39 protein-coding genes and 2 pseudogenes (1 of these 41 only partly in view) are annotated in these 43,025 nt (G+C 72.4%); 24 read left to right on the top strand and 17 right to left on the bottom strand.

Going from position 1 to position 43,025, the window contains the following annotated elements; genetic code table 11:
• From K7854_RS04800 to K7854_RS04790, 3 genes are all read left to right on the top strand, one after another.
• Nucleotides 1-921: nucleoside hydrolase (locus K7854_RS04800; protein ID WP_226025078.1), on the top strand; the 921-nt coding region annotated here is incomplete at its 5' end.
• Nucleotides 922-1,032: 111 nt separating this feature from the next.
• On the top strand, nucleotides 1,033-2,703 hold the full coding sequence (locus tag K7854_RS04795; protein ID WP_226025077.1) for a glycoside hydrolase family 13 protein: 1,671 nt from the start codon (nucleotides 1,033-1,035) through the stop codon (nucleotides 2,701-2,703).
• Between the two features lie 141 nt (nucleotides 2,704-2,844).
• Nucleotides 2,845-3,693 carry a hypothetical protein gene (locus K7854_RS04790; RefSeq protein ID WP_226025076.1) on the top strand — a complete coding sequence of 283 codons (849 nt, stop codon included), beginning with the start codon at nucleotides 2,845-2,847 and terminating at the stop codon, nucleotides 3,691-3,693.
• Nucleotides 3,694-3,721: 28 nt separating this feature from the next.
• Here the strand turns inward: K7854_RS04790 and K7854_RS04785 are convergent, their stop codons facing one another.
• Nucleotides 3,722-5,071: a helix-turn-helix domain-containing protein gene (locus K7854_RS04785; protein WP_226025075.1), complete on the bottom strand. Its 1,350-nt coding sequence runs from the start codon at nucleotides 5,069-5,071 to the stop codon at nucleotides 3,722-3,724.
• A 112-nt stretch (nucleotides 5,072-5,183) separates the two neighbouring features.
• On the opposite strand from K7854_RS04785, the gene K7854_RS04780 reads away from it, so the two are divergent.
• Complete coding sequence (locus tag K7854_RS04780) at nucleotides 5,184-5,366, top strand: hypothetical protein (RefSeq protein WP_226025074.1); 183 nt, start codon at nucleotides 5,184-5,186, stop codon at nucleotides 5,364-5,366.
• A 61-nt stretch (nucleotides 5,367-5,427) separates the two neighbouring features.
• Here the strand turns inward: K7854_RS04780 and K7854_RS04775 are convergent, their stop codons facing one another.
• Entirely contained in the window at nucleotides 5,428-6,507 is a 1,080-nt protein-coding gene (locus tag K7854_RS04775) for a hypothetical protein (protein WP_226025073.1), read from the bottom strand.
• A gap of 64 nt (nucleotides 6,508-6,571) precedes the next feature.
• Complete coding sequence (locus K7854_RS04770) at nucleotides 6,572-7,834, bottom strand: PP2C family protein-serine/threonine phosphatase (RefSeq protein ID WP_226025072.1); 1,263 nt, start codon at nucleotides 7,832-7,834, stop codon at nucleotides 6,572-6,574.
• Nucleotides 7,835-7,911: 77 nt separating this feature from the next.
• Here K7854_RS04770 and K7854_RS04765 point away from each other — a divergent pair, with 77 nt between their 5' ends.
• From K7854_RS04765 to K7854_RS04755, 3 genes and pseudogenes are all read left to right on the top strand, one after another.
• The gene (locus K7854_RS04765) at nucleotides 7,912-8,433 is read left to right on the top strand and encodes a hypothetical protein (protein ID WP_226025071.1); all 522 of its coding nucleotides are present in this window, start codon (nucleotides 7,912-7,914) and stop codon (nucleotides 8,431-8,433) included.
• A gap of 72 nt (nucleotides 8,434-8,505) precedes the next feature.
• Nucleotides 8,506-9,489: a hypothetical protein gene (locus K7854_RS04760; RefSeq protein WP_226025070.1), complete on the top strand. Its 984-nt coding sequence runs from the start codon at nucleotides 8,506-8,508 to the stop codon at nucleotides 9,487-9,489.
• A gap of 45 nt (nucleotides 9,490-9,534) precedes the next feature.
• A pseudogene (locus K7854_RS04755) lies at nucleotides 9,535-9,918 on the top strand (ADP-ribosylation/crystallin J1); the annotation flags it as partial.
• Between the two features lie 23 nt (nucleotides 9,919-9,941).
• Here K7854_RS04755 and K7854_RS04750 read toward each other — a convergent pair.
• The gene (locus tag K7854_RS04750) at nucleotides 9,942-12,020 is read right to left on the bottom strand and encodes a PhoX family protein (protein WP_226025069.1); all 2,079 of its coding nucleotides are present in this window, start codon (nucleotides 12,018-12,020) and stop codon (nucleotides 9,942-9,944) included.
• A 263-nt stretch (nucleotides 12,021-12,283) separates the two neighbouring features.
• Between K7854_RS04750 and K7854_RS04745 the strand changes: the two genes are divergently transcribed.
• The 3 genes from K7854_RS04745 to K7854_RS04735 all read left to right on the top strand — a co-directional run bounded on the left by K7854_RS04745 (nucleotide 12,284) and on the right by K7854_RS04735 (nucleotide 16,126).
• Complete coding sequence (locus K7854_RS04745) at nucleotides 12,284-13,924, top strand: VWA domain-containing protein (RefSeq protein ID WP_226025068.1); 1,641 nt, start codon at nucleotides 12,284-12,286, stop codon at nucleotides 13,922-13,924.
• A gap of 115 nt (nucleotides 13,925-14,039) precedes the next feature.
• Complete coding sequence (gene metG / locus K7854_RS04740) at nucleotides 14,040-15,656, top strand: methionine--tRNA ligase (protein ID WP_226025067.1); 1,617 nt, start codon at nucleotides 14,040-14,042, stop codon at nucleotides 15,654-15,656.
• Between the two features lie 104 nt (nucleotides 15,657-15,760).
• A complete protein-coding gene (locus K7854_RS04735; protein WP_226025066.1) occupies nucleotides 15,761-16,126 on the top strand; it encodes a PH domain-containing protein in 366 nt (121 codons plus the stop codon).
• A gap of 128 nt (nucleotides 16,127-16,254) precedes the next feature.
• Here K7854_RS04735 and K7854_RS04730 read toward each other — a convergent pair.
• Nucleotides 16,255-16,380 (bottom strand): annotated as a pseudogene (locus K7854_RS04730) (transcriptional regulator); the annotation flags it as partial.
• Between the two features lie 271 nt (nucleotides 16,381-16,651).
• Here K7854_RS04730 and K7854_RS04725 point away from each other — a divergent pair.
• Nucleotides 16,652-17,545 (top strand): helix-turn-helix domain-containing protein, encoded by an 894-nt coding sequence (locus K7854_RS04725; RefSeq protein WP_226025065.1) that lies wholly within the window; start codon nucleotides 16,652-16,654, stop codon nucleotides 17,543-17,545.
• Nucleotides 17,546-17,603: 58 nt separating this feature from the next.
• Entirely contained in the window at nucleotides 17,604-18,215 is a 612-nt protein-coding gene (locus K7854_RS04720) for a Uma2 family endonuclease (RefSeq protein WP_226025064.1), read from the top strand.
• A 66-nt stretch (nucleotides 18,216-18,281) separates the two neighbouring features.
• Here K7854_RS04720 and aspS read toward each other — a convergent pair whose 3' ends face one another.
• Nucleotides 18,282-20,045: an aspartate--tRNA ligase gene (gene aspS / locus K7854_RS04715; protein ID WP_226025063.1), complete on the bottom strand. Its 1,764-nt coding sequence runs from the start codon at nucleotides 20,043-20,045 to the stop codon at nucleotides 18,282-18,284.
• 206 nt (nucleotides 20,046-20,251) lie between these two features.
• Between aspS and K7854_RS04710 the strand changes: the two genes are divergently transcribed.
• The gene (locus tag K7854_RS04710) at nucleotides 20,252-22,432 is read left to right on the top strand and encodes a SpoIIE family protein phosphatase (RefSeq protein ID WP_226025062.1); all 2,181 of its coding nucleotides are present in this window, start codon (nucleotides 20,252-20,254) and stop codon (nucleotides 22,430-22,432) included.
• Here the strand turns inward: K7854_RS04710 and K7854_RS04705 are convergent.
• From K7854_RS04705 to K7854_RS04695, 3 genes are all read right to left on the bottom strand, one after another.
• A complete protein-coding gene (locus K7854_RS04705) occupies nucleotides 22,348-23,448 on the bottom strand; it encodes an AI-2E family transporter (RefSeq protein ID WP_226025061.1) in 1,101 nt (366 codons plus the stop codon). The two genes, K7854_RS04710 and K7854_RS04705, sit on opposite strands and share 85 nt — an antisense overlap.
• A 65-nt stretch (nucleotides 23,449-23,513) precedes the next feature.
• Nucleotides 23,514-24,491 (bottom strand): pirin family protein, encoded by a 978-nt coding sequence (locus K7854_RS04700; protein WP_226025060.1) that lies wholly within the window; start codon nucleotides 24,489-24,491, stop codon nucleotides 23,514-23,516.
• A 157-nt stretch (nucleotides 24,492-24,648) separates the two neighbouring features.
• Complete coding sequence (locus K7854_RS04695; RefSeq protein ID WP_030180614.1) at nucleotides 24,649-25,116, bottom strand: SseB family protein; 468 nt, start codon at nucleotides 25,114-25,116, stop codon at nucleotides 24,649-24,651.
• A gap of 149 nt (nucleotides 25,117-25,265) precedes the next feature.
• On the opposite strand from K7854_RS04695, the gene K7854_RS04690 reads away from it, so the two are divergent.
• From K7854_RS04690 to K7854_RS04675, 4 genes are all read left to right on the top strand, one after another.
• Entirely contained in the window at nucleotides 25,266-27,092 is a 1,827-nt protein-coding gene (locus K7854_RS04690) for an acyl-CoA dehydrogenase (protein WP_226025059.1), read from the top strand.
• A 94-nt stretch (nucleotides 27,093-27,186) separates the two neighbouring features.
• Nucleotides 27,187-28,485: a M18 family aminopeptidase gene (locus tag K7854_RS04685; RefSeq protein WP_226025058.1), complete on the top strand. Its 1,299-nt coding sequence runs from the start codon at nucleotides 27,187-27,189 to the stop codon at nucleotides 28,483-28,485.
• 115 nt (nucleotides 28,486-28,600) lie between these two features.
• Nucleotides 28,601-28,852: a DUF6458 family protein gene (locus K7854_RS04680; RefSeq protein WP_226025057.1), complete on the top strand. Its 252-nt coding sequence runs from the start codon at nucleotides 28,601-28,603 to the stop codon at nucleotides 28,850-28,852.
• Nucleotides 28,853-28,928: 76 nt separating this feature from the next.
• Nucleotides 28,929-29,423 carry an LURP-one-related/scramblase family protein gene (locus K7854_RS04675; RefSeq protein WP_226025056.1) on the top strand — a complete coding sequence of 165 codons (495 nt, stop codon included), beginning with the start codon at nucleotides 28,929-28,931 and terminating at the stop codon, nucleotides 29,421-29,423.
• A 24-nt stretch (nucleotides 29,424-29,447) separates the two neighbouring features.
• Here the strand turns inward: K7854_RS04675 and K7854_RS04670 are convergent, their stop codons facing one another.
• Together K7854_RS04670 and K7854_RS04665 are read right to left on the bottom strand one after the other, a co-directional pair.
• Nucleotides 29,448-29,912 carry a DUF2867 domain-containing protein gene (locus tag K7854_RS04670; protein WP_226025055.1) on the bottom strand — a complete coding sequence of 155 codons (465 nt, stop codon included), beginning with the start codon at nucleotides 29,910-29,912 and terminating at the stop codon, nucleotides 29,448-29,450.
• A gap of 66 nt (nucleotides 29,913-29,978) precedes the next feature.
• The gene (locus tag K7854_RS04665; protein WP_226025054.1) at nucleotides 29,979-30,776 is read right to left on the bottom strand and encodes a carbon-nitrogen family hydrolase; all 798 of its coding nucleotides are present in this window, start codon (nucleotides 30,774-30,776) and stop codon (nucleotides 29,979-29,981) included.
• 181 nt (nucleotides 30,777-30,957) lie between these two features.
• Between K7854_RS04665 and K7854_RS04660 the strand changes: the two genes are divergently transcribed.
• Nucleotides 30,958-31,782, top strand: coding sequence for a maleylpyruvate isomerase family mycothiol-dependent enzyme (locus tag K7854_RS04660; RefSeq protein ID WP_226025053.1), 825 nt, complete (start codon nucleotides 30,958-30,960; stop codon nucleotides 31,780-31,782).
• 99 nt (nucleotides 31,783-31,881) lie between these two features.
• Here the strand turns inward: K7854_RS04660 and K7854_RS04655 are convergent, their stop codons facing one another.
• Both K7854_RS04655 and K7854_RS04650 read right to left on the bottom strand, forming a co-directional pair.
• Nucleotides 31,882-33,195: an MFS transporter gene (locus K7854_RS04655; protein ID WP_226025052.1), complete on the bottom strand. Its 1,314-nt coding sequence runs from the start codon at nucleotides 33,193-33,195 to the stop codon at nucleotides 31,882-31,884.
• The gene (locus K7854_RS04650; protein ID WP_226025051.1) at nucleotides 33,192-33,842 is read right to left on the bottom strand and encodes a GntR family transcriptional regulator; all 651 of its coding nucleotides are present in this window, start codon (nucleotides 33,840-33,842) and stop codon (nucleotides 33,192-33,194) included. Before K7854_RS04650 ends, K7854_RS04655 begins: the two co-directional genes overlap by 4 nt.
• Before the next feature lie 234 nt (nucleotides 33,843-34,076).
• Between K7854_RS04650 and K7854_RS04645 the strand changes: the two genes are divergently transcribed.
• The 4 genes from K7854_RS04645 to K7854_RS04630 all read left to right on the top strand — a co-directional run bounded on the left by K7854_RS04645 (nucleotide 34,077) and on the right by K7854_RS04630 (nucleotide 37,612).
• Nucleotides 34,077-35,012 carry a D-alanyl-D-alanine carboxypeptidase family protein gene (locus K7854_RS04645; RefSeq protein WP_226025050.1) on the top strand — a complete coding sequence of 312 codons (936 nt, stop codon included), beginning with the start codon at nucleotides 34,077-34,079 and terminating at the stop codon, nucleotides 35,010-35,012.
• Between the two features lie 146 nt (nucleotides 35,013-35,158).
• Nucleotides 35,159-35,506: a GntR family transcriptional regulator gene (locus K7854_RS04640; RefSeq protein WP_115743000.1), complete on the top strand. Its 348-nt coding sequence runs from the start codon at nucleotides 35,159-35,161 to the stop codon at nucleotides 35,504-35,506.
• Nucleotides 35,503-36,486, top strand: coding sequence for a DUF1648 domain-containing protein (locus K7854_RS04635; RefSeq protein ID WP_226025049.1), 984 nt, complete (start codon nucleotides 35,503-35,505; stop codon nucleotides 36,484-36,486). The genes K7854_RS04640 and K7854_RS04635 overlap by 4 nt, the downstream gene beginning before the upstream one ends.
• A gap of 148 nt (nucleotides 36,487-36,634) precedes the next feature.
• A complete protein-coding gene (locus K7854_RS04630; RefSeq protein WP_226025048.1) occupies nucleotides 36,635-37,612 on the top strand; it encodes a BRO-N domain-containing protein in 978 nt (325 codons plus the stop codon).
• Between the two features lie 77 nt (nucleotides 37,613-37,689).
• Here the strand turns inward: K7854_RS04630 and K7854_RS04625 are convergent, their stop codons facing one another.
• The 3 genes from K7854_RS04625 to pdhA are packed head-to-tail and all read right to left on the bottom strand — an operon-like array spanning nucleotide 37,690 to nucleotide 41,402.
• The gene (locus K7854_RS04625; protein ID WP_226025047.1) at nucleotides 37,690-39,132 is read right to left on the bottom strand and encodes a dihydrolipoamide acetyltransferase family protein; all 1,443 of its coding nucleotides are present in this window, start codon (nucleotides 39,130-39,132) and stop codon (nucleotides 37,690-37,692) included.
• 10 nt (nucleotides 39,133-39,142) lie between these two features.
• Complete coding sequence (locus tag K7854_RS04620) at nucleotides 39,143-40,123, bottom strand: alpha-ketoacid dehydrogenase subunit beta (protein WP_372480996.1); 981 nt, start codon at nucleotides 40,121-40,123, stop codon at nucleotides 39,143-39,145.
• Between the two features lies 1 nt (nucleotide 40,124).
• Nucleotides 40,125-41,402 (bottom strand): pyruvate dehydrogenase (acetyl-transferring) E1 component subunit alpha, encoded by a 1,278-nt coding sequence (gene pdhA, locus K7854_RS04615; RefSeq protein ID WP_226025046.1) that lies wholly within the window; start codon nucleotides 41,400-41,402, stop codon nucleotides 40,125-40,127.
• Between the two features lie 323 nt (nucleotides 41,403-41,725).
• Here pdhA and K7854_RS04610 point away from each other — a divergent pair, with 323 nt between their 5' ends.
• Together K7854_RS04610 and K7854_RS04605 are read left to right on the top strand one after the other, a co-directional pair.
• A complete protein-coding gene (locus tag K7854_RS04610; RefSeq protein WP_226025045.1) occupies nucleotides 41,726-42,382 on the top strand; it encodes a response regulator in 657 nt (218 codons plus the stop codon).
• 171 nt (nucleotides 42,383-42,553) lie between these two features.
• Nucleotides 42,554-42,961 carry a pyridoxamine 5'-phosphate oxidase family protein gene (locus K7854_RS04605; protein WP_226025044.1) on the top strand — a complete coding sequence of 136 codons (408 nt, stop codon included), beginning with the start codon at nucleotides 42,554-42,556 and terminating at the stop codon, nucleotides 42,959-42,961.
• Nucleotides 42,962-42,976: 15 nt separating this feature from the next.
• On the opposite strand, the gene K7854_RS04600 is transcribed toward K7854_RS04605, so the two are convergent.
• A protein-coding gene (locus K7854_RS04600; RefSeq protein WP_226025043.1) for a protein kinase domain-containing protein crosses the window boundary here: on the bottom strand, nucleotides 42,977-43,025 show its 3' end. It continues 1,586 nt past the right edge of the window; only the last 49 of its 1,635 coding nucleotides appear in the window; its start codon lies beyond the right edge, outside the window; the stop codon is at nucleotides 42,977-42,979.

Below are 43,025 nucleotides of genomic sequence, written 5' to 3'. Positions count from 1 at the left end.
ATCGACGACGCCCTGGCCCTGCTGCTGGCGGTCCGCCACCCCCGCCTGGACCTGCGCGCGGTGACCTGCGTGGCCGGGAACACCGACGTGGCCGGGGTCGTACGCAACACGCTGACGGTGCTGGAGCGGGCCGGGGCGCCGGACATCCCGGTCGCCCGGGGTGCCGAGCGGCCGCTGATCGAGGGTGTGCGCACCGCGCGGCACGTGCACGGGGCCGACGGCATGGGCGACCTCGGGCTGCCCGCACCCACCCGCACGCCCGCCGACGTGGACGCGGTGACGCTGCTGCGCCGGGAGATCCTGGCCGCCCCGCGCCCGGTCACCCTGATCCCCACCGCGCCGCTGACCAACATCGCGCTGCTGCTGCGCACCCACCCGGAGGTCACCGGCAACATCGAGCGGATCGTGTTCATGGGCGGCGCGGTGGCCACCGGGAACGCCACGCCGGTCGCCGAGTTCAACGTGTGGCACGACCCGGAGGCCGCCGCGATCCTGCTCACCGCCGGGGTGCCGATCACGATGTACGGCCTCGACGTGTTCGAGCGGGTGATCGTGCCCGGCCCGGACGTACGGCGGCTGCGCGCGAGCACCGAGCCCGGCACCCGGCTCGCCGGGGACCTGCTCGCCCACCGCGGTCCGGCCACCGACGCGACGGACCCCGGCGGCGGGCTCGGCGACGCGGGCGCGGTCTGCGCGGTGATCGACCCGGCGGGCCTGACCACGCACCGGCTGCCCGTCGAGGTGTCCCTGGCCCCCGGTCCGGCCCGCGGCCAGACCCTCGTCGACCGCCGGCTGCGGGTCGGCGAGTCCGAGCTGCACGAGGGCATGCGCGAACAGCCCCTGGTCGACGTGGCCCTGGACGTGGACGTGGCCCGGTACGTGGAGCTGTACCTCGGCACGGTCGAGCGCACGGAGGCGTAGCCCCCGGCGCGTCGCGGGCGCGCGGGTTCGCTTTTCGGGTGATCTGGACAGACGTACCAGATCAGTTCGTGTCGCCCGCACGTACCGACTCGGCATCTCGAAGGAGGCCGCGTGACCGTACGCAGCACCGCAAGCACCCCCGACCTGTCGTCCAAGGACCCCAACTGGTGGCGGCAGGCCGTCATCTACCAGGTCTACCCCCGCAGCTACGCCGACGCCGACGGCGACGGGCTCGGCGACCTGCGCGGCGTCACCCAGCGGCTGACCCACCTGGCCGCCCTCGGCGTGGACGCCCTGTGGCTGAGCCCCTTCTACCCGTCCGAGCTGGCCGACGGCGGCTACGACGTCGACGACTACCGCGACGTCGACCCGCGCCTGGGCACACTGGACGACTTCGACGCCATGGCCGCCGAGGCCCACCGGCTGGGCCTGAAGGTGATCGTCGACCTGGTGCCCAACCACACCTCGCACCGCCACGCCTGGTTCCGGGAGGCGCTGGCCACCGGCCCCGGTTCCGCCGCCCGCGACCGGTACGTCTTCCGCGACGGCCGCGGCGCGCACGGTGAACTCCCGCCCACCGACTGGCAGTCCGTCTTCGGCGGCAGCGCCTGGCAGCGGGTGCCCGACGGGCAGTGGTACCTGCACCTGTTCGCACCCCAGCAGCCCGACCTGAACTGGGAGAACGAACAGGTCCGCGCCGACTTCCGCACCACGCTGAAGTTCTGGTGCGACCGCGGCGTCGACGGCTTCCGCGTGGACGTCGCACACGCGCTGGTCAAGGACCTGACCGAGCCGCTGCGCGACCTCGGCGCCCCCGAGCTGAGCGGCGAGGCGGCCCTCGCCCAGTTCGCGCCGGGCACCCACCCGTTCTACGACCGCGACGAGGTCCACGAGGTCTACCGCGACTGGCGCAAGATCCTCGACGCCTACACCCCGCCCCGCACGGCCGTCGCCGAGGCCTGGGTCCCGGGCCCCCGGCGGGTGCTGTACGCCCGCCCGGACGAACTCGGCCAGGCCTTCAACTTCGAGTACCTGCAGACCGGCTGGGACGCGGCCGAGCTGCGCGAGGTCATCACCTCCTCGCTGGCCGACGCGCGGGCCGCCGGCGCCTCGGCGACCTGGGTGCTGTCCAACCACGACGTCGTCCGGCACGCCACCCGGCTGGTCCTGCCGCCGGACACGGACACCGACGCCTGGCTGCTGTCCGGCGGCCACGCCCCCGCCGTCGACCCGGCGGCCGGACTGCGCCGGGCCCGCGCGGCGACGCTGCTGATGCTGGCGCTGCCCGGCTCGGCCTACCTCTACCAGGGCGAGGAACTGGGCCTGCCCGAGGTGGCCGACCTGCCCACCGAGGTCCTCCAGGACCCGATCTGGGAGCAGACCGGCCACGTCCGCAAGGGCCGCGACGGCTGCCGGGTGCCGCTGCCGTGGACCACGGGGGGACCCTCGTACGGCTTCGGCGCGGGCGCGGCGTGGCTGCCGCAGCCGCCCGGCTTCGCGGCCTACGCCGTCCAGGCCCAGGACGGGGTGGCGGGCTCGACGCTGGAGCTGTACCGCACGGCCCTGCGCCTGCGCCGCAAGCTGCTCGACGGCGAGGAGCTGACCTGGTCGGACGACGTCCCGGCGGGGGTGCTGCGGTTCGACCGCTCGGACAGCTGGCGCTGTGTCACCAACCTCTCCGGCCGGACCGTGGACCTGCCGGCCGGTGAGGTGCTGCTGACCAGCGCGCCCCTGGAGGACGGCCGACTGGGTCCGGACACGACCGTGTGGCTGGGCCTGTAGCCGGTAACCGGATGTCCGCGGCCGCCCGGCGCCCTCACCCGGACGGCCGCGCACGCTGGTGGCGGGGCGGGGACGGTGGTGCCGTGGAGGGGTGACCGATCCGGAACGGCGCCGGTCGCACCGGCCCTCCAGGAGGCACCGATGCAGCACGCCCCCGCCGACCGTCCGTCGTCCGTCCCCGCCGCCCGTACGCTGCTCGGCGCCGCGCTCGCGGCGGTGCTGGCGCTGACGGCGACCGCCTGCGCCGGCGGCGGGCGGGGGACGGGCCGGCCGGCCGGCCCGGTACCGCCGACCGTGCGGTCCCCGGCCGCGCATCCGTCACCCGCCCTGCCGCCCGCGCTCACCCGGGGCCAGGCGCGGGCGGCCCTCATCACGGCGGCAGACCTCGGGGAGGCGTGGGAGCCGACGCGGGGCGCCGCGACCTGGCGCGACGAGCTGCTCAAGGCCACCGCCGGACGGCCCGACTGCCGACGGCTGCTGGACGTCCTCTACACCGAGGACCTCTTCGGCACGGACGCCGCCACCGCACCCCGGGCCACGGCCGCCCTGGACGACGCGGACGGCGGCGCCCAGCTGCACTACCGGGTCACCTCCTACCGCGCCGCCGACCTCGACCGGACGCTGGCCTGGCTCGGGACGCTGCCGGACGCGTGCGGGCACTTCACCGCCCGGGCCGGACACGGCGCCGTCCGGGACGTCCGGGTCACCGGCCTGCCCCTGCCGGAGGCGGGGGACGCCCGCGGGGGCCTGCGGGTGACGGTGGGCGAGGCACCGCCGGACGACGCGACGGACACCGGGCGGGACACCCGGGCGGACACCGGGGACCAGGTCCTCACCGTGGACCTGGTCGCCGTCCGTATCGGCGACGACGCCATCAGCCTCACCAACGGCACCCTCGGCGAACCGCCCGACGACGCCACCCGCACCGCCGTCGAGGCGGGAACCGAACGCCTGACCGAGGCGCGGCGACAGGGCCGGGTCCAGGTCTGAGGGACGCCTGGCTGGAGCGGCGGCCGGGCTAGAGCGGCGGCTGGGCGGGGGCCGGCCCCAGGGTGGTGGTGCCGGGCGCGGTGCGGTGCCCGAGGCCGGTGCGGTACGCGTCCAGGGCCGCCTCCACCCGGCCGGTGCGGCGCAGCAGGTCGCCGAGGAGCCGGCACAGGTCGGCCAGGTCACCGGCGGCGCCGGCCCGCTCCAGCAGGCTCAGCGCACGGACGTAGTGCTCCTCGGCGGCCTCGGTGTCCCGGGCGTCCTCGGCGATGATGCCGAGCAGCCGGTGCGCGCCCGCGGAGTGCACGGCGCCGCGCTCCGAGGAGAGGTCGTCGAGGACCCCGTGCAGCAGCTCGGCGGCCTCCTCGGACTTGCCGCGCCGGTGCAGCACGTCGGCCAGCTCGACGGCGACCTGGCTGCTGTAGAGGGCGGCACGGGTGGCCGAGAGCATGCCCAGCGCCTCGCGCATCTCCGCCTCGGCACGCGGGAGTTCGCCGTTCTGGGCGCAGACGTAGCCGCGCATCCAGTGGCAGTTGGCCAGCTCGGTGCGCAGTTGCAGGGTGCGGTACAGCTCGGCCGCCTTGGCCAGCGAGGCGTCGGCGTCGGCGAGGCGGCCCTCGGCGAGCAGGGTGCGGGCGACGGAGCGGTGCATGCGGGCCACCAGGGCGGGGTCCCCGGCGCTCGGCGCCAGGGAGAGGGCGAGTTCGGCGGCCTGGGCGGCGCGCGCGTGGGCGCCCATGTCCATGTAGGGGCCGATCGCGCTGGCGTAGAGCAGCAGCAGCGCGTCGGGGTCGTGCAGTCCGCCGCGGTTCAGCTCGTCGAGGGTGGACTCCAGCAGGTAGACGGCGTACCGCAGTTCACCGGCGAGGTAGTGGGCCAGCGCCCGTCCGCGCAGCGCGGGGACCCGGGCGGGCAGCGGGGCGCCGGCATCGGTGAGGCACTGCTCGGCCCGCTCGAAGTACTGCCGTCCGGCGGCCAGTTCGCCGGTCTCCACGGCGCACTCCCCGAGCCCGAGCAGCGCGGCGGCCCGCTCCTCGGGCAGCTCGTACGCCTCGGCCTCGGCGAGCAGCTCCGCGTACTGGCCGGCCGCCTGCTCGGCGCCCTCGGCGGCGAGCGTGCGCTGCGCCTCGGTGAGCCTGAGCCGCAGGTCGGTGGCGAGGCGGGCGGGGCGTCCGGTGGCCAGCTCCTCGTAGCCGACGCCGAGCCGGTCGGCGAGGTGCCGCAGCGCCTCGTCGGAGGGGCGGACGCGGCCGGCCTCCAGGGTGGAGATGTAGGCGGGGGTGTACGCCGGTTCCGCGAGCTGGCGCTGGGTCATCCCGCGCTCGGCCCGCAGCCGCTGCACCCGGCGTCCGATGGCGTTTCGGTCGTCACGGTCCCCCACTGCCAACTCCCCATGAGGCTCTTGCCGTTCGGCTCGGACGGCTCTAGGTTAAACCGCGTATTAAGCGCGCTTAACCGTGCTTGACACATCCGCTGATCCCGCAGAGGACACCGTGCCCGTACGCCCCCGCATCGCCGAACGTTACGCCAGAGCCGTCGCCGCCGCCCTCGCCGCCGTGGCCTGCCTGCTGCTGGCCGCGAACGCGGGCCCCACCGACTCGGCCCGGCCCTCGGTCCCGGCTCCGGTCCACGACGTCGCACCGCCCGCGGACGACCTGGCCTCGTCGGGCGGCTAGGACACGCTCGACCGCGCTCATGCGGGAGGGGCCCGGCCGCCGCCCCCGGGAGCGTGCGTGCTCAGGCCTGGGTCTGGAGGCGGCTCAGTTCGCGCTGGACGTGGTCCAGGGCGCCCTCGCGGCGGCCCGGTACGCGGCCGCGCAGCGCGGCGAGGGCCGCGCCCAGTTCGCGGGCCCGTCCGGCGTCGCCGATCCGCCCCCACTGGTGGTGGGCCCGGTCGACGGCCGCCTCCACGGCGGGCGCCTGCGGGTCCTGCCCGGCGCCGAGCCGGGCCTCGGCCACCGTCAGCCAGGTCCGGCAGCTGCGCACCGGGTCCCCCGCGAACATCGCCAGGTCGGCCCGGACCTCGGTCCAGTGCAGCGCGTCCTCGGAGGCGGGCCCGTGGGCGTGGGCCGCGGCCCGCTCGTGCCGGGCGGCGAGCGCGTCGGCGTCCCCGTGCCGCCCGGACCGCACGGCCGCGGCGATGACGGCGTGCGGATCGCCCGCCACCGGCCCCGGCGCCGTCAGCACCAGGTCCTGCCCGCCCGCCGCACCGCCGCCCGCGCCGTCGGCCGCCGCCCGGGCCAGCGCCTGCTGGTGCAGTTCGTCCGGCGGCGGCCGGTGCCCGCTGCGCAGGATCGTCGCGACGCCCCGCATGTACGCCGGGACGGCCACCGTCCGCCGTGCGGGCGGCGGCGCGATGCGACCGTAAACGGCGTTGTTGCGCCCGGAGTCGAGCGGCCGGGTCCGCAGCCACTGCCAGGTCTCCTGGTCGGCGTGCAGATCGAGCAGCAGGGTCGTCGCGCCGCTCGGCCGCAGCCGCAGCTCCTCGCGGATCCAGTGCCAGGGCAGCGCGGTGTAGCGGACGGTCGACGGCGTCGTGCGGGCCAGCGCCAGGTGCGGCAGCCGCTGGCGCCGGTCCAGCTGGAGCTGCCCGGCCACGTAGACGGTCAGCGGTCCGGGGGCCGCCGCCGCGGCCCGCAGCCGGGTGAGCACCGCCTGCGGCTCCAGCGGGTCGGCGAGTTCGACGACGTTCGCCGTGTCCGTGCCGGAGAGCACGGCGGGCGGCACGGCCGCGAGCACGGGGAGCACGGAGGCGGCGTCCACCAGGCACCCACGGCCCACGGGCGACGCCGCGAGCAGCAGCACGGTTCCGGGCATGTCCCCTCCCCCTGTCGATCACGTACGGCAGCACGGTAACCGCTGCGGCTGCAAAGCGGGGCACTCAGTCGTCGGCGGGCGGCTGCGGACCGCCCGGTGTCCGCCGTACCGCGAAGACCGTGGTGTCGTCGGCCAGCCGCCCCCGGCAGTGCCGCAGGGTGCCGTCCCGTACCAGGGCCACCAGCCGCGCGGGCCCGGCGCTGCGCGGATCGGCGGCGACCGCGCGGGCGATGTCGTCGGCGGGCCGGTAGAAGACCCCGCCGGGGTCGCGGGCCTCGGTCACCCCGTCGGTGAACAGCAGCAGCGTCTCGTCCGCGGCCAGGTGCAGCCGGTGCACCGGCGGCGTCGCCCCGGACCGTCCGGCGGGCGCCAGTTCGGCCATGCCCAGCGGCAGCCCGCCCACGACCGGCAGCACGCGCACCCCGCGGGGGCCGACCGCCAGCGGGGGCTCGTGACCGAAGACGACGGCGTCCACCGCGTCCGGCAGACCGGGGGAGAACCCGATCAGCGCGGCGGTGGCGAACCGGTCGCCGTCGGCCCGGCCGAGGGCGGCGGTGTGCCCGCGGTGGCGCAGCATGCGGACCTCCAGGCGCTCGGCGACCGTGGCGAGGTCCGCTTCGTGGTAGGCGGCCTCGCGGAAGGTGCCGAGCAGCGCCGCGGCGGTCTCCACCGCGCCCAGCCCCTTGCCCTGCACGTCGCCGACGAGGACCCGGGTGCCGTGCGGTCCGGGCTGGATGTCGTAGAAGTCGCCGCCGACGCGGGCCTCGCTGTCCGCGGCGAGGTAGACGGCGGCGTGGTCGAGGCCGCCGAAGCCCACCGGGAGCGGGCGCAGCACGGTGCGGCGGGTGGTGTCGGCGATGTCCCGCATGTGCAGCATGCGCCGCTCGCCGGCGACCCGGTACCCGGCGGCCACGACGGCGATGAGACCGCCGAGGACGACGAGGACCAGACCCGGCAGCCCGGTCTCGTCGCGGTGCTGCCAGACGGTGTCGGCACAGACGTAGACCACGACCGCGAGCACGGCGAGGACGGCCGTCCCCCACACCCCGCAGATCGCGGCGGCGACGCCCGGCACCAGCACGGTCCAGGAGATGATCTCGAAGGCGCCGGTGGTGATGTCGCCCGCCGCGATGCCGATGAGCAGCAGCAGCGGGAACACCCAGGCCACCGTGCGCCCGCGCACACTGAGCAGTTCGTGCCGGGACACGGCGTCCCCCCGGCCGGCGGCGTGCACGAGCCGGCCGAGCGGCCGCCACCGGGCGCGCACCGGCCTGCGGACACGACCCCTCACGGGCCTCAGCGAAACACGCGCCCGCCCCGCCCGCATCCTGACTTGCCAGCGGGCGGAGCCAGGTGTGCCCTGGTAGACGGGGGCAGACGGGGCGAGGCGAGAGGAGTGCTCCCATGGCACACGCGGCACCCACACGCGGAACGTCCACCGGCGCCCGCACCGGCGCGGGGCCGGGCACGGGCACGGGCACGGGCGCGTCCGGATACAAGACGCCCGACGTCTTCGGCGCGCGGACCCACCTGCTGGCGAAGTGGGCGATGCCCCTGGCGATCGGCCTGGTCTACGGCTACTGGGCCGCGTCCATCCGCCGCCACGGCGGCCCCGTCACCGGCTGGAACCTGCTGTTCGGCTTCATGACGGTGCTCGCCTTCGCGCTCCTGTGGTACGTGGTCCGCGCGGTCGCCGAGCGGCTGCCGCACGCGGGCCACGCGGTGCTGTGGGGGGCGTTCGCGGGCAGCGCGCTGGGGTTCCTGTACTCGGGCAGCGGCGTGGCCATGTTCACCTGCATCCTGGTGTCCCTGCTGCTCGCGGCGGCGGTGACGGCCGGGCTGTACTACCGCTACGCCACCCACCAGGACGCCGAGGAGGCACGGGCCGCCCGGGTCCGCAACCCCTCGCGTACGCGGACCACCTGACCGGCTCGTGACCGGGGGCCATCTGCAGTCACGCCGGTCGCCCGGCAGGAGCCCGGGGGTTTGCCTGGGAGGGTGTCCCCCCGCTCCCGGAGCGCCCTGTCGGCCGTCCTGATCGCCCTCGCCAGCCTGCTCGCACCGTGCGCCACGCTGGCGGGCTGGGCGATGCACGGACCGGCCGACACCAGCCGGTACGTCGCGGCCGTGGCCCCGCTCGCCGACGACCCGGACGTGCGGGACGCGGCCGCCGACCGGCTGGGCGCCGGATTCGCGGGACTCGTGGACGAGGCCACGGCCGGCCCCGTGAACGGCACCGTGCGGCTCTTCGTGCGGGACGCGGCCCGGTCGTTCACCCGTACCGAGGCCTTCCACGAGGGCTGGGACGCGGCCAACCGCACCGTCCACGCCGCCGTGCTGCGCGCCCTGCGCGACGACGCCGCCGCCGGACGCGCGGTCACCGTCGACCTGGCCCCCGTCACCGAACGCGTGCGGGACCGGCTCGCCGAGGACCACGTGCCCTTCGCCCGGCGCATCCCGGTCCGGCACACCGCGGTCACCGTGCTCCCGGCCGCCGAGGCGGACCGGCTCAGGAAGGGCTACCGCGTGCTCGACGTCGCCGCCTTCTGGCTGCCGCTGGCGGCCGTCGCCTTCGCGGTCACCGGCATCGCCGTCGCCGCCCGCCGCCGCCGTGCCGTCACGGCGGCCGGGCTCGGCACCGCCCTCGGCGGAGGCCTGCTCGCCCTCGCCGTGGTGGTCGGCCGCCGCCTCACCGTCGCCGAACTGCCCGGCCCGGTGGACGGCCCCGCCCCGGGCGCCGTCGGCGCCGTCTACGACGCCCTCACCGCGACCCTGCGCACCGCGTCCTGGCTCCTGGTCGCCCTCGGCCTCACCGTTGCCCTGACCTCCTGGCTCACCGGCCGGTACGGGCGCCCGAGGCGCCGCCGGTCCCCCGCGGACCCCACCACCGACCCCGGCGCAGCCACCGAGTCCGCCAAGCCCAGCGCCCCCACCGAACCCAGCGGCCCCACCGGGCCCCGCCCGACCCGCACCCGGCTCTGAAACCCTTTGGCGGACCCCGCCCTCCTGCGGCTAACGTCCCCGACCATGACCGGCACCGAGAAAGAGACCGGGACCGGGGCCACGACCGGGGCCAGGACCGGGCGCGGAACCACAACCCTCTGGCGGCCCACCGGCCCCGAGGAGCTGGCGCTCGTCGAGGCCTCCGGCTGGACCGCCTGGCCCGCACGCCTGCCCGAGCAGCCGATCTTCTACCCGGTCCTCAACGAGGACTACGCCGTCCGCATCGCCCGCGACTGGAACGTCCCCGCGTCCGGCTCGGGCTACGTGACCCGCTTCGAGGTCGACACCGCCTTCCTGGCGCGCTACCCGGTACGGCAGGCCGGCGGCGAGACCATCCTGGAGCTGTGGGTCCCGGCGGAGGAGCTGGCGGAGTTCAACCGGCACATCGTGGGGCGCATCGAGGTCGTAGACCCCGGGACTCCCAGATCGGCTCAGACGCCGATGTCGCGGCCGTCCGCGCGCCACACCGCCACGACCGCCGGGCGCACGATCTTGCCGGGCCCGTCGGGCCAGGTGCTGGCCGGCTGCTCCACGGAGGCGCCGTCGACCTCGCCCGGGTGCTGCACGGCGACCAGCACCCGCCGGTCCTGGACGAGCGGACCGCAGGTCTCCGCGCCGGTCGGCACGGTCAGGAACTGCTTCAGCTCACCGCGCCGGTCGCCCTTGGTCGCGACGCCGAAGAGCCCGTCGTGGCTGCCGAGCGCGTTGCCGTCGGTGGAGATCCACAGGTTGCCGTGGTCGTCGAAGGCGACGTTGTCGGGGCAGGAGATCGGGCTGACCCGGTCCTTGGGGAAGCCCGCGAAGTACGTCGCGGGGTCCTCCGGGTCACCGGCGACCAGGAACAGCGACCAGCCGAAGGTGGTGGCGTCGGCCCGGTTCCAGCGCTCGGTCAGCTCCAGGACGTGGCCGTGCTTGTTGGAGTTGCGCGGGTTGGCCTCGTCCGGGCCGGCGTAGCCGCTCTTGCCCCGGTTGGAGTTGTTGGTGAGGGCGACGTACACCTTGCCGGTGGTCGGCGACGGCTCGATGTCCTCGGGCCGGTCCATCTTGGTGGCGCCGACCTTGTCCCCGGCGAGCCGCGTGAAGACGCACACCTCCTCGGCGCTCATCCCCTCGACGTGCGAGACGGCACCGCGTTCCGTGGCCGTGACCAGCGGAATCCACCGGCCGCCCCCGTCGAACTCGCCGTCGCGCGGCAGCGTCCCCGACCCGTCGATCTCGATGGCCGGAGAGTCACCGTCGAGCTTGGCGACGTACAGCGTCCCCTCGTCGAGCAGCGAGAGGTTGTACTCGCGCGCCCAGCGGGAGTTGCCGTGCCGCATCCGCTTGCTGCCGACGAACTTGTAGAAGTAGTCGAACCGCTCGTCGTCGCCGGTGTAGACGACCGGCCGCCCGTCGTGCGTCAGCCGCACGGTCGCGGCCTCGTGCTTGAACCGCCCGAGCAGCGTGTGCTTGCGCGGGGTGGAGTCGGGGTCGTACGGGTCCAGCTCCACGACGTACCCGAACCGGTGCACCTCGTTCGGCTCCTGGGCGACGTCGAACCGCTTGTCGAACCGCTCCCACTTGCGCTCGGTGGCGCCGGTCCCGATCCCGTACCGCTTGTCGGTGTCGCTGGAGGCGTTGGCGAAGTACTGGTTGAAGTTCTCCTCGCCGTGCAGCGTGGTGCCCCACGGGGTGGTGCCGCCGGAGCAGTTGTTGAGCGTGCCGAGCACCTTGCGGCCGGTGCGGTCGGCGGAGGTCTTCACCAGGTCGGACCCGGCGGCCGGGCCGGTCAGCCGGAACTCGGTGGTGGCGGTGACCCGCCGGTTCAGCCGGTGCCGCGGCACGGCCGTGAGCCGCCCGCTCCTCTTCTCCTCCTCCACGGCGACGACGGACAGCCCGTGCGCGGCCCAGGCGATCTCGACCTGCTCACGGGTCGGGTTCTCCGGGTCGTAACCGCGGAACATGAGCACCTCGTCGGTGTACTCGTGGTTCGCGACGAGGAGCTGGCGGTCGTGCTCGCCCCGCAGCGGCAGCAGCGCGAGGAAGTCGTTGTTGTACCCGAACTGCCCGGCCTGTGCCTTGGCGCTCTGCTTCTCCGGGTCGAAGGCGGGCGCCCCGCGCAGGATGGGTTCACCCCAACGGATGACGACGTCCTGCCGGTAACCCTCCGGAACGGTCACGGCGTCGGCGGTGTTGGGCGCGACCGGCGTGAACCGCAGACCCCGCGCTCCCTGCGCCTTGGTCGGCTTCCCGTGCCCCTTTCCGGCCGCGGGCGCTGCCTGGGCCGAGGGCGCCCCCGCCACGCCCACCGCTCCGGCTCCCGCCGCGGCGACGGTCACGACGGCGGCGGCACGCATCATGGAACGACGGCTGAGCGCACCGGCGATGACGTCGCCGACGTACTCGTTGTCGCTGGTGTTCGGCACCTCGTGGAAGCAGGCGTCACCACACCGGAAACGGCAGGTCATCGCGGACCGGCCGCCCGGATGCGAAACGGACGGCGTTCCGATCAACGGCAGGAGCTTGCGCACTGTGTTCTCCCCTTGAGAATCCCTGTAGGCCCTGGTGTCAGCGCGACCGTAGGTGCACATACGTGCGGGGACCGGGCGTCGCGGTGAACGGCGGGTGAACCCGCGGAATCCGCGGGGGAATTGTCACGGCGTCCGGATCCGGCCTTGACGCGTCGCCGCCCGCATGTCAGACCCTGCACAAGATCACAAGCCGGGCCCGCTAACCTTACGTGTCCGTCCTGGCCAGGGATTGACGGCACCAACTCACTCGAAGGGTTGCGCACATGGGCATTCTCACTCTCCTGCGGAACGCGTTCGGCCGCTCACGCAAGGAACGGACCGCACAGGCGGAGGGTGCGACGCAGGAGACGGCACCCCCGGTCACCGCACCGGAGCCGGAGCTCCCGTCCCAGCCCACCGCACCCGAGGAGCCGGCCGAGCCGGAGGCCTCCCGCATCCCCGAGCCCCGCTCGGAACCCACCCCCGACGAGCACGACCTCGTCAAGGCCGCCTTCACCAACGTCACGGTCCCGAAGCCCACGGAACCGACCGACCCGACCCCGGAGCCCGCACCGTCCCCGGAGCCCACTCCGGCCCCGGAAGCGGAGACGTCCCCGCTGGCCGAGACGGCCCCGGAAGCGGAGACGGTCCCGGTGACCGAGACGGCCCCCGAGCCGAAGCAGAAGCCCGAAGCCGAGCCCAAGGCTGAGGCGGAGCCCAAGGCTGAGACCGAGCCCAAGGCTGAGACGGAGCCCGAGACCGAGACCGAGCCCAAGGCTGAGACGGAGCCCAAGGCTGAGACGGAGCCCGAGACCGAGACCGAGGCTGAGACCGAGCCCAAGGCTGAGACGGAGCCCGAGACCGAGCCCGAGGCCGAGCCCGAGGCTGAGGCCGAAGCCAAGGTGGAGCCCGAGCCGGAGCAGGAGCCGAAAGCCAACGCAGAACCCGAGGCCGAGGCGGGGCCCGAAGCCGAGGCGGAGCCGAAGGCCGAGCAGGAGCCCGAAGCCGAGGCGGGGCCCGAAGCCGAGGCGGAGCCGAAGGCTGAGCAGGGGCCCGAACCGGCCGTGGCCCCGGACGCCCCGGCCCGCCCGACCGCCGCCCCGGAACCCGCGGCCGCCGACGGCGAGGACACCCCACAGGGGCCACCCGCACCCGACAACGAATCCAGCACGGGTGGTGCGGGTGGGAACACGGACGCCGAAGGCGAAGCCGAGGCGTCACAGCCCCCCACCCCGCCGGAGGCAGACGCCGAGGCGCCCAAACCCGCCACACCCGCCCCCCGGCTCCGCTCCAAGGCCCCCGCCCTCACCACCGCCTACAAGGCAGCCGGCGCCACCCTCAAAAAGCACAACCTCACCGGCGCCCGCGCCAAGGTCCACCTCGTCCTCGACCGCTCCGCCTCCATGCGCCCGTACTACAAGGACGGCTCCGCCCAGGCCCTCGCCGAGCAGACCCTCGCCCTCGCGGCGCACCTCGACCCCGAGGCGACGGTGCACGTCACGTTCTTCTCCACGGAAGTGGACGGCACCGGCGACCTCACCCTCACCGACCACGAGAACAAGATCGACGAGCTGCACGCGGCGCTCGGCCGCATGGGCCGCACCAGCTACCACGCCGCCGTCGAGGCCGTCCTCGCCCACCACACCGAGCAAGCGGAACCCGGCACCCCCGCCCTGGTGATCTTCCAGACCGACGGCGCCCCCGACGCCAAGACCCCCGCCACCCAGGCCCTCACCAAGGCGGCCGCGGACCACCCGAACGTGCACTTCTCCTTCGTCGCCTTCGGTGACCCGGAGAACAAGGCCTTCGACTACCTCCGCAAGCTCAAGACGGGCAACGCCTCGCACTTCCTGGCCGGCGAGACCCCCAAGGAGCTGACCGACAAGGAGCTGTACGAGGGCGTGCTGTCCACCTGGCGCCCGTAACCGGGCCCCGCGGCCGCACGCACGACCCCCCGGGGGGTGGACGAGAAGGAACCCCTCCGTCCACCCCCCGAAACGCGTGTGAGTCGATCTCCACGGGCCCAGTAGGATTTCGACCATGGCGGCCACTGGAACCGAGAAGCAGGGAGCGAAGGCGTACTACGTCTCGACCCCCATCTACTACGTCAACGACGCTCCTCACCTGGGCCACGCCTATACGACCGTCGCAGGCGACGTGCTCACCCGCTGGCACCGCCAGCGCGGCGAGAAGGTGTGGTACCTCACCGGCACGGACGAGCACGGTCAGAAGATCATGCGCACGGCCGAGGCGAACGGGGTCACCCCGCAGGCCTGGGCCGACAAGCTCGTCACGGAGTCGTGGAAGCCCCTGTGGGAGCACCTCGACATCGCGAACGACGATTTCATCCGCACCACGCAGAAGCGGCACACCGACCGCGTCCAGGAGTTCGTGCAGGACCTGTACGACAAGGGCGAGATCTACAAGGGCGGCTACGAGGGCCCGTACTGCGTGGGCTGCGAGGAGTACAAGCTCCCCGGCGAGCTGCTCGACGGCGAGGGCGAGTACGCGGGCCAGAAGCTGTGCCCGATCCACAAGAAGCCGGTGGAGATCCTCAGCGAGGAGAACTACTTCTTCAAGCTCAGCGAGTACAGCGAGAAGCTGCTCGCCCACTACGAGGCCAACCCGGGCTTCATCCAGCCCGAGTCCGCGCGCAACGAGGTCGTGAACTTCGTCCGCCAGGGCCTGCAGGACCTCTCCATCTCCCGCTCGACCTTCGACTGGGGCGTGCCGGTCCCCTGGGACGACAAGCACGTCATCTACGTGTGGATCGACGCCCTGCTGAACTACGCGACGGCGGTCGGCTACAACGAGAACCCGGAGAAGTTCGAGTCGACGTTCCCCGCCGACGTCCACCTGGTCGGCAAGGACATCCTCCGCTTCCACGCGATCATCTGGCCGGCCATGCTGATGGCCCAGGGCCTGCCCCTGCCCGGCAAGGTCGCGGCGAACGGCTGGCTGATGGTCGGCGGCGAGAAGATGTCGAAGTCCAACCTGACCGGCATCAAGCCGCAGGACCTGACCTCGCACTTCGGTGTGGACGCGTACCGCTGGTACTTCCTGCGCGCGATCGCGTTCGGCCAGGACGGCAGCTTCTCCTGGGAGGACTTCTCCGCCCGCTACACCAGCGAGCTGGCCAACGACTACGGCAACCTCGCCTCCCGCGTGGCGGCCATGGTCAACAAGTACTTCGGCGGCGAGCTGCCGGCGTCGACGGCCGACGGCGAGGCGGAGCGGGCGATCCACGACGGCCTGGCGAAGGCGGTCACGGAGGCGGACCGCCGCATCGGCGAGGAGCTGGACTTCCAGGGCGGCATCCTGGCGGTCTTCGACTTCGTCAAGCAGGTCAACGGCTACATCACCGAGCAGGAGCCCTGGAAGGTCGCCAAGGACGACAGCCCGGAGGGCAAGGCCCGCCTGGCGACGATCCTCTACACGGCCGCGGAAGCGCTCCGCGCCGTAGCCGTCCTGCTCAACCCGATCATGCCGGACACCTCCCAGAAGCTCTGGGACTCCCTCGGCGCTCAGGCGGCCCTCGGCGGCCTCGCCGACCAGAGGGTCCAGGACGCGGCGGACTGGGGCCGCCTCCCCGCCGGCGCCACGGTCACCAAGGGCGCGGTCCTCTTCCCCCGTCTCGAGGAGAAGCCGACCGCGTAACGCGCTCGCTACAGCACGGGCCCGGGAGAGGCGGACGCTTCTCCCGGGCCTCCGCGTTTGCGAAGATCGTACGAAGATCCAGCTCACGTGGGGGGACACCAACCATGGCACTGTTCGGCAACGCGCACAGCATCGACCCGGGCCAGGCGCAGCAGGAGTATGCGCGTCTGCTCGGCCAGGGCGAGCAGGTCCACGCGGCCTACCTGCTGATCCGCGACACCATCCTGTTCACCGACCGCCGTCTGATCCTGATCGACAAGCAGGGCATCACCGGCAAGAAGACCGAGTACCACTCAATCCCGTACCGCAGCATCACGCACTTCGCGGTGGAGACGGCCGGCCACTTCGACCTCGACGCCGAACTGAAGATCTGGCTCTCCGGCTCCCAGGCGCCGATCCAGAAGACCTTCACCAAGGGCGTCGACATCTACGAGGTCCAGGCCATCCTGACCCAGTTCGTGGCCCGCTAGCCCCGCGCCCGGCGTCAGCTCCCGGCCGTGTACGCCACGAACCCCGCCCACGCCTCCGCCGGCAACGCGAGGCGTGGGCCCGCGTCCCGGTACTTGAAGTGGATTACGGGGCAGGGTCCCGATCGAAGACCGACTGCCTGGCCGAACTCACCGGCCCGCATCCCCACGGCCTCCCGGCGCAGCTTCAGCTGCCGCCCCACCGTGGCGACTACCGCCACGCCCCACTCGTCGTCCGGGTCCCACCTCTCAACCACCGCGACCCGACGGAGCGGGTTCCGGTCGCACCTGCGCCCCCTATGAACCACTCACCGGAGAGAAAACACCCCACCAAGCCCCACCCCCTCCCTCCCGGCGGGCAGGGTCACTCCCGCGAGTGAATATGCCCAAGTGAGCTGGATATGCGCCCGGTTGCGTGCCCTACGCTCAGCGCCAGCAGCACTCGACCACCCCAGACATGCGACGGCCCCCGCCGGGACTGGCATCCCAATGCGAGGGCCTGACCACCGAGGAAGACAGGCCTTCCCGATGGATACCGAAAACCCTAGCGCGCCGCTGCGCGTCCAGTCCCGTATCGCGCGCAAAAACCACCCCGACGGGCCCGGGGGAAGGCCGTTCGCCGGCGTCACCCACGACCACGTCCGCCACACCGAGAACTTCACGGTGATCGGCAACGACCTGGCCCAGCACCAGGAGTTGTCCCTGCTCGCGATCGGACTGGCCTGTTACATCCAGTCGGTCCGGCCGGGTACCGCCGTCGACATCAAGACGCTCGCCGCCCGCTTCCCGGAGGGCCCCACCCGCATCGCCGCCGCCCTGAACGAACTGGAAGCGCACGGCTACCTGATCCGCAGCCGCGAGCGGACCGCCACCGGCCGGATCGTCACCCGCACGGTCTCCTGCAACCGGCCCGGCCACCGCACCACCGACCGGGAGAAGGCCCCCCGCAGGCCCTCCCGGCGGCGCACCGCCCCCGACGAGCCCGCGACACGCAAGCGCCTCCCCGCCGTGCCCCAACCGTCGTGTCCCGCCCCCGCCCTCCTCCATGCGGCCGTCGACGTCCTCACCGGCCTGCGCCGCCGCGACCCCCGCCTCCTGCTCTCCGCCACGGACGCCGAACACCTGGCCCCGGGCGTCGCCGCCTGGCTGGAGCGCGAGGTCGGCCCCACCGCCGTACGCCACGCACTGACCACGAACCTGCCGGACGAACCCCTGATCCGCCCAGCCGCCCTCCTCGCCCACCGTCTGGCCGCCCAGCTGCCGCCTCCACCGCCGTTCCGGCCCGCGCCCTCACCCGCTCCCGAGTCCCGCCACCCCCTCCAGACCTGCGACGGCTGCGACCGAGCCTTCCGGAGTGCGCATCCCGGCCGCTGCCGCGACTGCCGAACCGGTCACCGGCACCCTCACCCGGAGGACGCCTAGCATGAACTCGACGATCCTTGCCCGAGCCCGTGGGCACACACGACGAGGAGCGAGCGCCATGACCATCGCACCCGACAACGCGCAGCAGGGCGCTTCCCACCTCTACCGGGCCATGCGCGACTTCGTGGAGTCCACGGACGACACGCTGCCCGGCAAGTTCGAGATCACCAAGGAAGGGATCGTCCACGACATGATGTCGCCCAGCGGTCGGCACGAGCTGACCACACTGCGGCTCCGGAAGCGCCTGGAAAAGGTGATGCCGGAAGAGATCGTGGCGCACACCGGCGAGCCGGACGTGGAGGACGAGCCCGAAGGCATCATGCGACGGCCCGATCTGATGGTGATCGCCGAGGAGGACATGGACATCGAGGGGTCCTTCGACCCCCGGTCGCTCATCGCCGCCGTCGAGGTGGTCTCCCGCTCCAACCCGGGGAACGACTGGGTGGGCAAGGTGCGCGACTACCCCCTGCTCGGCATCCCCGTCTACGCGGTCTTCGACCCGCGTACGGGCGAGGGCGCCGTTTTCACCGACATCCACGCCACCCCCGACGGCCCCCGCTACGCCACCCGCAAGGACTTCGTCTACGGCGAGGACGTCACCATCGCCGACTGGACCATCTCGACCCAGAACCTGCCGCTCTACCAGGAGGAGGGCCAGGGCCAGGGGTGACGACGGCGAAGGGCCCGGCGCCGGAGAGTGATCCGGTGCCGGGCCCCTGTGCGTGCCGTCGGCTGACTACTTCGGCTGCGGCTTGCGCACCGAAAGGTGCAGCTCCCTCAGCCGGGTCTCGTCCAGCTCGCTCGGGGCGCCCATCATCAGGTCCTGGGCGTTGCCGTTGAGCGGGAAGGCGATGGTCTCGCGGATGTTGGGCTCGTCGGCCAGCAGCATGACGATGCGGTCGACGCCGGGGGCGATGCCACCGTGCGGCGGGGCGCCGAAGCGCAGCGCGCGCAGCATGCCGGCGAACTCGCGCTCGACGGTCTCCGCGTCGTAGCCCGCGATCTCGAAGGCCTTGAGCATGATCTCCGGCTCGTGGTTCCGGATGGCGCCGGAGGACAGCTCGACGCCGTTGCAGACGATGTCGTACTGCCAGGCCAGGATGTCCAGCGGGTCCTGGTTCTCCAGGGCGTCCATGCCGCCCTGCGGCATCGAGAAGGGGTTGTGGGAGAAGTCGATCTTCCCCGTCTCCTCGTCCTTCTCGTACATCGGGAAGTCCACGATCCAGCAGAACCGGAAGACGTTCTCCTCGAAGTGCCCGGCGCGCCGGGCGGCCTCGACCCGGACCGCGCCCATGATCTTCGAGACCTCGTCGAACTCGCCCGCGCCGAAGAACACCGCGTGTCCGGGGGCCAGGGAGAGCCGCTTGGTCAGCTCCGCCACGTTCTCCTCGGTGAGGAACTTCGCGATCGGGCCGGACAGCTTGCCGTCCTCGCCGACGCGGACCCAGGCCAGGCCCTTGGCGCCCTGCGCGACGGCGTAGTCGCCGAGCTGGTCGAAGAACTTGCGGGGCTGCGCCGAGACGTCCGGGACGGGCAGCGCGCGCACGTGCTTGCCGGCGAAGGCCTTGAACTCCGAGCCCTCGAAGACGTCGGTGATGTCGACCAGCTCCAGCTGGGCGCGCAGGTCCGGCTTGTCGGAGCCGTACTTCAGCATCGCCTCGCGGAACGGGATGCGCGGGAAGGGCGAGGTGACCTCACGGCCGTTGCCGAACTCCGTGAACAGCTCCGTCATCAGCTGCTCGATCGGGCGGAAGACGTCCTCCTGCTCGACGAAGCTCATCTCGACGTCGAGCTGGTAGAACTCGCCCGGCGAGCGGTCGGCGCGGGCGTCCTCGTCGCGGAAGCAGGGCGCGATCTGGAAGTACCGGTCGAAGCCGGAGATCATCAGCAGCTGCTTGAACTGCTGCGGCGCCTGCGGCAGGGCGTAGAAGCGGCCCGCGTGCAGCCGGGAGGGGACCACGAAGTCCCGCGCGCCCTCGGGGGAGGTGGCGGTGAGGATGGGCGTGGCCATCTCGTTGAAGCCGAGAGCGACCATCTTGCTGCGGATCGAGGAGATGACCGAGGTGCGCAGCATGATGTTGCGGTGCATGCGCTCGCGGCGCAGGTCGAGGAAGCGGTACTCCAGGCGCCGCTCCTCGTTGACCCCGTCCTCGGTGTTGATGGTGAAGGGCAGCGGCTGGGCGGCGCCCAGCAGCTCCACCTCGCCCACCTCGACCTCGACCTCGCCGGTGGGCAGGTCGGGGTTGATGTTCTCGGCGCCGCGGGAGACGACCCGGCCGTCGACCCGAACGGTCGATTCCTTGGTCAGCTTGTCCAGCGCCTCGTAGGCCTCGGTGCCCGGACGGGCGACGAGCTGCGTGATGCCGTAGTGATCGCGCAGATCGATGAAGAGGATGCCGCCCAGGTCGCGCCGATTGTGCAGCCAGCCACTCAGTCGGACGTCGGTGCCGACGTCAGAGGAGCGGAGCTCGCCGCAGGTGTGGGACCTGTACCGATGCATCGTCGTTCATCCAGCCTTCGCGGATCGGGGAAGTTGTTTCGCGTTTCACGTGAAACAACCCCAGCGTACCGGGCAGCCACGGCTGCCTTCCTCCCCATTGACGCGCGACGAGCCCACCACAGGCCCGCTCCGGGGCCGCCCTCGGCCCGCCCCAGCGCCCCGGCGAGCGGTGGCAGCGTCCGATCACCTCTTCTTAAAGTGGGGCAATGCGCACTGGTGACCCCCTGCCGGACGTGGGGGGCGTCCTCGCCGACCTCGCGACCGGACTGTGGCACTGGGACACCGCCACGGGTGAGGTCGCGGTGGACGCGGAGGCCGCCCGCCTGCTCGGGCTGCCCGCGGAACGGGCGTGCCTCACCGAGGCGCAGGTGAGGGCCCGGCTGCACCCGGTGGACTGGAACGAGATCACCGGCGTGGTCCAGCTCGCCGTCGCCGAGGGCACCCTCGCCGAGGTCCGGATCCGGATCATGGACGAGTACGGCCATGTGGTCCGGGTGGTACGCAGCCGCTCCAAGCCCTCGTTCGACCCCGAACGCCGGGCGTACGACCTGATCGGCACCCTTCAGGAGGTCGCCGAACCACGGCCCGGCACGCCCGCCGGGCGCAGCGCGGTCACCGGCGAGTGGCGCCGCTCCCGGGAGGCCTTCCTGCTGGACGCGGGCCGGGCGCTGGCCGAGGCCCGGTCCACCGAGGAGGTGCTGCGGGTCGCGGCGGGGCTGTCGATGCCGGGCTTCTCCCCGGACGGCCTCGCGGTGTTCGGGCTCTCGGGCGACCGCCTCACCGTCATCGGCCACCACGGGCAGCCGGAGAACGAGGCCAACCCGTTCGTGGACATGGCCCTGGACACCGACTACCCGGCCGCCGAGGTGGTCCGCACCGGCCGCGCGGTCTACCTCTCCTCCCCGCAGCAGTACCGGTCCCGCTACCCCATGACCTGGTCGCTCGCCGAGCGCTTCGGCCGCCGCTCCTGGGCCTATCTGCCGCTGACCGTGGCGGGCCGCACGATGGGCGCCTGGATGGCCGCCTTCGCCTATCCGGTCGCGTTCACCCCGGACGAGCGCTCGGTGCTGACCACGGTGGCGCGGATGCTGGCCCAGGCCCTGTCCCGGGCCGGTGCCGCGGAGAACCAGCGGGAGCTGACCGAGGGGCTGCAGCGCTCGATGCTGCCCATGCTCGGCCCGCAGATCCCCGGCATGGACATCGCCGCCCGCTACGTCCCCACCGGCGGCGGCCTCCAGGTCGGCGGCGACTGGTACGACATGATCCCGCTGCCCGGGGACCGCTTCGCCGTGGTGATCGGCGACGTCCAGGGGCACGACGTGCGCGCCGCCGGGCTGATGGGCCAGCTGCGCATCGCCCTGCGCGCCTACGCCTCCGAGGGCCACCGGCCCGACGCGGTGCTCGCCCGCGCCTCGCACTTCTTCCACGGCCTCGCCACGTCCGAGGACGACCCGGGCGACCTGCGCTTCGCGACCTGCTACTACGCCGAGGTCGACCCCGCCACCGGCACCGTGGAGAGCGCCCGTGCGGGCCACCTGGACCCGGTGGTGCGCATGGCGGACGGCACGGCGCTGATCCTGGCCACGGACGGCGGGCTGCCCCTGGGCATCGACCCGGACTCCGACTACCCGACGACGCGGCTCGCCCTGGAACCCGGGGACACCCTGATGCTGTGCACGGACGGCCTGGTCGAGACGGGCGGGCACGATCTGCAGAGCGGCTGGCACCGGCTGCGGGTGATCCTGGAGGAGCACACCGGGGGCCTGGAGGAGCTGGCCGACGCGCTGGTCCAGGCCGTGCACGGTCCCTCCTCGCACCACACCGTCGGCCCGCTGTCCGACCGCCGGGAGGACGACATCGCGCTGTTGCTGCTGTGCCGGCAGGGCGAGGGCTGCGGCTGCGGTGAGTCCACCGCGACCCGGGCCCCGGTGCGGCGCACGATGCTGTCGGTCGCCCAGTCCGAGCCCGACCGGATCGCCACCGCCCGGCAGCACCTGCGCGACCTGCTGCACGACTGGCCGGTCGAGGAGCAGCGGGACGCGGCGGTGCTGCTGCTCTCCGAGATGCTGACCAACGTCCTGGTGCACACCGACACCGACGCGCTGCTGGTCGCCGAGGTCGCCGGGGAGCCGGGCGAGCGGCGGATCCGGGTGGAGGTCACCGACAACGGCGACGACCTCCCGCACAAGCGCAGGCCGGGGGAGATGGCGTCCTCCGGGCGCGGGCTGATGCTGGTCGAGCTGCTCGCGGACGCGTGGGGCGTCGCGCCGCGCGGCGAGGGCAAGAGCATCTGGTACGAGCTCTACGAGTCCGCCGCCCCGGAGGACGACCCGGGCCCCGCGGCCTTCCCGGACGCCCCCGACGCGCCGGAACCCGCGGCCCCGTAGCGGCCCTGCAGCTCGTGCACGATCCCGAACGCCGCCGCGGTCAGGGGCACGGCGAGGAGCATCCCCAGGATGCCCGCCACCGAGGCGCCCGCGGTGAGCGCCAGCAGCACGACCGCCGGGTGCATCTGCACCGTCCGGCTCTGGACCATCGGCTGGAGCACGTGTCCCTCCAGCACCTGCACGGCCAGCACCACGCCCAGCGCCCACAGCGCGATGACGAACCCCCGGTCGGCCAGCGCCACCAGCACGGCCACGGCACCGGAGATGAACGCGCCCAGATACGGGATGTAGGCGCCCACGAAGACCAGCGCCCCGAGCCCGACCGCGCCGGGGACGCGCAGCACGAGCAGCCCGACGGTGATGCACAGCGCGTCGATGAGCGCGATCAGGGTGGTCCCCCGCATGAAGCCCTCGACGGCCCCGAAGGCCCGCCGGGCCATGGCCTCCACCGTGTCGGCGGCGCCGGGCGGGGCGAGCGCGCGCACGGTGCCCACGGCCCGGTCGGAGTCGCGCAGGAAGAAGAAGACGAGCAGCAGCGCGAGCACGGCCATGGCGATCATCTCGCCGACGACGCTGATCCCGGTCACCACGCCGGAGGCGGCCGTGCCGCCGAACTTGCCCAGCAGCTCGCGGGCGTTGGAGGCCACGTCCTCCAGCGAGGTCCCGGCGGCGCCGAAGTGGTCGGCGATGCCCTGGGCCGCGTCCCGCAGCGAGGCGACGATCTGGTCGCCGGTCTCGACGAGCGCGGAGACCACGATGTACACGGCCCCGCCGACCACGGCCAGCACGGCCGCACAGGTCAGCCCGGCGGCCAGCGACCGCTGCACATGGGCCTTCACCAGCCGTGCGTGCAGCGGCCTCAGCAGGGCGGTGCCCAGCAGGGCGAGCAGCGCCGGGGTCACCGCGGTGCGGAACTCGACGCAGAGCCGGATCGCGACGTAGCCGACACCGCTGGCGAGCAGGATGACGGCGCACCAGGCGGCGAACCGGCGCACCGGACCGGGGAGCAGCTGCACGCCTCCACCCGATCACGCACCGGGCGGGCTGTCCTGCGCGGACGGCCCGCCCGGGTGACGCGGTGTCAGGCGCCGGGGCCCTCGTCCGACATGCCGTGCACCGCCGGGACGGTGCCGAGGCGGCCCTTCTGGAAGTCCTCGAAGGCCTGCATCAGCTCGTCCTTGGTGTTCATCACGAACGGGCCGTAGTGGGCCATCGGCTCCCGGATCGGCCGGCCGCCGAGCAGCACGACCTCCAGGTCCGGGGTGTGCGAGTCCTGCTTCTCGTCCGCGCGGACGGTCAGCGAGCCCCCGGCGCCGAAGACGGCGGTCTGCCCGAGGTGCACCGGACGCCGCTCGGCGCCCACCGACCCGCGTCCGGCCATGACGTACGCCAGGCCGTTGAAGTCCTCCCGCCAGGGCAGGGTGACCTCGGCGCCCGGCGCCAGCGTCGCGTGCACCATCGTGATCGGGGTGTGCGTGATGCCGGGGCCCTCGTGCCCGCCCAGCTCACCGGCGATGACGCGCAGCAGCGCGCCGCCGTCCGGGGAGGTGAGCAGCTGGACGCTGCCGCTGCGGATGTCCTGGTAGCGGGGGGCCATCATCTTGTCCTTGGCCGGCAGGTTCACCCACAGCTGGAGTCCGTGGAAGAGCCCGCCGGACATGACCAGCTGCTCCGGCGGCGCCTCGATGTGCAGCAGGCCGGAGCCCGCCGTCATCCACTGGGTGTCGCCGTTGGTGATGGTGCCGCCGCCACCGTTGGAGTCCTGGTGGTCGAAGATCCCGTCGACGATGTAGGTGACGGTCTCGAAGCCGCGGTGCGGGTGCCAGGGGGTGCCCTTGGGCTCGCCGGGCGCGTACTCCACCTCACCCATCTGGTCCATCATGATGAACGGGTCGAGGTGGCGGTAGTTGATCCCGGCAAATGCGCGGCGCACCGGGAAGCCCTCGCCCTCGAAACCGCTGGGCGCGGTCGTGACGGTGAGCACGGGACGCGCGACGGCGTCGGCGGGCGCGGATACGCGGGGCAGCGTCAACGGGTTCTCGACGGTCACGGCGGGCATGTCGACCTCCTCGGGCGGCGTACGCCCACTTTAGTTGAGCATTGAACTTCTTGCCACCTGGAACCACGAAAGCCCGGAGGTCATTCCCTCCGGGCTCACGAGCATCCGTTCGGCGGCACCCAGCCGCACATGCGGCATCCAGCCGTACGCGCACCGCCTAGCCGTACATGCGGCGCATGGCGAAATCGACCATCTGTTCGACGGCCTTCGCGTCGAACACCATCCGGTGCTCGCCCTCCATGTCCAGGACGAAGCCGTAGCCGGTCGGCAGCAGGTCGATCACCTCCGCCCCGGTGATCACGAAGTACTTCGACTCCTTGCCCGCGTACCTGCGCAGCTCCTTCAGACCGGTGAACATCGGGATCACCGGCTGCTGGGTGTTGTGCAGCGCGAGGAAGCCGGGGTTGTCGCCGCGCGGGCAGTAGACCTTCGAGGTCGCGAAGATCTGCTGGAAGTCCTCGGCGGACATCTGCCCGGTGGTGAAGGCGCGCACCGCGTCCGCGAGCGAGGGCGGGGACGGCTCGGGGTACAGCGGCGGCTGCTGCCCGTATCCGCCGCCCATCGGCTGCTGCGGCGGGGCGTACTGCTGCTGCTGTTGGCCCGCGGTCTGGTCGTAGCCGTACATGCAGCACAGAGTAACGAGTAACGAGTCACAGATGGGCGGCTCGGGGTTGCTTCTTATTACCGACGGGTAGCATCATCGGAGCTACTAGTTGGTATGTGTACGGATGCGAGGAGCGAGTGCCTCGCCGATCTCTCAACGGAGCCGTCGCCATGGGGCACTACAAGCCGAATCTCCGGGACATCGAGTTCAACCTCTTCGAGGTGCTCGGCCGCGACAAGGTCTACGGCAGCGGCCCGTTCGCGGAGATGGACACGGACACCGCCAAGAGCGTGCTGGAGGAGCTGACCCGCCTCTCCGAGAACGAGCTGGCCGAGTCCTTCGCCGACGCCGACCGCAACCCGCCGGTCTTCGACCCGGAGACCAACACCGCGCCGGTCCCGGCGTCCTTCAAGAAGAGCTACCAGGCCTTCATGGACTCCGAGTACTGGCGGCTCGGCCTGCCCGAGGAGATCGGCGGCACCACCTCGCCGCGCTCGCTCATCTGGGCGTACGCGGAGCTGATCCTCGGCGCCAACCCGGCCGTGTGGATGTACTCCTCCGGCCCGGCGTTCGCCGGCATCCTCTTCGAGGAGGGCAACGAGGTCCAGAAGCACATCGCCTCGATCGCCGTCGAGAAGCAGTGGGGCTCCACCATGGTCCTCACCGAGCCGGACGCCGGTTCGGACGTCGGCGCGGGCCGCACCAAGGCGGTCCAGCAGGAGGACGGCTCCTGGCACATCGAGGGCGTGAAGCGCTTCATCACCTCCGGCGAGCACGACATGTCGGAGAACATCCTCCACTACGTCCTCGCCCGCCCCGAGGGCGCCGGACCCGGCACCAAGGGCCTGTCCCTCTTCCTGGTCCCGAAGTACGAGTTCGACTTCGAGACCGGCGAGCTGGGCGAGCGCAACGGCGTCTACGCCACCAACGTCGAGCACAAGATGGGCCTGAAGGCCTCCAACACCTGCGAGATGACCTTCGGCGACCGCCACCCCGCCAAGGGCTGGCTGGTCGGCGACAAGCACGACGGCATCCGCCAGATGTTCCGGATCATCGAGTTCGCCCGCATGATGGTCGGCACGAAGGCGATCTCCACCCTCTCCACGGGCTACCTCAACGCCCTGGAGTACGCCAAGGAGCGCGTCCAGGGCCCCGACCTGGCCAACTTCATGGACAAGTCGGCCCCCAAGGTCACCATCACGCACCACCCGGACGTGCGCCGCTCGCTGATGACGCAGAAGGCGTACGCCGAGGGCATGCGCGCCCTGGTCATGTACACCGCCTCGGTGCAGGACGAGATCCAGATCAAGGAGGCGAACGGCGAGGACGCCGCCACCGAGCACGCCCTCAACGACCTGCTCCTGCCGATCGTCAAGGGCTACGGCTCGGAGAAGGCCTACGAGCAGCTCGCCCAGTCGCTGCAGACCTTCGGCGGCTCCGGGTTCCTCCAGGAGTACCCGATCGAGCAGTACATCCGCGACGCCAAGATCGACACCCTGTACGAGGGCACCACCGCGATCCAGGGCCAGGACTACTTCTTCCGGAAGATCGTCCGCAACCAGGGCGCCGCGCTGAACTCGCTCGCCGAGGACATCAAGAAGTTCCTGGCGCTGGCCACCGGCGGCGAGGAGCTGTCCGGCGCCCGCGAGCACCTGGCCAAGGCCGCCGTCGAGCTGGAGGCCATCGTCGGCCTGATGCTCACCGACCTCGCGGCCACCGAGCAGGACGTCAAGAACATCTACAAGGTGGGCCTCAACACCACCCGCCTGCTGCTCGCCTCCGGCGACGTGATCGTTGGCTACCTGCTGCTCAAGGGCGCTGCCGTCGCCGCCGAGAAGCTGCCGACCGCGTCCGCGAAGGACAAGGCCTTCTACACCGGCAAGATCGCCGCCGCGAAGTTCTTCGCCGCGAACGTCCTGCCCGGCGTGACCCTGGCCCGCAAGGTCGCCCAGGGCGTCGAGCTGGACCTGATGGAGCTGGACGAGGCCGCGTTCTAGGACCGGTCCCGCGCCCGAGCCCGTTCCGCACCCCCCGAGGGCCCGCTCCCGCCAGACGGGAAGCGGGCCCTCGTACGTCGTTAAGGTGAACCCCATGAGCGCACCCTCCCGCTTCGACCGCGGCCACACCGACGACCTGATGACCTTCCTGTCGGCGAGCCCGACCCCGTACCACGCCGTGGCCAGTGCCGCCGAGCGGCTGGAGAAGGCCGGCTTCCGCCAGGTCGCGGAGACCGACGCCTGGGAGGCGACGAGCGGCGGCAAGTACGTGCTGCGCGGCGGCGCGATCATCGCCTGGTACGTCCCGGAGGGCGCCGCGGCCCACACCCCCTTCCGCATCGTCGGCGCCCACACCGACTCCCCCAACCTGCGCGTCAAGCCCCGCCCGGACACCGGGGCGCACGGCTGGCGCCAGGTCGCCGTGGAGATCTACGGCGGCCCGCTGATGAACTCCTGGCTGGACCGCGACCTGGGCCTGGCCGGCCGGCTCTCGCTGCGCGACGGCTCGACCCGCCTGGTGAACGTCGACCGCCCGCTGCTGCGCGTGCCGCAGCTCGCCATCCACATGGACCGCGCCGTCTCCACGGACGGCCTCAAGCTCGACAAGCAGCGCCACCTCCAGCCCGTCTGGGGCCTCGGCGACACCGTGCGCGACGGCGACCTGATCGCCTTCCTGGAGGACGAGGCGGGCCTGGCCCGCGGCGAGGTCACCGGCTGGGACCTGATGACGCACTCGGTGGAGCCCCCGGCGTACCTGGGCCGCGACCGGGAGCTGGTGGCGGGCCCGCGGATGGACAACCTGCTGTCCGTGCACGCCGGGACGGCCGCGCTGGCCGCGGTCGCGACCTCCGGGGCCGACCTCCCGTACATCCCCGTGCTGGCCGCCTTCGACCACGAGGAGACCGGCTCCCAGTCGGACACCGGCGCCGACGGCCCGCTGCTCGGCGGCGTCCTGGAGCGCTCGGTGTTCGCGCGCGGCGGCACGTACGAGGACCGCGCCCGCGCCTTCGCCGGCACGGTCTGCCTGTCCTCCGACACGGGCCACGCCGTCCACCCCAACTACGCGGAACGGCACGACCCGACGCACCACCCGCGGGTCAACGGCGGCCCCATCCTCAAGGTCAACGTCAACAACCGCTACGCCACCGACGGTTCGGGCCGCGCGGTGTTCGCCGCCGCCTGCGAGAAGGCGGGCATCCCGTTCCAGACCTTCGTCTCCAACAACTCCATGCCGTGCGGCACCACCATCGGCCCCATCACCGCGGCCCGGCACGGGATCAGCACCGTCGACATCGGCGTGGCCATCCTGTCGATGCACAGCGCCCGGGAGTTGTGCGGCGCCGACGACCCGTACCTGCTGGCCAACGCGCTGGTGGCGTTCCTCCAGCCGTAGGGCCGGGGCGCGCAACAGGGCTCCACGGCATGAGGGTTGGCCCTGGGGGTACCCGCACGGAACCGGATCGGCCGGAAACCCGGAACCGACCGGATCTGACAGGGAGGCAACACTCATGGGCCTCGGCGGGTGCATCATCCTCATCGCCGTGGGAGCCATCCTCACGTTCGCGACCGACTGGGACATGCAGGGCGTCAACCTCGACCTGGTCGGTGTGATCTTCATGGTCGTCGGCCTGATCGGCGTCGCGACGTTCAGCAGCATCGCCCGGCGCCGCCGCGTCGTGATGCCGCCGTCGACCCCGGTCGTCGAGGAACGGCCCCACCACCACACGCAGGACGGCTACCAGAACGGCTACGGCTCCTGACCCGGCCGGGCCCGGCAGTCAGCCTGTCGGCCTACCGGCCGCGTTCCGCGGCGCCCGGCGGGGAAGCGGTCCAAGCATGAGATTCCTCGTGTACGACCGGCTCCTCGGCATCGGCGACGACTACTGGATCGAGGACGACCGCGGCAACAAGGTCTTCCTCGTCGACGGCAAGGCGATGCGGCTGCGGGACACCTGGGAGCTGAAGGACGCCCAGGGACGCGTGCTGATCGACATCCACCAGAAGATGTTCGCCCTGCGCGACACGATGGTGATCGAACGGGCCGGCGAACCCCTGGCGCGCATCAAGCGCAAACGCCTCTCCCTGCTGCGCAACCACTACCGGGTCACCCTGGCCGACGGCACCGAACTGGACGTCAGCGGCAAGATCCTCGACCGGGAGTTCGCCGTCGAGTACGACGGCGAACTGCTGGCCGTGGTCTCCCGGCGCTGGCTGACCCTCCGGGACACCTACGGCGTGGACGTCGTACGGGACGACGCGGACCCGGCGCTGCTGATCGCCCTGGCGGTGTGCGTGATCCACCTGGCGGAGAAGGAGCGGGCGGACGACTGAGCCGCGGCGGCCCCCGGCGGCGCCTCACGCCGTGCGGCGGACGGCGCGGCCGAGGAGCAGCGGCACGAGCAGGTGGTGCACGGGCGCCGCCAAGGCCCACAGCACCCGGCCGGCCCGGCGCTCGTAGCAGGCGTACGTCGCCCAGAGCAGCCGCGCGTCGTCGACGGTCACGACGTTGCGCACGGTCAGCGACGGCGCGCGGGCCTCCAGGGCGATCCTGGCCGGCCCGGTCTCCAGCACGCGCCAGCCCACCACGTGCCGTCGCGAGGTGCGCGGCCCCAGTCGCAGCCCCAGCACGCCCGCCCAGCCCGTCCGGATCAGCTCACGCACTATCACCGGGACGTCCTCGAAGCTGGCGCGCACCCATTCCTCGGGCGCCCGCGGGGGAAGTCCCGCGGTCGGAAGCTCGAAGGCCGTCGCGAAAGGGGCACCGAGGGGGTCCACCCACACCCGGCGAATGGCGGAGGTACCGGTACGCGTCCGTTTCATGCCGACATACTGGGCAGCGTGACGCCGCGTCAAACACGCGGTGTCACAGCTCCTCACGTTCCGCGCTCAGCCGCGCGGCGGCTCAAGCCCCAGCACCCGGTCCTTCAGGGCCGGGAACTGCTCCCGGGTGCGCGCCACCTTCGCCGGGTCGAACTCCACCGTGAGGATCTCCTCGTCCGGGCCGGCCTCCGCGAGCACCTCGCCCCAGGGGTCCACCACGATCGAGTGACCGGCCTGCGGAACCCCGGCGTGCGTCCCGGCCGTTCCGCAGGCGAGGACGAACGCCTGGTTCTCCACGGCCCGGGCCTGGGCCAGCAGCGTCCAGTGGGCCCGGCGGCGCTCCGGCCAGCCCGCCGGGACGACGAGGATCTCGGCACCGGCGTCGACGAGGGCGCGGAAGAGTTCCGGGAAGCGCAGGTCGTAGCAGGTCGCCACGCCGAGGGTGGCGGTGTCCGGCAGCCGGACCGTCACCGGCTCCCGCCCCGCGCCCATCAGCACGGCCTCGCCCTTGTCGAAGCCGAAGCGGTGGATCTTGCGGTAGGAGGCGGCCAGGTCGCCGGCGGGGGAGAAGACGAGAGAGGTGTTGTAGAGCCGTCCGTCCGGGTCGCGCTCGGGCACCGACCCCGCGTGCAGCCACACGCCCGCGTCGCTCGCCGCCTTCGCCATCGCCTCGTACGTCGGGCCGCGCAGCGGCTCGGCCGCCGCGTCGAACGCCTCGAAGGCGAACGCGCCCGTGGTCCACAGCTCCGGCAGCACGACGAGGTCGGCGCCCGCCTGCTCCCGCACCAGAGCCGCCACCCGGAGGCGACGCGCTTCGACCGTTTCGTCCTCGTTCACAGCGATTTGAAGCAAAGAGGCGCGCACACTACCACCGTCCTGGCATTCGAGCCGTCCACACGGGCCTACGATCGTCACACGAAAGCACTGCCGGGGTGCCGCACAGCAGCGTAACTTAGCCTCCCAAGACGCCCGCCGACTGCCGCCGCCGCCACTGGCACCGCTGCCGCCAACCGCCCGTGTACCGACCGCCGAGGGGTCCCGTTCCGTGAGTCTGCATCCCACCCTCCAGCCCTACGCCGACGCCTGGACTCACTCCATCGAGGCGATATCCGAGCTGGTCCAGCCGCTTGTGGAGGCAGAGTGGAACCGCCGGACCCCCTGCCCGGGGTGGTCGGTGCGCGACATCGTCTCGCACGTGATGGGCCTGGACTCCGAGATGCTCGGCGACCCCCGCCCCATCCACACCCTGCCGCGCGACCTCTACCACGTCACGGGCGACCACCAGCGGTACATGGAGATGCAGGTCGACGTCCGCCGCCACCACACGGCGCCGGAGATGACGTCCGAGCTGGAGTACATGATCATCCGGCGCAACCGCCAGCTGCGGAACGAGTCGCGGGACCCCGGCACGAAGGTGCGCGGCCCGCTCGGCACCGAGCTGACCCTGGAGGAGGCGATGCGCCGGCACGCCTTCGACGTGTGGGCGCACGAGCAGGACCTGCGCACGGCCCTCGGCCGCCCCGGCAACCTCGACTCCCCCGGCGCGCACGTCGCCCGTGACGTGCTGCTCGGCGAGCTGCCCGCCGTGGTCGCCGAGCGGTCGGACGCGCCGCGCAGCTCGGCCGTCGTCTTCGACGTGCACGGCCCGGTCGAGTTCCTGCGCACCATCCGCGTCGACATCCAGGGCCGCGGCACCCTCGAATCGTCCCCGGCCCTCGGCCCCGCCGCCACCCTCACCCTCGACTGGGAGACGTACGTCCGCCTGGCCTGCGGCCGGGTGACCCCGGAGGCGGTCAAGGACCGCATCAAGACGGAGGGCGACCAGGACCTGACGGCGGCGATCCTGCGCAACTTCACCGTCACGCCCTGAGTTTCCAGCCCGTCCGGCGTCTGAGGACGAGGCCGTTCAGGCCGAAGCGGGGGTCTGGGGGCGACAGCCCCCAGCCCGGCCCGCACCCGCGCCGGGTGCCTACACGGGCACGTGCACCGTCTCCACCCGGCTCGCCACCAACCGCTCCCGCTCCCGCAGCGCGGCCCGCTTACGCAGCCTGAGAATCTGCGTGACCCCGAGCGCCTGCAGCACGAACACCGACGAGAACGCCACCGCGTAGTCGTCCCCCGTCGCGTCCAGCAGCACCCCCACCGCGAGCAACGTGGTCATCGACGCCACGAAGCCCCCCATGTTCGTGATCCCGGACGCCGTCCCCTGCCGCTCCGGCGGATTCGCCGGCCGCGCGAAGTCGAAGCCGATCATCGACGCCGGCCCGCACGCCCCCAGCACCGTGCACAGCACGACCAGCAGCCACATCGGCGCATGCTCGGCCGGGTAGGCGAGCGTTGCCGCCCAGAGCAGCGCCGTCGCCCCCACCGTGCCCAGCGCCAGCGGCAGCCGCGCCGCGTGGTGCCGGGCGATGATCTGGCCGTAGACCAGGCCGACCGCCATGTTGGACAGGACGACCAGGGTGAGCAGCGTGCCGGCCGTGGCCCGGGACAGCCCCTGCGCCTCGACCAGGAACGGCATCCCCCACAGCAGCAGGAACACCATCGCCGGGAACTGGGTGGTGAAGTGCACCCACAGCCCGAGCCGCGTCCCCGGCTCCCGCCAGGACGTCGCGATCTGCCGCCGCACGTACGCGGCCCCCTGGTGCGGCAGCGGCTCCGGCTCGTGGCCCTCGGGGTGGTCCTTGAGGAAGAGCAGCAGCAGGACGAAGACGACCACGCCCGCCAGCGCGCTGCCCGCGAACGCCGCCGTCCAGCCGATGCCGTGCAGCAGCCTGGCCAGGACCAGGGTGGAGACCAGGTTGCCCGCCATCCCGACGAGACCGGCCAGCTGGGCGACCATCGGCCCGCGCCGGGCCGGGAACCAGCGGGTGCCCAGCCGCAGCACGCTGATGAAGGTCAGCGCGTCCCCGCAGCCCAGCAGCGCCCGCGAGGCCAGCGCCATGCCGTACGACGGGGAGAAGGCGAAGCCCAGCTGCCCCACCGTGAACAGCACGACGCCGAGGCCCAGCACCTTCTTGGTGCCCAGCCGGTCGACCAGCAGGCCGACGGGTATCTGCATGCCGGCGTAGACCAGCAGCTGGAGGATGGAGAAGGTGGACAGGGCGGAGGCGTTGACGTGGAAGCGGTCGGCGGCGTCGAGGCCGGCGACACCCAGGGACGTACGGAAGATGACGGCGACGAAGTAGACGGAGACGCCGACGCTCCACACGGCCACGGCACGCCGGCCGCCCGGGGGATCGCCGGGCAGGGCCCGGCCGCCGGGCGAGGTGGCGGTACTCATCGGACCTCCCCCCGCGCCAGGTTCGAGAACCAGCCCACGTGCCGGCTCACCACGCCGACGGCCGCCTCCGCGTCCCCGGCGCGCAGCGCGTCGAGGAGCTCCTCGTGCTCGGCCAGGGTGTGGGCGATCCGGTCGGGGTGGGAGTGCATGACGGCGACGCCCATGCGCAGCTGGCGGTCGCGGAGCTGGTCGTAGAGGCGGGAGAGGATCTCGTTGCCGCCGCTGCGGACGATCTCGGCGTGGAAGCAGCGGTCGGTGACGGAGGCGGCGGTGAAGTCACCGGCGGCGGCCTGCTCCTTCTGCCGGGCGAGCAGTTCCTCCAGCCGTTCGACCAGCCCGGGCGGGGCGGGTACGGCCTTCCTGGCCGCGTGCTCCTCGACCAGCAGCCGGGTCTCCACCACGTCCGCGATCTCCTGCGCGGAGACCGGCAGGACCAGCGCGCCCTTCTTGGGGTAGAGCCGGATCAGCCCCTCGACCTCCAGCCGCAGCAGCGCCTCGCGCACCGGCGTGCGGGAGACACCCACCGCCTCGGCCAGCTCGCCCTCGGTGAGCAGCGTCCCGCCCTCGTAACGGCGCTCCAGGACGCCCTGCTTGACGTGGGTGTAGACGCGGTCCGCCGCGGGGGGTTGCTTCACTGCCGTGGTCATGCCGACAGGATAGATACAACAGGGACACAAGAGGGATCCGGTCCAGCATCCGGACGCCGCCCTCCCTTCTCACCCTTCCCCCCAATCACCCTTCAGAGGGAACGCCCAATCCACTCCACCCCGCCGTGCAACCATTCACCCCCTTCGCGTGTCGCACTGACGCGGCCACCGCTGCACCGACCACAACTCGGCCGCATCCCAGGGGAATTCACCACAATCGGGGTAATCGACTCAATGAACACCATTTCGGGTGGCCGGCTGCACCGGACCCTCGCCGTCGTCCTGACCAGCGGCGCCGTCCTCACCACCGGTGCCCTCGCCACCGCACCCGCCCAGGCCGCGGCACCCGAGCGCGCCGTATCCGCCGCCGCCGTGCGGGCACCCGCCGCACCCTCGATCGCCGCCAAGGGCGGCTTCGTGATGAACAACGCGACCGGCAGGTCGCTCTACACCAAGGCCGCCGACACCAAGCGCTCCACCGGCTCCACGACGAAGATCATGACCGCCAAGGTCGTGCTCTCCCAGCCGAAGCTGAACCTGGACGCCAAGGTCACGATCCAGATGGCGTACAGCGACTACATCGTGTCGAAGAACGCCTCCTCCGCCCGCCTGATCGTCGGCGACCAGGTGACGGTCCGCCAGCTGCTGTACGGGCTGATGCTGCCGTCCGGCTGCGACGCCGCGTACGCGCTGGCCGACAAGTTCGGCTCGGGCAAGACGCGGGCGGCGCGGGTGAAGTCGTTCATCGGCAAGATGAACTCGACCGCCAAGAGCCTCGGCCTGAAGAACACGCACTTCGATTCCTTCGACGGCATCGGCAACGGCAAGAACTACTCCACGCCGCGCGACCTCACGAAACTCGCGAGCAACGCGATGAAGAACTCCACCTTCCGCACCATCGTCAAGACGAAGAAGTACACGGCGAAGACGCGGACCAAGAAGGGCGGCACCCGCACGATGGCGCCCTGGACCAACACCAACACGCTGCTGGGCAGTTACAGCGGTGCGATCGGCGTGAAGACCGGTTCGGGGCCGGAGGCCAAGTACTGCCTGGTCTTCGCCGCGACCCGGAAGGGAAAGACCGTCATCGGCACGGTACTGGCGTCCTCGTCGGCGACGCAGCGCGCCACGGACGCCAAGAAGCTCATGGACTACGGCTTCAAGAAGTAGCTCCGACACCGGACACCGCACCGCCCAGGGGCCCGTCGCCGACGCGACGGGCCCCTTCTTTCATGCGGGCTTCTCGCACGCGGCTTCTCGCACGCGGTTGATCTCCCTGCCCGGATGGAACCGATGGTGATAGTGTCATTAGCACCATGCTGCTGAGTCTGGACAAGACCGACACCCGGCCCCTGCACGAACAGGTCGCCGGCGCCGTCCGGCGCGCCATCGCCGAGGGGGAGTGCGCCCCGGGGGACCGCCTGCCCTCGGCCCGCGACCTCTCCGAGGCCCTGGACGTCAACGTCAACACCGTGCTGCGCGCGCTGCGCGGGCTGCGGGACGAGGGCCTGCTGGAGTTCCGCCGGGGCCGGGGGGTGACGGTGGCCGAGGGCGCCCGGCCTCACTCCGAACTGCAGATCCGGGTCAGGGAGCTGCTCGCCGAGGCGGCTCGGCTGGGCTACAGCAGGACCGATCTCGTCGACATGATCAGGGGGATGCCATGAGGGACACGGCGCGGCGTACCACGGCGGTGGTCTGGACGGCCGGGGTGACGGCGGTGCTGGCGGGGATGCCGCTCCTGGCGCGGGACCGGCTGCCCGACCGGCTGGCGACCCACTGGGGCCTGAACGGCGAGGCCCCCGACGGTTCGATGCCCCTGTGGGCGGCGTCCCTGGTCCCCGCGCTGATCTGGCTGGTGACGGCGGCCGCGGTCACCGTCCCGCTGATGCGGGCGGGTCCGGTGGCCCGCCCGTGGACCGCCGTGACGCTGCTCCCCATGGGCATCGTCCTCACCGGCGCCCAGGCCTCGGTCATCCGGGCCAACCTGGACCGCGCGGACTGGCACGAGGCCCGGCAGCCCACCGCCTGGGTCGTCGCGATCCTGGTCGCGGCCGTCCTCGCGGGAGTGGCCGGATGGCTGCTCGTCACCCGGCGCCGCGGCACTCCGCTCGACGACACCACGCCCGAAAAAGCCGCCCCGGCGCTGGACATCCCCCAGGGCCGGCGCCTGGTCTGGTTCTCCCGCACCGCCAACCCCTGGCTCCAGTCGCTGGCGGCCGCGATCGGCCTGGGGGCCGCGGGCGCGCTCGTCGCCCTGGTCGGCGGCCTGGCCGACCCGGGCGGCCTGTGGGCGCTGTTCGCCGGGTGTGCGGCCGGGTCCCTCGCCTGCGGCGTGTTCTCCTCCGTCCAGGCCCGCGTCTCCGAACGGGGCCTGGAGGTCTCCTTCGGCCCCCTCGGCTGGCCCGGCCGCCGCTGGGCGCCCGGCGACATCGACACGGCGCGGATGGAGGTCCGCCGACCCTCCCAGGTCGGCGGCTGGGGCTACCGCCTCAGCGGCCTCGGCACCACGGTGATGCTGCGCGCCGGCGAGTGCCTGGTCATCCGCCCCCGCGGCCGCCGTACCGACTTCGCGATCAGCATCGACGACGCCGAACGCGGCGCGGCCCTCCTCAACGCCCTCCGCCCGGGCCCGACCCGGGGTTGAACACAGCGACCCCGGGGGCCCTGATACACGCCCCTCGACGGCCGCCGCAGCTCTTTCGATCATCTTCGCTCGCAGTCGTGAACTTCCATGGGCCCAAGTGGCATATGCCCCTGGCTGCGCCCTACGTTCCGCAACGGAGGTGGTTCACATGAACGAACCGAGCGAACGAAAGAACTTCGCCAAGCAGGACAACGCGATCGACGTCAGCGACTTCGTCTACGCGGCGACCGGCGCCCGGGTGCGAAGGCTGACCATGCCGGACGGAGGCCACTGGTTTCCGGCGGTGGACGTGTGCAAGGAACTCGGGCACAGCAACTCTCGAAAGGCACTGGCAGATCACGTTCCCGACGAGCACCGAGAATTGCTCGAGACCGTAACTGGAAGTTACGGTCTCAGCGTTCCCGCAGGTAGGGAGTGGCGTCGAGACTTGCAACTGATCTCTCTGCAAGGTCTCATCCTCCTCGTCAACGCCTGCACCAAACCGGCCTGCGCCCCCTTCAAGCAGTGGGTCGCCGAGGTCATCGAGACCGTGCAGCGCGAGGGTTCGTACTCTCTGGACGAGGCAGAGGTGCAGCCCGCCGAACCCGGCGCCCCCATCGCCTACGCCATGCCGGACCAGGTGGCCGAGGCGATCGTCCGGCTGGAGGCGCACAACCTGAAGCTGGACGAGGAGTTGGCCGAAGGCCAGCGCACGTCGATCGCGCTGCAGCGGGAGATGCTGGCCACGCAGCAGGCCACCCTCGCCGCCCAACAGGCCACCCTCGCCGTGCAGCAGGCCATGGTGCACGCCTTGGAGCGCATCGCGGACCGGTTCGACACCCTGGTGCTCCACCAGGGGGCGCCCCGCTGGCACCTCGCCCCGGTACCGACCACGGAGTCCGTACTGGCCGACTGGCGGCAGCGGCTGTCCGTGACGGAGGACGTGTGGACGGTCGCGCTGGTCATCGCACCGGTGCTGGTCGAGAAGGGTGAGCTGCGGGAGCCGCTGGAGTCGATCGCCGCCCGTACGGGGCTCTCCGTGCGCCGGGTCAACGAGTGCCTGCGGCTGCTGCGCACCCACGCCTGCATCCGCTCGCGGGGCGGGGCCGAGGACGGGGCCCCGGTGTACGTGCTGCACCAGGGCTGAGCCCGGTACGGCAGAAGGGGCGTCGCAACTCGAGCTTGCGGCGCCCCTCCCTCATGAACCTACCCGGCTCGCGGCTCTCATGCCCAGCTGATCAACCGCTTCGGCTGTTCCAGGACCGCCGCCACGTCGGCGAGGACCTTGGAGCCCAGCTCGCCGTCGACCAGGCGGTGGTCGAAGCTCAGGGCGAGGGTGGTGACCTGACGCGGCTTCACCTTGCCCTTGTGGACCCACGGCTGGAGCTTGATCGCGCCGACCGCGAGGATCGCGGACTCGCCCGGGTTGAGGATCGGCGTGCCGGTGTCGACGCCGAAGACGCCGACGTTGGTGATGGTCACCGTGCCGCCCTGCATGGCGGCCGGGGAGGTCTTGCCCTCCCGCGCCGTGGAGACCAGCTCGCCCAGGGACCCCGCCAGCTGCGGCAGCGTCTTGGCGTGGGCGTCCTTGATGTTCGGGACGATCAGGCCCCGCGGGGTGGCGGCGGCGATGCCCAGGTTGACGTAGTGCTTGACCACGATCTCCTGGGCGGCCTCGTCCCAGGACGCGTTGATGTCCGGGTTGCGCTTGATCGCGACCAGGAGGGCCTTGGCGATCAGGAGCAGCGGGTTGACGCGCAGGCCCGTGTACTCCTTGTCCTGCTTCAGCTCCTCGACCAGCTTCATCGTGCGCGTCACGTCGACCGTCACGAACTCGGTGACGTGCGGCGCCGTGAACGCCGAGCCGACCATCGCCGCCGCCGTCGCCTTGCGCACGCCCTTGACCGGGATGCGGGTCTCGCGCGCCGTGTCGTACGACGTCGGCGCCGCCGGCGCGGACGGGGCGGGGGCGGTGGGTTCGGCGCGCGGGGCCGCCTGGGCCGGCTCGGGCGCCGCCACCGCCGCGTGGACGTCCTCGCGGGTGATGATGCCGTCCGGGCCGGAGGGGACCACGGTCGCCAGGTCGACGCCGAGGTCCTTGGCGAGCTTGCGGACCGGGGGCTTGGCCAGCGGGCGGTCGCCGGTGACCGGCGCGGCGGAGGCCGCCGGTGCGGCCGGTGCCGCGGGTCCGTGGCCGTTCAGCTCGGCCTGGATCGCGGCCGCCGGGCCCTCCGGGGCGGCCGGGGCCTCGGCGCCCTTGCGGGGGCGGCGCTTGGTCGAGGAGGTGGAGACCCCGTAGCCGACCAGGACCGGCTGGCGGCCCTCGGGCTTGGGCTCCTCCGCCTCGGCGGCGGCCGGGGTGTCCGCCACCGCCTCCTGCACCGGCTCCGCGGCCGCCGCCGCGCCGTCGCCGACGGCCACCGCGATGATCGACGTACCCACGTCGACCGTCGTGCCCTCGGGGAAGTGCAGCTCGCGGACCACCCCGTCGTAGGGGATGGGCAGTTCGACGGCGGCCTTGGCCGTCTCGACCTCGCACACCACCTGCCCGTCGGTGACCGTGTCACCGGGCTGTACGTACCACTTGAGGATCTCGGCCTCGGTGAGCCCCTCGCCCACGTCGGGCATCTTGAACTCACGCACGGAGCTGTCCGTCATCGTCGTCACGCTCCCCTCCTCAGTACGCCAGCGAGCGGTCGACGGCATCCAGCACCCGGTCCAGGTCGGGCAGGTACTCCTCCTCCAGACGCGCCGGCGGGTACGGCGCGTGGTAGCCGCCGACCCTGAGCACCGGGGCCTCCAGGTGGTAGAAGCAGCGCTCGGTGATCCGGGCCGCGATCTCCGCGCCCGAGCCCAGGAACACCGGCGCCTCGTGGACCACGACCAGACGCCGGGTCTTCTCCACCGACGCCTGAATGCCGTCGAAGTCGACCGGCGAGATCGAGCGCAGGTCGAGGACCTCCAGGGAGCGGCCCTCCTCGGCGGCCGCGTCGGCGACCTCCTGGCACAGCTTCACCATCGGGCCGTAGGCGGCCAGCGTGAGGTCGGTGCCCTCGCGCACCACCCGCGCGGTGTGCAGCGGGCCGGGGATGGCCTCCCTGTCGACCTCGGCCTTGTCCCAGTACCGGCGCTTGGGCTCGAAGTAGATCACCGGGTCGTCGCTCTGGATGGCCTGCTGCATCATCCAGTACGCGTCCGCCGCGTTCGACGGAGAGACCACCTTCAGGCCCGCCACGTGCGCGAACAGGGCCTCGGGGGACTCGGAGTGGTGCTCGACCGCGCCGATGCCGCCGCCGTAGGGGATGCGGACGACGACCGGCAGCTTGACCTTGCCGAGCGAGCGGGCGTGCATCTTGGCCAGCTGGGTGACGATCTGGTCGTAGGCCGGGAAGACGAAGCCGTCGAACTGGATCTCCACCACCGGCCGGTACCCGCGCAGGGCCAGGCCGATGGCGGTGCCGACGATGCCGGACTCGGCCAGCGGGGTGTCGATGACCCGGTCCTCGCCGAAGTCCTTCTGCAGTCCGTCGGTGACCCGGAAGACACCGCCGAGCTTGCCGACGTCCTCGCCCATGATCAGGACCTTGGGGTCCGACTCCAGCGCGCGGCGCAGCGACTCGTTGATCGCCTTCGCCAGCGCCATCTTCTCCGCTGCCATGTCAGACCCCCTCTGCGTCTGCGAACGATGCCTGGTACGCGGCGAACTGCGCCCGCTCCTCGTCCACGAGCGCGTGTCCGTCCGCGTACACGTTCTCGAAGATGGCGAACCGGTCCGGGTCCGGCATGGCACGGACCACTTCGCGCACTCGTTTGCCCAACGTCTCGCTCTCGGCCTCCAGTTCCGCGAAGAATCCCTCGTCCGCGTGGTTTGCGGACTCCAGGAAGCGGCGAAGGCGCAGGATCGGGTCCTTGGCCTCCCAGGCGGCCCGCTCGTCGTCGTGGCGGTAGCGGGTGGGGTCGTCCGAGGTGGTGTGGGCGCCCATGCGGTAGGTGTACGCCTCGATCAGCGCCGGTCCCTCGCCGCGCCGGGCGCGGTCCAGGGCCCAGCGGGTGACCGCGAGGGAGGCCAGCACGTCGTTGCCGTCGACGCGGACGCCGGGGAAGCCGAAGCCCTGGGCGCGCTGGTAGAGCGGCACCCGGGTCTGCTTCTCGTTGGACTCGGAGATCGCCCACTGGTTGTTCTGGCAGAAGAACACCACGGGGGCGTTGTAGACGGCGGCGAAGTTGAACGCCTCGCTGACGTCGCCCTGGCTGGAGGCGCCGTCGCCGAAGTACGCGATCACGCCCGAGTCGGCGCCGTCCTTGGCCACGCCCATCGCGTAGCCCGTGGCGTGCAGGGCCTGCGAGCCGATGACGATGGTGTACAGGTGGAAGTTGTTGCTGTTGGGGTCCCAGCCGCCGTTGTTGACGCCGCGGAACATGCCGAGCAGGTTGGTCGGGTCCACCCCGCGGCACCAGGCGACGCCGTGCTCGCGGTAGGTCGGGAAGACGTAGTCGTCCTCGCGGGTGGCCCGGCCCGAGCCGATCTGGGCGGCCTCCTGGCCGAGCAGCGAGGCCCACAGGCCCAGCTCGCCCTGGCGCTGCAGGGCGGTGGCCTCGGCGTCGAAGCGCCGGGTGAGCACCATGTCGCGGTACAGACCGCGCAGCTCGTCGGGGGTGATGTCGGCGACGTACGAGGCGTACTCGGCGTGAGCGGCGTCCTCGACCCGCTCGCCCTCGGGCGTCAGCAGCTGCACCAGCTCCGGCTCGGAGCCCTTCTTGGCAGCGGTACGGGTGGTGCTGGTGGTGCGAGTGGTGCGCTTGCCGGTGCCGGCCTTGGTGCCGGTGGTCCCGGCCGCCTTGGTGCCGGTGGTCCCGGCCGCCTTGGTGCCGGTGGTCCCGGCCGCCTTGCTTCCGGCGCTGCGTCGCGGCTTGCGCGCGGCAGTGCTCTCGGTCACGTGTGCTCCTCCGTCGGTCCGACCCCCGGGTTCGCCGGAAGCCAGTGCGGCTCACCTGCGGCCCGGCGGACGCACAAGGGTGGGTGCGGCCCGATCGGGAACAGGCGTGACAGGTGCCCCGGCGAGCGCCCTGCGAACAGCACGTTACCCAGTGCTCCACATTTCTGTGAAACCCCTCCTGACCTGCGTTTTTACTCGGATTTCCAAGTAAATCGGCGAGAGGCGGAAGTTTTACTGGTCACAGCCTTGCAGGGGGCCGGAACAACGGCACGTTATCCCGGCCACCCCGGGCACGGGAAGAGCCGGTGTGTGACACTGACCGCGTGCGCGAAGACGGAAAAATCCGGGTATTCCTCCTCGACGACCACGAGGTGGTCCGGCGCGGGGTGCACGATCTGCTCGCCGGCGAGGCCGACATCGAGGTGGTGGGCGAGGCCGGTACCGCCGCCGAGGCGCAGGCCCGGGTCACGGCCACCCGTCCGGACGTCGCCGTACTGGACGTACGGCTGCCGGACGGCAGCGGGGTGGAGGTCTGCCGCGACATCCGGTCCCGGGACGAGTCCGTGCGCTGTCTGATGCTGACCTCCTTCGCCGACGACGAGGCCCTCTTCGACGCGATCATGGCGGGCGCCTCCGGGTACGTCCTCAAGGACATCCGCGGCGCCGAGCTGCTCGGCGCGGTACGGGAGGTGGCGGCCGGGAAGTCGCTGCTGGATCCGGCGGCCACCGCGCGCGTGCTGGAGCGGCTGCGCGACGGCGGGGCCAAGCCCGACGACCGGCTGGCCCGGCTCACCGAGCAGGAGCGCCGCATCCTGGAGCTGATCGGCGAGGGACTGACCAACCGCGCGATCGGCGAACGGCTGCACCTGGCGGAGAAGACGATCAAGAACTACGTGTCGAGCCTGCTGGGCAAGCTCGGCATGCAGCGGCGCTCCCAGGCGGCGGCCTTCGTGGCCCGGCTGGAGGCCGAGAACCGCTGACGGGCGGGCCCCCGGCCGCTGCTCCGGGCCTGCCGGGGACTTGCCCGGGAGTTGCTCCGGGCTTGCCCGGGACTTGCTTCCCACTTGCCGGGACTTACTCGGGACTTACGTCCCCTCCTGCCGGGGCGGCCGACCCTGGTCCCTGGCCCCGCGCTCCCGCACAGTGAGTCCATGCCCTCCGACGAACAGCTCGCCGTCGGCCTGCTCGGCCGTACCGCCTACGGCCGGGCGGCCACCACCCTGCGCGCCCTGCCCTTCCTCGCCCACGCGCGGCACATCGTGGCCGACGGCCGGGTGCTGCTGCGGATGCCCAGGAGCTGGGGGTACCACCGGGTGTGCGCCGGGAGCGTCGTCGCGTACGGGGCGGACAACCTGACCTCCGCGCGGCCCGGCGAGAGCCTGTGGACCGTGCAGGTCGTGGGCCGGTGCGAGGCGCACGAGCCGAGCACCGCCGAGCTGGCGCGGTTCGGCCCGGCGCCGGACCGGGTGGACGGCGAGCCGTTCGAGCCCGCCTATCTGCGTGTCGAACCGCAGTTCGGCACGGTGCACTTCACGGACGGGGCGACCGGCCCCCTGTGACGGGCCGGTCGCGGCTCACTCGCCGCCGCCCGAGCCGCCGGCGCCCTCGGTGTTACCGCCGGGC

Origin of the sequence: Streptomyces hyderabadensis (assembly GCF_020404845.1) — a bacterium.
In the GTDB taxonomy this organism is placed as follows: Bacteria; Actinomycetota; Actinomycetes; order Streptomycetales; family Streptomycetaceae; genus Streptomyces; species Streptomyces hyderabadensis.
Note: the sequence above shows the minus strand (reverse complement) of the source record. Positions and strands in the feature narration are given on the sequence as shown.

Coding starts and splice junctions, on each gene's coding strand:
- K7854_RS04790 (WP_226025076.1), top strand. CDS start 2,845: ATGCAGCACGCCCCCGCCGACCGTCCGTCGTCCGTCCCCGCCGCCCGT.
- K7854_RS04775 (WP_226025073.1), bottom strand. CDS start 6,507: ATGCCCGGAACCGTGCTGCTGCTCGCGGCGTCGCCCGTGGGCCGTGGG.
- K7854_RS04770 (WP_226025072.1), bottom strand. CDS start 7,834: ATGCGGGCGGGGCGGGCGCGTGTTTCGCTGAGGCCCGTGAGGGGTCGT.
- K7854_RS04765 (WP_226025071.1), top strand. CDS start 7,912: ATGGCACACGCGGCACCCACACGCGGAACGTCCACCGGCGCCCGCACC.
- K7854_RS04745 (WP_226025068.1), top strand. CDS start 12,284: ATGGGCATTCTCACTCTCCTGCGGAACGCGTTCGGCCGCTCACGCAAG.
- metG (WP_226025067.1), top strand. CDS start 14,040: ATGGCGGCCACTGGAACCGAGAAGCAGGGAGCGAAGGCGTACTACGTC.
- K7854_RS04735 (WP_226025066.1), top strand. CDS start 15,761: ATGGCACTGTTCGGCAACGCGCACAGCATCGACCCGGGCCAGGCGCAG.
- K7854_RS04725 (WP_226025065.1), top strand. CDS start 16,652: ATGGATACCGAAAACCCTAGCGCGCCGCTGCGCGTCCAGTCCCGTATC.
- K7854_RS04720 (WP_226025064.1), top strand. CDS start 17,604: ATGACCATCGCACCCGACAACGCGCAGCAGGGCGCTTCCCACCTCTAC.
- aspS (WP_226025063.1), bottom strand. CDS start 20,045: ATGCATCGGTACAGGTCCCACACCTGCGGCGAGCTCCGCTCCTCTGAC.
- K7854_RS04710 (WP_226025062.1), top strand. CDS start 20,252: ATGCGCACTGGTGACCCCCTGCCGGACGTGGGGGGCGTCCTCGCCGAC.
- K7854_RS04700 (WP_226025060.1), bottom strand. CDS start 24,491: ATGCCCGCCGTGACCGTCGAGAACCCGTTGACGCTGCCCCGCGTATCC.
- K7854_RS04695 (WP_030180614.1), bottom strand. CDS start 25,116: ATGTACGGCTACGACCAGACCGCGGGCCAACAGCAGCAGCAGTACGCC.
- K7854_RS04690 (WP_226025059.1), top strand. CDS start 25,266: ATGGGGCACTACAAGCCGAATCTCCGGGACATCGAGTTCAACCTCTTC.
- K7854_RS04685 (WP_226025058.1), top strand. CDS start 27,187: ATGAGCGCACCCTCCCGCTTCGACCGCGGCCACACCGACGACCTGATG.
- K7854_RS04680 (WP_226025057.1), top strand. CDS start 28,601: ATGGGCCTCGGCGGGTGCATCATCCTCATCGCCGTGGGAGCCATCCTC.
- K7854_RS04675 (WP_226025056.1), top strand. CDS start 28,929: ATGAGATTCCTCGTGTACGACCGGCTCCTCGGCATCGGCGACGACTAC.
- K7854_RS04670 (WP_226025055.1), bottom strand. CDS start 29,912: ATGAAACGGACGCGTACCGGTACCTCCGCCATTCGCCGGGTGTGGGTG.
- K7854_RS04655 (WP_226025052.1), bottom strand. CDS start 33,195: ATGAGTACCGCCACCTCGCCCGGCGGCCGGGCCCTGCCCGGCGATCCC.
- K7854_RS04650 (WP_226025051.1), bottom strand. CDS start 33,842: ATGACCACGGCAGTGAAGCAACCCCCCGCGGCGGACCGCGTCTACACC.
- K7854_RS04645 (WP_226025050.1), top strand. CDS start 34,077: ATGAACACCATTTCGGGTGGCCGGCTGCACCGGACCCTCGCCGTCGTC.
- K7854_RS04640 (WP_115743000.1), top strand. CDS start 35,159: ATGCTGCTGAGTCTGGACAAGACCGACACCCGGCCCCTGCACGAACAG.
- K7854_RS04635 (WP_226025049.1), top strand. CDS start 35,503: ATGAGGGACACGGCGCGGCGTACCACGGCGGTGGTCTGGACGGCCGGG.
- K7854_RS04630 (WP_226025048.1), top strand. CDS start 36,635: ATGAACGAACCGAGCGAACGAAAGAACTTCGCCAAGCAGGACAACGCG.
- K7854_RS04620 (WP_372480996.1), bottom strand. CDS start 40,123: ATGGCAGCGGAGAAGATGGCGCTGGCGAAGGCGATCAACGAGTCGCTG.
- K7854_RS04605 (WP_226025044.1), top strand. CDS start 42,554: ATGCCCTCCGACGAACAGCTCGCCGTCGGCCTGCTCGGCCGTACCGCC.